This window comes from Chitinophaga sp. S165 (assembly GCF_003182155.1).
In the GTDB taxonomy this organism is placed as follows: domain Bacteria; phylum Bacteroidota; class Bacteroidia; order Chitinophagales; family Chitinophagaceae; genus Chitinophaga.
The window spans coordinates 57,672-108,437 of sequence record NZ_QGTG01000014.1 but is presented as its reverse complement, the minus strand read 5'-3'; the positions used below and the strand labels follow the sequence as shown (position 1 = coordinate 108,437).

Below are 50,766 nucleotides of genomic sequence, written 5' to 3'. Positions count from 1 at the left end.
TTATATACCGCTTAGATACCGCTAATCCTACGTTAATCCTACGTTCATGAACGTAGGATTAACGTAGGATTAGCGGTATCTAAGCGGTATATAAGCGGGTACAGTAAGCATACAAAAAATACGATGGTGCAGAAAAGCTTTACAGTTTATTGTAACGCTGCAGGATTAACTTTACAATCAATTGCAAATTCACCATACGCTTTAAGGGCTTTCATAACTATCATTATTTTGATAGCAGAATATAAATTGTTTTATTTTTCTAATACTGAGAGGCCTCCTAATTTTGTACCCATAAAAAATATAGACATGAAAATTTATCTGACGGCTATTATAAAAGCAAAGGAAGAATATAGGGAAGAGGTCGCTACTGTATTGCAGAACATGGTATTGCAGACCCGAAAAGAAGAGGCAAGCGAGTTGTACAGTTTGCACCAGGGCATTGAGGATGAGAATGTCTTTACTTTTTATGAGATATGGAAAAGCAAAGAAGGGCTGGACGCGCATAATCAGCGACCGTACATCAAAGCTTTCGGGGAGGTGGGAGAGAAGTTGCAGGAGGCCCCTGTTGTGTTATTAACAACATTGATATAGGAAGCGTCCGGTTCGGGATATAATGGCCTTGTTATTGAAGGCAATATGCAATGCTAAACGTTTAAAAATTAAACAATGAACACCAAACTTGTTATAGCAGGATTAACTAGTCTATTACTCATAAATGAATTATCCATGCAAGCGCAAAGTTTAAGTAACCCGAAAACAGATACCGCGTGGTATCCATCCGCATACGGAGCCAATGATGAAATTGGCGCCGCCAATCTGTTAACTCCGGAAATAGTGATGCAAGCCGTTAAGCTGGTAAAAACCGGCAAGACCTATCCGTTGGCAGTGCCGATCGATAAACATTTACCGGCATTCCGTCATCGCAGTTTCAATCTGTATAATATTCAACCCGGTGAGCAGGGCGGACAAACTACTGGTCCGAATAAGTTCAGCTTCAATGATGAACTGGTGAATGGCTGGACAGGCGTGGGGACGCAGTTAAATGGCATTGGTCACATCGGGATAGACAATGTTTATTACAATGGTCATCATGCGAAAGATTTTGTTACTGTTGAAGGGGTGAAGAAACTTGGTATAGAAAAAGTACCGCCTATTGTAACCCGTGGTATAGTACTGGACATGGTTGCACACTATGGGAAAGCTATTGTTCCCGGAGGCACTGAATTTAGTGTAGCAGATATTCAGGCCGTACTTAAAAAGCAAGGCATAACGATCCGTAAAGGAGATGTGGTATTGTTTAACACCGGCTGGCTGGAGCTGATCGGAAAGGATAATAAACAATTCCTGGAAGTAGAACCCGGCATCGGGATGGAAGCTGCGCAATGGTTGGCCGACCAGGGCATTGTTGCTTTCGGAGGAGATACCTGGGCCTCAGAAGTGTACCCGAATCCAAAGAATAATGAGGAATTTCCTGTTAATCAGTTCATGCTTGCGAAAAAGGGGATATATAATCTGGAGTTGATAGACAGCAGGGCATTGGTACAGGATAAAGCCTGGGAGTTCCTGTTTGTGTTAGGACAACCGTTGTATAAAGGGTCTACGCAGGTGAATATTAATCCGGTGGCGATACGGTAAAAGAAATGTTGATCAGGCAGCGACGTACAGGTCGCTGCTTTTTTGTTTGTGGTTATGCCCCAAAAGCCAGCCTTACCTTCATCTCTTCCAGCACATTATAAATGATCGGGCAACGGCCATAATGCATAAGCATGGCAAAAAGGCGGCGGGTGAATTGTGGCTGATGCAAACCCGGAAATTCACGGCATTCTGCAAAGCGTTGTTCGTAGATGGTACAGCAGCTGTTTTTAAGGAAATGACAAGGGATGGCATTGATGACCATCATACTGTTGTTAGAGCCGGTTTCAATGTATTCTTCCAGTACATCGGCTTCCGGTCGGTTTAAATGACCGGCGAGCCGGGTTACTTCGTCCGGTGTTACATTGATCATGAGAGAACGGCAGCAGTTGCCACAGGTTGTGCAGTCTATCTGAGGAGTAATAGTGGCATCAAGCTCCTGAACGAGCGCGTCAATGTCTGCAGACTCCTGTGAAGAGAGAAATGCTCTGAACGCCTGGTTTTCGGCTTCCTTTTCCTGTGCCGCCAGCGCAATGGTATCGAGTTGTGTAATGAGTTTCAAGGCCGCAAGGTACGCAAACTATATGGAATGATCAGCATAATCCCAGGAGCGGCCTGAATGTGGTATTATTTGTAGCTTATCAGGCATAAAAAATATTCAGATTACTTATCTAATGATTCCAAAGCTAATGCTGCAATATCTCTTGTTACCTGGGTAGGGGAATGACAGTCGCAGTTACTGAGACCAATAATATAAATGCGCTCGCGTGGTATATAAATGCCCATTGTTTTAAATCCAAATATGCTGCCGCCGTGTTCGCGGACAGGAGTTCCCTTTATTTCTTTCAGGTGCCAGCCATATCCGTAGGTAAAGGCTTCTCCGTTATTCAGTTTATATGTCTGGAAAGCCTTCGTAGTACTTTTATTGCTTAGTAACAGATGTTGGTCCAAAGCATTCTGCCATCTCAGCATATCGCCTGCAGTTGACATTAAAGAACCTGATGAAAAGGGGATAGTGAAACTGATGATCGTTTTATTTACATACCCATGTTCTTTTTTATGGTATCCGTAAGCTCTTTCAGGGATCACTTTTCTATCACTGGCGTAGTACGAGTTATTCATGCCAGCTTTCCTGAAGATGTTTTTATTGATAAAGTCTTCATAGGTTTCTCCGGAAACCAGCTCTATGATATAACCGAGGAGAACATAACCTGAGTTATTGTATTCAAATTTCTCTCCCGGCTGGAAATCAACAGGTTCATTTTTAAAGAAGTCGACCATCATTTTGGGCGTCATTTCTTTTTGAGAAATGTCTGAAAGCGCTTTCATTTTGGTGAAATCCTTTATGCCTGAAGTATGTGTCAGCAGATGATGCAAGGTTATTTTGTCGCCCGATGGATAATCGGGGATATATTTTGAAACAGGGCTCTGTACATTCAGCTTGCCCTGTTCTTCAAGCATTAATACAGCAACAGCTGTGAACTGTTTGGTCATAGAGCCTAGTTGAAATACACTTTCAGGAGCAAGATCAACACCCAGTTCGAGATTGGCCTTCCCGAAAGCTTTGTGATAGACCGGCTTGCCATTCCGGGTAACCATAAATACGCCGCCAGGGCCATCTTTTTCATTGAATTCTTTTAGGATCAGACTGTCTATCCGGGCTTCAAAGCTTTGTGCGAGAACTGTATGTAAAGGTTCGCAGATTAGACTAAGGGCGAACAGTAAGGTATAGATGTATCCTGATCTATTCATCTTTTTCAGGGTATTTTGGTTTATGTGTTAGCGGGCGTAGCGTACTAAGTCCTTTTATAAATTTACTTCATATAGATTAATAGCGGCAAGATATGAAACTGAGTGGCAGACGTTTCATATATGGGATAAAAGTCCTGAAAAATGTTACGAAAGCCAATACCTGTCAGTTTGTCCACCGTTGGGGAGTAAACCAGTCTGATATTTCCCGGTGCTGTGTGTTTATATCTCCCTTAAAGAAATATTCATTCAATGTTTTGTCGTAGTAATAGTCTTTTTCCCATTCATCGATATTAGCGATCGTTATTTCAATGGCATCCAGGATGAAGTTGATTTCGGCATCGGTCATAGTAGGATGTATAGATAGCCTGACCCATCCCGGTTTTCGGGATAGGTCACCTGCACGGATGGCGTCGCGTATAGCATACGACCGGCGTTTGCCAACATGCAGCAGTATGTGACCGTAGGTACCGGCACAGGAGCATCCCCCTCTCATCTGAATGCCGAACCTGTCGTTGAGCAGTCTGACGATCAGGTTATAATGTACACCGGCCACTATAAAAGAGATCACGCCCAGGCGTTTTATAGCCGTAGGTTCCAGCAGCTGTATAGCTTTCATTTCAGAGAGTCGTGGGAATATAATGGCCAGCAGCTCTTCCTCCCGTTTCAACATGTTATGTACGCCCATTTCCTCTTTCAGTCTGATACACATTGCAGCCTTAATGCCCTGCAGGAATGGAGGGGTGCCTCCGTCTTCGCGTTGTTCGATGTCTTCGGTGTACTCGCGGGACTTCCAGGGATTCGTATACTTTACAGTACCTCCGCCGGGTTGGTCGGGGATCTTGTTGTTGTAAAGGTGTTTATTGAAGATCAATATTCCGGGGGTGCCGGGACCACCTAAAAACTTATGTCCTGAGAAATAGATGGCGTCCAGATGGGCGCCATCTTCGACAGGATGGATATCGATGTTAGAATAGGCGGCGGAGCAGGCAAAATCTACAAAACATAATCCCCCGTAAGCGTGCATAAGTTTAGCAATGTCGTGATAAGGAGTCCGGATACCGGTAACATTGGAACATGCTGTTACGGCAGCAATTTTATGCACACGGTCTTTGAAATGGTCCAATAAAACCCCGAGGTGTATGAGGTCTACATTCCCTTCATCATCATGCCCGATGATCTCTACTGTTGCGATGGTTTCCAGCCAGCTGATATGATTACTGTGATGCTCCATGTGTGTTACAAAGACCACGGGCTTTAAGGGGTGATCATCCGGCAGGGGTGTTACTGAGGTAGTTTTGTTTGTGATGTGCTCCGGCATTCTCAGTCCCAGTATCCGTTGTAATTTGTTGACAGCAGCTGTCATTCCGCTGCCGCACAAAAGCAATACATCATCAGTACTGGCATTAACATGTGTTTTAATTATGCTCTTTGCTTCTTCGTAGGCCTGAGACATTGAACTGCCTGTAATGGTGGTTGATGTGTGTGTATTGCCAACGAAGGGAAGTACTTCCTGTTGCAGATAATTTTCAATTGGTCTGTAAGCCCTGCCGCTGGCTGTCCAGTCGGCATAAATGATCCGCCTGATGCCGAAAGGTGATTCGAAATGCTGCTGATCGCCAATGATATTCTTCTTGTAAAAGGAGAAGTAATTTTCTAATCCGCTTTCGCGGCTCACAGGTAACGGATACATAACTATTTTGATTTAGCGGTTGGAGAAGGTCTGAAAAGATCATGCGGCGCCTGGCTGTATCGTTCATACAATAAACCGGAGGCGAAGAATACCAGTGCGATAAATAACGCCAGTACTGTCAGCTGCGCTATGGACACTTTCTGAATGTCCTGTTTTGACGGGGCTTTACATACTTCTCCCGGGCAATGTTCGATCTTCTTCCTGTTGAATATCGGATAGAACAGGCAACCGAGGCAGATGCCGAAGGCTGCTTCGAAAAACAGGAAGAGGAGGCAAACCATGCAAACCGAGCCGGTAATGACACTGTAAGAGTTGTCAATGATAAACAGGTAGAACATCGTTGCTGATAAGACAATACCGATGATCCATGCGAATTTCTTTTGCGGCGCGCCTACATATTCGGGCGACTGTCTACGCACTATCAAACGTCCTGCTATCATCGTGGGGGAAAATCGCGGATTAATAAGAACACGGATCAGCAGGTCGAGCAGGAAAAACGTGATGACATATTTTACGGGTATAAAATTGCCATCAAAAAGTATGAACAGCAATGAAGTATAGGTAGCCAGGAACAGCATTCCGGCGGAGGCCCTGATCTCTCTTTCATTGAGTACAGGCGTATCGTATCCTGTTACTATTTCTCCGAATTGTATTAGTTTGTTCATGTTTTGGTTATTATTGGGTGTGAACATGTAGCTTTTGGCTGTTTACGATACAAGGATAGATATTCGGGTTCATTGCAGGAATGCCTGGTCAACGAACAACGAGTTGTGGTAAACAAACGGCAGGATTGCGTCAATTACGATTAAGTGCTGGTGAATGAGAAATATTTTATCGACATTTATCTCACGAAATACCGACATGAAGAAAGTACCCCGCTTAAAAAAATATGAGCTTTACCTTTGGCTGGCACCTGCTTTTTTAGCATTGAACCTGCTGCGGGATATTGTTGAAGGCTCCAGTGATCTTCCCTACAGGACCGTTAATGAAATATGGTTAGCATGTTATGTAACGGTGATCAACTACAGGTTCTTTGAGCATAGTTTGCCGGGTATGAGCCTGAAAAGATTTCTTCGCTCATTTCTGCTGGCGGTACTTTACTTTTTTGCTTATTCTCTTGGTTTCTTTTTATGGCGGCAACTGGGTGTAACACTGCATATTTTTACAGTATTGAATAAGACGATGTCTATTGATGACAGGATCGGTGCACTGGTCGGATATAGCATTAGTGCAATTCTTTTTTTCGGGATCATCAGGCATGTCGTCAATCATATCAAACTGAAGCAGTCAGCGCAGGAGCTCCGTATAGCCAGTCAACAGGCAGAACTGAATTATCTTAAGTCGCAGACGAATCCTCATTTTCTATTCAATACACTGAATAATATTTATTCGCTGGCAAGAGATAAGTCTGACCTGGCGCCGGAATCTATTCTCCGCTTATCGAAGATACTGCGGTATATGTTGTATGAAACCAGCGCGCCGTATACTGCCATTGAACAGGACCTCAAAATCATCGACGATTACATTGCACTTGAGAAACTAAGGTATGACGAGTCGCTACATATTAATTTCAGTCATGACCTGGAAGACAGGAAGCAGGGGATCACGCCATTGTTGCTTATCCCGCTTGTTGAAAATGCTTTTAAACATGGGGTGTCGGAAACCAGGGACCGTCCGTTTGTAAATGTTTTTCTTACGGTAAAGAACAGGCTCCTTGTCTTTACTGTGGAAAATTCAACAGGAGAGCCGGTGGAGAGTAATATCGTGAAAGAAAGTATCGGCCTGTCGAATCTGCGTCGTCAGCTTGAGTTGCTTTACACCGATTATAGTCTTGAGATACAACCGGGGAATTATACGTTCAAAGCTATCCTGAAAATTAATCTTGCCAGTCATGTATAAGGTAAAATGTATCATAATAGAGGATGAACCACTGGCTGCAAAGGTGCTTATTGACTACATTGCAGCGGTCCCATTCCTGGAGTTGCAGAGAACTTTTAAGGACGCGATCCTGGCTTCTGAGTTCCTGTTATCCAATAAGACTGATCTGATCTTTCTGGATATCCATCTGCCTAAGTTAAAGGGGATGGCATTTCTGAAGACACTTGCCAATCCGCCGGCAGTGATCGTTACTACTGCTTATCATCAATATGCGGTGGAGGGTTTTAGTTTAAATGTAACAGATTACCTGTTGAAACCATTTGAGTTTGAACGGTTCCTTACAGCTGTTAATAAGGTGCGTGCAGAAGAGCGCCGGACAGCAACTGAAGCCAGGGACTTTATTTTCGTTAATGTACAGAAGCGAAAGGTTAAGATCTTGTTTTCGGAGATATTATATATTGAAAGCCAGCGTGAGTATATTAAGATCGTTACTACGAGGGGGGAATACCTGTCGAAAATGAGCACGAATGAAATTGAAGAACTATTACCGGAACAAGTGTTTAAACGCATACATCGATCTTTCATTGTTTCTGTGAATCAGATCGATTCCTATACCGCAGAAATGGTGGAGATCAAAGGAATACCTATCCCTATTGGAAGAGGATATAAAGATATTATTGATCAGTTATAGCGTGCATTACTTTTGTAAGATCTTCATTGCAGCAGCCGTCTAAGCCTTAACCGAACGTACTGCTGCAGGAGCACGGGATATACATTATACAGAAAATTACATAACAGCAGCACTACAACCCATAGCCAATGTGCATTCCAAAGTGCATGGCCGGTCAGCGGCAGGAAAGCCAGCAGTAAACCCAGGTGAAAACGTTCAAACACGTATGTTTCCTTTATCTTCCGGCGGATAGTTGTTTTATCATAAACGATCCTGTAAGCGGGATAACGGTTCCGGACCATCCGGTTGATGAGGCGTCCCTGCTGTACATACTCCAATATCAGATGTACCCCGAGTTGCTGATACCAATGCCTGGAATTGCCGGCGGAGAGCCGGTCCAGTAAAATAGCAGGAAAGAATGACGGGAATAGATAGGCAGGTATAACGATCCATAACCAGGTAAGCGGCAGGTGCAGATAAAAATAATAAACTGCCGGGGCCAGGTTTACGAGGCTCCAGAAGAGATTAGGCACCATGTTATATAGTGCGGCCAATCGTTCCGCTTTTTGTGTGACTGTTCTCTCTTTAACAGGCATGCTACAATTTTGCAGGGGCTCAAATTATTGTTAAGTTAAGCAATCACTTTAAAATGCTGTTGGAGAAATTAAGAATGAAGGCAAAAGGATGAGGTGACTGCAGTTTCTTTTCAGTCTAAATAACAAATTTTGCTTTTTCACAGAAGTATTAAATGGTATTATAAGATGACTGATTGAAATTCAATGAGGTGCAGCTGGATGGACAATTCAAATGTTCATTCGGATGTAGGGGTTAGTAAAAGGTTTGCTGCGAACAGAAGGCATGGGCGGGAATCCATATTTGCTATGTGATCTGTTGTAATTCAATACTTTACTATAACTCTAAATTTTCTTACCGAATTCTAACCTTACTTTCCGGGTTATTTGTATATCTTTAGAACAAGTAAAGAATTGAGCCAAAATCTGAATCCAAAATTCGAATCGTAATCTAAATCGTAGTCTAAACCGTGATCTAAATCGTAATCTAAATCGTAATATAAATCCTATATACTGAACTGAGTGATGTGCTGTATTGTGATGCCATAAAGAGCAATAGCAACTTATTTTAATTTCCCATAGTACAAGTAAAGTAAAATCGTCACGAAATGACGTAAGGGGTTCCTATTGGGAAAATTCAAAGGATACAAACAACACACTAAACCAAAATTTAAATCAGCGTATGAAAAAAAGTCTACTCTTATGGCTGTTTATGGCCATGAGCATGCTACATGCAATGGCACAGTCCCGAACGGTTTCGGGAAATGTGACCGATGCTAAAGACGGGTCGCCATTGCCTGGCGCGACAGTCCGTATTAAAAACACATCCACAGGAACTGTAACCGATATTTCCGGCCGGTTTACCATCAAGTTGCCGCCTGAGGCGAAAGTATTACACGTTTCTTCCACCGGATTTTTATCAAAGGAAGTTGCAGTAGGTACCGAAACTGAACTGAAAGTTTCACTTGACAGCGATGAAAAGTCACTCAGTGAAGTGGTCGTAGTTGGATATGGTACACAGGAACGTAGAAATGTAACAGGTTCCGTTGGTACAGTAAAAGGTGAACTCCTTAAAAACCTTGCTACACCAAGTTTTGACAGGCAACTGGCCGGTCAGGTAACGGGTGTGCAGGTAGGTGTGGCTTCCGGTATATTAGGTCAGCCTGCACGTATCCGTATCAGGGGCGTAAACTCTATTACAAACAGTTCTGATCCGCTGTACGTGGTAGATGGTGTTCCTTATATTTCCGGCGACCAGGGTGGTTCTGCATCTGTATCTTACAATCCGCTGGGCGATATTAACCCTGCAGATATTGAGAGCGTTGAAGTATTAAAAGATGGTTCTGCTACTGCAATATATGGTTCACGTGCATCCAATGGCGTTATACTGATCACTACCAAAAGAGGTAAACTCGGTAAGGTAAGCCTTTCTTATAGTGGATGGTTAGCCTCTTCTCAGGCTTCTAAGAAGTTTGACCTGCTGGACGCTAATGAGTTCATCACTGTAACCAACGATAAACTGAAGAATGCCGGTTTGGCAGAAGCTGCCAAGCCAACGCTGGACCCTAGCGGTAAACCGTACAACACTGACTGGCAGGATATCATATTACGTAATGCTTTCCAACAGAACCATGCATTATCTTTCAGTGGTGCAACTGATCAGACCAATTACTATTTCTCTCTTGGTTATTCCAATATGGATGGTATTTCTTTAGGTAATGATCAGGTACGTTACAGCGTGCGTGCAAAACTGGAGCAAAAGGTATTGGAGAGAGTTACATTTGGTATTAACGTAGGTGTTACCCATACTACCGATAACGGTTTGAATGCCGGTACGAATGCGCTTTCCGGGAATGTTGGTGGTGCAATACGTCTGTTCCCTAACGTACCTGATATGTTTGCAGATGGTACTTATAACCTGAGTGCTGATAAACAACGTCTGGGCAGAGGTGAGAACACCCGTGAAATAGACGATAACTATACTAACCTGAAATATGTACTGGACCATAACGTATTCAGGAACCAGAGTATGAATACAACCGGTAATGCGTTTGTAAGTGTATCTATCCTGAAAGGACTGGATATCCGCAGTCAGATCGGCATTAATAATCTCAACGTTGAATATTACAGGTATTATGATCCTGTACATGGCGACGGTAGAGGTGATGTTGGTAGTACTTCACAGTATTCAATGCCTCAGTTCAGGTATAACTGGCAGAACACGATCAGTTATAACAGGACACTGGGCCTGCACAATATCGGATTTGTAGGCGGTCTGGAATATCAGAAAACGAGGACGCGCTTTTTCTTTGCCAGCGCCACGAATCTGTCTGACGTATTCTTCGGAGGGGAGAACATCATCTCTGATGCATGGGGTACGAAGAACCTGGGTGGTAGCGTAACAGAACGTGCATTCGAATCTTACTTTGCGCGTGCGAACTATGCTTATAATGACCGTTATCTGTTAACTGCAACTATCCGCCGTGATAAGATCTCTTCCCTGCCATGGGGCAACCAGGGTGCAACATTGCCTGGTGCATCGATCGGCTGGCGTATTTCCCGTGAAGCATTTTTTCAGAACCTTAACCTGGACTTCATCAACGAGCTGAAATTCCGTGGAGGTTATGCAAAGGTGGGTAACGTGGAAATTGGTAACTATCCTTATGCAGGTGTATTCAATGCCGTTACTTATGGCGAGTTGAATGCGATACAATATGGACAGATCGGTAACCCTAATCTGTCATTCGAAACCAGTAACAAGATCAACGGAGGGTTAGACCTCGCTTTATTTGACAGCAGGGTTCAGTTCTCGGCCGATTATTTCCAGAACAACGTGAATAACCTGATCCTTGCTGCTCCTACTGCTCCATCACTGGGTGTACCTAAAAACAGCATCAACGTGAACGTGGGAGAAATGAACAACAAAGGATGGGAGTTCAGTCTGAGCGGATTGATCATCGCTAAAGAAAAATTCCGCTGGAATGCGAACCTGAACCTCACGCTGGTTAAGAATAAAGTGACCAGGCTGGCAAATAACAACGCCGACATCATCGACACGTATAACATTACCCGTGTTGGAAATTCTATCGGTGCATTCTTTGGTTATGAGTCCAGGGGTGTAAATGCAGCGAATGGAAATCCGCTGTGGGTGAAAGCGGATGGTACTGTTGTACAGGGCAACCTGGATGCAAGCGGTAATTTCAGGTTCTATACTTATGATGCAAGCAAACCTGGCGATCTTACTACGCCTGCAGCTGCGCTGGCTTTCGCTGATAAACGTATTCTTGGTGAAGCTAACCCTACCTGGTATGGCGGTTTCAATAACACCATTAACTACGGCAACTTTGATCTGAACATTAACATGACCTTCTCCGGAGGTAATAAAGTATACAACGTAACACGTCAGGAAAGTCTGGTTAACATGAAGTTCCAGAATGCCGGTGCAGAGTTGTTACGCGCCTGGAAAACGGAAGGACAGGCTACTGATGTACCACGTCTGTTCTATGGAAGTGGTGCAGGTAACTCCCTCAACCAGGCAGGTAGTACCAACAGCCGTTTCCTGGAAAATGGCTCATTCCTCCGTGCACAGAATATCGGGTTGGGATATACATTGCCTACCGCTTTGCTGCAACGTATGAAGGTAAGCAGTTTCAGGATATATGCACAGGTACAGAATGCATTTATAATAACCGGTTACAGTGGTCTTGACCCTGAACTGAATGCAAATGCGCAGGCTATAGGCGCTACTACCTATGCAACTACGAACAGGCAACCGGGACTGGATTACAATACCAATCCTGTACCACGTACCTATACTTTTGGCATTAACCTGGGATTATAAAAATTACTGCAATGAAAAGAATCAGATATACATTTAACAGATCGGCCATAATGGCTTTACTGGCTGCAGCTATGCTGGCGACGCCATCCTGCAGTAAATATACAGAACTGGAACCTATCAACTCTCCATCTGAAAACTCTGCATTCCAGAGCCCTTCCAGTATTGAACTGGCAATGCAGGGCGTGTATGAAGCAGCAGCTATCGGCAGTTACAATGGTGATAAGGCGGCAGCCCGAGGATATCCTTTTGGAGCTGCGGCTATCGAACAGGATGAAATGAGGGGAGAGGATATGTTGAACGTGGCGCAGTTCTATGCGATCACTTATGAAGGTGGTTACACTACAAGTTCTGCCAATAACGTAAACATGTGGACAGGACTATATGCGCTGGTCAACCAGGCCAATGTGATGATCAGAGGTGTACAGGGCGCTGCTACAGCCGGTATCATTACTGCGGAAGCGGCGGCAGCCTACGAGGGAGAAGCCCGTTTTCTGCGTGCGCTGGCACATCATGAGCTATTGATCCATTTCAGTTTTCCTTATGCTGACAATAGCGGCAGTAAACCTGGTATCCCTTATCGTGAGAAGGCTATCATCAGCCAGGACGATGTTACAGAAGGACTGGCGATCGGAAGGGGTACGGTAGCTGAAGCATATGCCAAGCTGCTGGCTGACCTGGATTATGCCGAAACAAACCTGCCGGCTACACAGGCTAAAGGATTGTCGAGAGCAACAAAAGGTGCTGCTATTGCTATCAAGACCCGTATAAAACAACATATGGGAGATTGGGACGGTGTAATAGCAGAAGGTACTAAACTGGGTACTAATCTGACGCCGGCGGCACATTTTACAAGTCCTATCGGTGGTTATACGCTGACTGCGAGTCCGGAGACACCCTTCACAAGCTACAAGAACAATACTGAGTCCGTATTTTCAATTGCCAATGGTCCTGCGGCGAACGGTGGCGTGAACGGTGCGCTGGCAGCCATGCTAGGACCGGCAGATAAAGGTGGCCGTGGTCTTGTGGCAACAAGTCCTATTCTTTACAATGCAGCCTTCTGGGTAGAGGGTGACCTGCGTAGGACCTTATTGCAGGTGAACCAGGTAGTTGGAGAGAAATATGCCTTCAGCAACAAATACAGGGACTATGTAAACAAGTCTGACTATGCACCTATTATCAGATATGCGGAAGTGCTGCTGAACGTAGCGGAAGCATATGTGAAAAAGGGTAATGCAGCACAGGCATTATTGCTGTTAAATGATGTACGTAACCGTTCTGTTCCTGCTGACAAACAGTTCACTACAGCACCGGCAGATCTGATGCTGGCTATCCTGCAGGAGCGCCGTATTGAATTTACGGGAGAGGGACGCCGCTGGCCGGATATCCACCGTCTTGCACTGGACCCTACTTATGGAACCAATGGTATTCCTGCCAAGATGAAGATAGGGCAAATGAAACTGGACGGATCGGACTATAATAATGTCAATCCTCCGACATTCCCTGCAGCTGGCGGTGTAGTTGCTTATCCGTATACAGATTTCCGTTTCCTCTGGCCTATACCGGCAGATGAGGTAGCGGCCAATCCGCTGCTGCGCGAGCAACAGAATGAAGGATATAAATAATTAACAAAAAGGGCCGTAGTGATGCGGCCCTTTTTGTTAATACATAGTCTGGGACTGCTGCAAGTTCTTCTGGTACAGGAAAGGTTTGTTGCTCGTGGTATTTAAAGGTGACTGTTATCACTACGCCGTTCCTGTTCCGGATGTTCAATGTTCCGTCCAGTTGTTCAGCGAGGGTATTCATGAGCATCATACCCATAGATATTTTGCGTGGCTGGTGATCGTCTTCGGGTGGCAGTCCGACACCATTATCGGCTATTGTGAGGGTTAGCTGGCCGGGTGAAGTCTCCTGCAGGGAGATTGTGATGATAGCGTTGCCATCGGGCTTAAAAGCGTATTTAATGGCATTGGTGATGGCTTCATTGAGGATCAGGCCAATGGGCACAGATTGGGAGACATCGAGTTTTACATGACTGATCTGAAGCTCGAACCTGGTCTTACTGACGTCTGAAAAGCCGTCTTTGAGGTATTCGACGAGGTCAAGGATATAGGTGTGCATGTCTATCAGGGCCATATTTTCAGACTGGTACAACTTCTGGTGGATCAGGGAAATGGCTTGCATACGGTACCTGCTTTCGCGGATAGCGTTAAGGGCGTCTTTATCGTCCAGGAAAGCCGCCTGTGTATTGAGAAGGCTCATAACTATCTGAAGGTTGTTCTTGACCCGATGATGGATCTCTTTTACGAGCCATTCTTTTTCAACCAGCAGTTTATTCTGTGTGGTGATGAGATGTTCGAGGGAATGGTTCTTCTGATTGATCTCTTCCTGTTTATGTTCCAGTTTGCGGTTACTGCGCAGTTTGAGTTTATAACGGTTATATACAAGCGTCAGCATGATAGCCAGCATGGCGGCGCCTGCGATGATCACATTTCTGGTTAGGTGGGCTTTGTCCAATGCTGCTTCCTGCAGTTGGGATGTACGTGTAAGCAACTCAATGCTTTGTTGCTTCTGCTGTGTTTCAAACTGTACCTGTAAAGTACTTATTTGTCTTAGCCTGGATATCTGAAATATAGAGTCGTTAACAATTTTATAATTGCGGAATTGTTCGACCGCTTCTTTGTAGTTGCCCATAGCAGAATCGGCTCTGAAGAGAGCGAGATAGGCGTTTGACTGCAGGTTCAGGTTCTTCATTTTAATACCGGCGGCAATTACATTTAAGGCCAGCTGATAGCTCTTCATATATTCGCCGTTTTGAAGATAGTATCTGGCCTCAACATCATCCAACGTTACCTGTAATATTTCAGGCAGCTGATCTCTGCCCTTCTGTGCGCGTCGTATATAAGGGAGGGCAGCCAAGTGCTGTTTAAGATCCAGGTGGCAGCCGGCAATGAAGATATACACCCATATTTTTTCTGTAGAATCTGTAGTGGGGTAGCTGTGTTCCACATCTCTCATCACTGCCAGGGCCTTTTCAGGCATCTTCATCTTCGCATAACTATTTCCTATATTGAAGGCCAGCGTGCGCAGCGTAGGTGTATCGTTAAGCTTAAGCGATACTTGCCAGGCTTTATGATAGTACTTCAGTGCATCCTGGTGTTCACCCATATAGTAGTAAAGGATGCCGAGCCTGTTGTAAACCGTAGCATGTGTGCTTGTAATATCTTTCACCAACTCGATCGACTTTACAGCAAGCAGGCTGTACTTCAGTGCGTTGCCAAAATCTCCCAGGAGGTTATAGCCTGTACCCAGCAGGGAGTATACATCAGCGCCAGGATCTATTTTAATCTCATCATAAAGGGCAACCGATTGTTCCAGCGCTTCCGTCAATGATTTGTAATCATCAATGACATTGTAGTGATCGCCCAGTACATACAACGTATGCGCCTGTTGCTCTTTCAGGCCTGCTTCTTTATAAAGTTTAATGGCATCCTTATAATAGCTGATCCTGATATCAATATCTTCCGGGGCTCGCTGTCCATAGTAATTAGCCAATTCGATATAGGTATCTGCCAGATAGTCTTTCTTTCTATATTTCTCAAAGATATCTCTTGCTCTAATGGCATACGCTTTCCCTTTCATAAGAATATTCTGCTCACGAAAGATCTGGGAGTAGAGCAAACAGCTCTGCCCCTCCCATATTTTGTCTTTTGATCTTAATGAAGACGTAAGTACTTTTTCTGCGAGCAGGGTTGCACTGTCCATATCGGAACGAGCTGTGCCCGGTCTCAGGACGTATGTGTATCCTGCGTCCAGCAAGATGTGCATTTCAGCAGTATCGGGACGTTCTTTATTAATCAACTGTTTCAGGACTCCATATGAAGGCAACTGTTTTTGTGCCAGGCATGGCAGCAAATATCCGATTATACAACAGCAAAGCAATAATGGCCTGTTCATAGCTAGTCATTTTATAAACATTTACAGTGCTTCCGCTCCCGTGCTATCTGCTTATAACCGGTTCATGGTCCCGTAATATCATGCGTACCTTACAATTTCTTCCACCAGTTCATCTGATTCAGCAAAAGCTTGTTCCTGGTATTTAAAGTTTACTGTAATAATTACACCGTTCCTGCTCTGTATGTTCAATGTTCCGTCCAATTGTTCGGCGAGTGTATCCATGAGCATCATTCCCATTGATGTTTTACGGGGCTTGTTATTGTCTTCCTGAGGCAGTCCTGCGCCATTATCTGCTATTATGAGGGCTAATCTGCCGGGTGAAGTCTCTTGCAGGGAGATTGTAATAATACCGTAACCATCAGCCTTAAAAGCGTATTTAATGGCATTGGTGATGGCTTCATTAAGAATAAGCCCAATAGGAACGGATTGTGATACATCCAGGTTTACATGTGTTACCTGAAGCTCAAACCTGATCTTACTGACATCTGAGAAGCCGTCTTTGAGGTATTCAACGAGGTCGCGGATGTAGGTATGCATATCTATCAGGGCCATATTTTCGGACTGGTATAACTTCTGGTGAATGAGCGAGATGGCCTGCATACGGTACCTGCTTTCGCGGATAGCATTGAGCGCGTCTTTATCGTCCAGGAAGGCTGCCTGCGTATTCAGGAGGCTCATGACTATCTGAAGGTTATTTTTTACGCGATGATGGATCTCTTTGACCAGCCATTCTTTTTCACCGACGAGTTTCTGAAGGAACTGGTTCTTCTGGTTGATCTCATCCTGTTTTTGTTCTAACTGCCGGTTGCTACGCAATTTAAGCTGATACCGGTTATACACGAGTCCCAGCATAATGGCCAGCATGGCGGCGCCGACGATGATGACATTCCTGGTGAAGGTGGCTTTGTCAAGCGCGGCTTGTTGCAATTCTCCTTTACGTGTAAGCAGTTCGATGTTCTGTTTATTCAGTTTAAGCGCCTGATCTTTCTGCTTCGTTTCGAACTGCACCTGTAAGATACTTATCTGTCTTGTTTTAGCTGTATTGGTTAAAGTATCACTGATAACTTTATACATGATATAGTGTGCAAGGGCTTCCTCAAAGTTTTTACTCGCAGAATCGGCTTTGTATAGTGCGGAGTAAGCATTTAACTGAACACCATGGTTGTTAAGCTTTAATCCAGTGGCAAGCTCCCGGTCTGCCAGCTCATGGCTTTTCTCATATTGTCCTATATAGAAATTATAACGGGCCTCCAGGTCATCGACAGCGGCCTGTAATACTTCCGGCAGCTGTTGCCTGTTTTCTTTCAACTGCTGCATGTAACGGAGGGTCTCGTTCGGACGGTCAGTATCGAGGTAACATCCTGCGAGGAAGATATATGTCCACATTTTATAAAGGAGGTCTTTAGGAGGATAGTCACGTTCTATCCGTTTTAGTACTGTGAGGGCTTCCTTGTACATTTTCATTCTCACATAAGAGGAAGCAATATTGGTCGAAATAACATGCAAACTTGTCGTGTCTTTGAGTTTAACGGCTATGGGCCAGGCTTTTTCATAGTATTTCAAGGCTTCCTGCTGCTCCCCCAGGAAGTAGTAGAGAAGTCCAAGCCGGTTGTAGATAGTGATATGTGCATTAAAAGTGTCTTTCAGAGATTCAACTACTTTTACGGCAAGCAGATTGTACTTAAGGGAGTTGCCGAAGTCGCCGAGACGGTTATACCCGAGGCCCAATAGTGAATAGATATCTGCACCTGGTTCCACTTTAATGGAATCATAGATAGCGACTGATCGTGCAAGCGCTTCCGTCAATAATTTGTAGTCGCGCGCGATATGATAGTGATCGCCGAGGACATAGAGTGCGTGGGCGTGTTTTTCTGCCTGACCCGCTTCTGCATAGGATCTGGCTGCCTCTTTATGGTATTTTATCCTGGTATTGAGCCCGTCAGGAGTTTCGATATTATAACAACTGGCCAATTCAGAATAGGTGTCTGCGAGGTAATCTTTTCTATTGAGCTTTTCAAAGATATCCTTTGCTCTCAGGCCGTATTCAATCCCTTTCGCAGGAATATTCTGCTCGCGAAAGATCTGGGTGTAGAGCAGACAGCTGCGCCCTTCCCATAATTTTTCGCCGGCCCTGATGGATGAAGTCAGTACTTTTTCTGCGCACAGGATGGCGCTGTCCATATCGGCACGGACGGAACCCGGCCGCATAACGTATGTGACCCCTGCATCCAGCAATATGTGCATTTCTGCCGTATCGGGACGTTCCTCTTTGAGCAATTGTTGTAAGACTTTCGGTGACGCCAGATGGTTTTGTGCCAGGCATGGGAATAAACACCCGATCATGCAGCAGGAGAGTAATAATAACCTGTTCATAGCTAGTTCTTTTATATACAATTTTCTGTTTACGATGGTTCCGCGCATTCTACTCTAAAGGTCCCCTTGACAATATTAAAGACGGTTGGTATATAGATGAGTTACGGAGATGTCAAACATGGCCGGCCATTTCTTCTTCAAGTTCTTCCGGCTCAGTAAAGGTTTGTTTTTCCTGATATTTAAAGCTGACGGTAATAATTACACCATTCCTGCTCTGTATGTTCAATGTACCGTCCAATTGTTCTGCGAGTGTATCCATGAGCATCATGCCCATTGACTGTTTACGGGGTTTGTTGTCTTCGGGTGGAATTCCAGCTCCGTTATCGGCTATCCGGAGGCTCAGCTGGCCTGGGATAGTCTCTTGAAGGGAGATAGTGATAATTCCGTTATTATTGCCCGTAAAGGCATATTTAATGGCATTGGTGATGGCTTCATTAAGGATCAGTCCAATAGGAACGGATTGTGATACATCCAGTTTTACATGGCTTATCTGAAGATCGAACCGGATCCTGCTGATATCTGAAAAGCCGTCTTTGAGGTATTCAACGAGGTCCCGGATGTAGGTATGCATATCTATCAGGGCCATATTTTCCGACTGGTATAACTTCTGGTGGATGAGCGATATGGCCTGCATACGGTACCTGCTTTCGCGGATGGCGTTGAGAGCGTCTTTATCGTCCAGGAAAGCCGCCTGTGTGTTCAGGAGGCTCATGACTATCTGGAGGTTGTTTTTTACACGATGGTGGATCTCTTTGACCAGCCATTCTTTTTCACCGACCAGTTTCTGAAGAAATTTGTTTTTCTGGTTGATCTCATCCTGTTTATGTTCCAGCTGGCGGTTACTGCGCAGCTTAAGCTGATAGCGGTTGTATACAAGTCCCAACATGATGGCCAGCATAGCAGCGCCGGCGATGATGACGTTCCTGGTAAAGGTGGCTGTATTCAGTGCAGCATTTTGCAGTTCTGCTTTGCGGGTAAGCAGCTCAATATTCTGCTGATTGAGCTGAAGTGCCTGATCTTTCTGTTTTGTTTCAAACTGGACCTGTAATACGCTTATCTGTCTTGATTTGGCTGTATTGAATAAAGTGTCATTAATACTTTTATACATGCGATAGTGTGTGAGGGCTTCCTCAAAGTTCCCCATAGCGGAATCGGCTTTGTAAAGATTAAAGTAGGCCTGTTGCTGTGCATTGCTGCTGTTCATCTTTGAGGCATTGGCCAGCATCTGACTGGCCAGTTCATGGCTTTTTGCGTATCGCTTCAGATAAAAATTGTACCGGGCGCCCAGGTCGTCTACAGCCGCCTGCAGCTCTTCCGGCACATACTTCCTATTGTTGTCCAATTGATGCAGATAGGTGAGGAACTCGTTCGGGCGGTTTGTATCCAGGTAACATCTGGCAAGTATCAGGTACATCTGTATTTTGTCCCGCGGATCAACGGGAGGGTAGTAACGTTCTTCCCGTTTCAGCACAGAAATGGCTTCGTTGTACATGCTTATTTTGGCATAACAGGCGGCTCTGCTGACGGACAGTGTCCACAGACTTGTTGTATCTTTCAATTTTATAGCAATAGGCCAGGCCTTTTCATAATATTTTAAGGCATCCTTATGCTCGCCCATATAGTAGTACAAAAGGCCAAGACGGTTGTATACCGCAATATGTGCAGGAATAGTATCTTTCAGCGATTCAATTACTTTCACGGCGAGCACACTGTACTTTAGGGCGTTACCGAAGTCGCCCTGACGATTGTAGCCCAGTCCCAAGAGAGAATAGATGTCTGCACCTGGTTCCACTTTAATTTCGTCATAGATGGCCACCGATTGTATAAGTGCTTCTGTCAACGATTTGTAGTCATCGAGCACATTATAATGATCACCCAGCACATAAAGGGTATGGGCCTGCCTCTCTTTCAGGCCGGCTTCTCCATATAATCTGGCCGCCTCTTTGTAATATTTGATCCTGGTATTGATCCCGTCACCAGTGTTGATGTCATAACAGCCGGCCAGTTCAGTATAGGTATCTGCGAGGTAATCTTTCCTATCGAGTTTTTCAAAGAGATCCTTTGCTCTCAATCCGTATTCAATCCCTTTCGCAGGGAGATTCTGTTCACGAAAGATCTGGGCATAGAGTAAACAGCTACGGCCTTCCCACATTTCCTCATCAGCTTTTACAGCTGATCTCAACGCTTTTTCCGCGTACAGGGCGGCGCTGTCCATATCGGTGCGGGTTGTACCTGGTCTCATAACGTAGACGTATCCTGCGTTGAGCAAAATGTGTATTTCTGCTGTATCAGGACGTTCTTTCTTTACCAACTGTTGTAGGACGCTGTGTGATGGCAACTGACTCTGCGCCAGGCATGGAAATAAATACCCGATCATACAACAGGAGAACAACAATAACCTGTTCATAGCTAGTTCTTTTATATACAATTTTCTGTTTACGCTCTTTAGGTGCTACTCTAAGGGGGCCTTCGACAATTAAAGACGGTTGGTGTATAGTACTTTTAAGATTGGTTAATCCCCTGAATGACAGGGGAAAAGTACAATATTTTTCATGATCGGTGCAATCTTTGTTATCTTGTCCGTGGTAGTATTTATCGAAAATGTTGTTTAAATGACACCTTTGATGAAAAGGCAGGTAGCAAACTACTTAACTAAAATCATAGATTTATTATATTTTGGATCAAGACAATTTTGTTGAAGGGACTAATCTAATAATGGAAGATAGGATCAGGCACAGAGATATTGACGCATTTGCGTCAGGTGCCCTTCACATATACGCAGCTTAGCAGTATCAACTAAAAGCGAACTACAAAGGCTTAAGAAAAAAATATGAAAGCACTGATCATAGGGGCCACGGGGGCTACCGGAAAAGACCTTGTGAAGATCCTGTTGCAGGATCCCGCATATACGGAAGTTGTAATATTTGTGCGTCGAGCAAGCGGTATGACCCATCCCAAATTATCCGAAGTATTAACTGACTTTGATAAGCTGGAAGAGGTTTCGGCGTACATCAAAGGAGATGTATGGTTCTCTTGTCTTGGAACCACGCTTAAAACAGCTGGTTCAAAAGATGAACAGATGCATATAGACTATGAAATCCCTTTGAAATTTGCGGAGAAGGCGAGGAAAAATGGTGTACCGAGGACCATTCTACTGTCTGCATATGGAGCTTCTTCAAGAAGCAAGACATTTTACTCCTGGATGAAAGGTAAACTGGAAGAGGGCATTGATAGCCTTGCATTTGATCAGTACATCATTTTCAGGCCCGGGCTGTTGTTACGAAAAGATACAGACAGGGCAGGAGAGCGTATATTTTCCGGGGTGTTAAACTTTCTGAATAGCTTGGGGCTACTGAAGAAGTTCAAACCATTACCGACATTCATACTTGCAGAGAAACTGGCAAAGGCTCCAATGGTCCTTACAGCCGGAAAGCATGTTATAGTACTCGATGAGATCTTCGGATTTTGAATCGTTTTCTTTACCTATCACGAGGGTCATCCGGCAAAAGCATCTTTTAACCCGGTTTTATACCGGCTTGCTACCGCTCTGTGCATCTTTGATATACGTTCTTTGGAACATGAAACAGCCTGCAGGACTATCACATTGTTTGGCATAGCTTCCTTCTTTATATAGTTGTAACCTTTGACAGATCGGCGCCTATGCCTTTGAGGGCTGCGTAGGTCAGCTTGTCCATCATGGCACCGTCAAAGCGGATCGTGCTAATGGCCCGGTAATATTTATTAGTCAAGGCATAGGTAGAGCGGAAGGAGACATTCTTAAGTGTTGCACCATTAAATGTAACATCGTTCAGCGCTGTGTTGTGAAACTTGACACCGGTAAAGGTCTGACCGTCAAAGCATAGTCCCCGGAGATCGGAATACTCAAAATCAACACCGCTAAAGGCACAGTTTTCAAAGATCGTTTTTCTAAGGTCGCTTTTGGTGAGCTTTACATCAATCAGTTTTGCATCGGTAAATTTTGCCTGGGTCAGTTCCAACTTGCTGAACGCTGTGCGTACAAGGATTGTCTTGTTAAAGCTTGCGTTGGCCAGGTTGGTAGCGGACAGTGTGCAATCTGTCAAATTCGCTGCGTCGAAATTAGCGTCACTTACATCGCTACCCATAAAAGAGCTGCCAGTCAGGTCTGCATTTGCAAAGTCGGCGCCGCGCAAGGAACTACCGTTAAATTTCCTTTTATGTGCTGTAACGCCTGCGAAGTCACTTTTTGTCAGGTCGCTTCCGCTGAAGTTCATTAGTAATTGTTCTTCCGGCAAGTCAGAGAAAGGGGCGGTTTCCTCTTCTGTTTTGTCGATGTCGTCAATAATGTCAGGCATTTCACCGGCCATTGATTGGAAGCTTTCAGAAAAGTAGTTAAGGTCAACGCCTAAGATCTCTGCGAGCCGGTTAAAAGTAATAAGGTCGGGTATTGATTCTCCGCGTTCCCATTTTCCAACTGCCTGTGGGCTGATAAAGAGTAATTGGGCTATTTGCGCCTGAGACATATTTACCTTTTTTCTTGCCAGGGTAATTTTGCTGCCGATAATTTTAGTGTCCATAGTGTCTTCGTTTTATTTTTTTTGACACCACGAAGATATTCCGGTCAATTGCTATTATCAGCAAAAAGGGCAAACCTGTTAGTTGTAACTACACTACTTATGGTTGCTTTTTAACAATTCACAGTTGTATGTATTGAAAATCAATACTCCTGATTGTAGTCTGAAACCTGCTTTTGCGAGGGAAGGCCGTGTAGTTGGAGGGGTAGGGACCTTAAAAAAGACAGGTTTAGGGTATGAACAATGGAAAAAACGGGGGCGTTTCGACCCTTGCCGGAGAGGAAATGTGACGTTATAATGTGTGTTACATATATAATTTAAAGAATCTATATTTGTAACCCCATTAATTCGGATCATGAAACAGATTATTACGGGTCTTCTATTGACCCTTTGCATTGTTACGAGCAGCTTCGCCCAGGATGAAGAATTGCAGAAAAAGAACCTTCCTGATACTATTCTGTCGCCTATACGTGTTTTGGAGATGCCCGAGCCGTTTGACGGGCAGAAGGCGTTACAGCAATTATTCCCGGGTAAATATTATAACCTGTCGTCCGGAGACTATAATAATGAGTTGATCAGCTGGGAGTGTAAGTCATGTGAGACGCAGTACCTGCTGGATGTGAATGAAGCAGATCGCTATGAATTCCCTTATAAGGAAGGTGTTGCTACCCGTTTATTGAAAGTGATCAGTTATACGGATTCGTCCGGCACTAAGTATAAGATGCTGACGTTTAATCATTCCTGGTATGACCCTGACGGTGCGCAGACCTCCCGTTTTACAGGAGGCACGCTGGGATTGGCAAAATTTGTACTAACAGGCGGCAAATGGGTGATGAAATTCTATCAGCCTGCCATTGGCGCTTATGGTGCATTCTCACGCTGTCCTGAACCCGAACCGATGCTGATAGGTCATGATCAATACGCTTTTATGCTGAAGATGCAGAATGGCGGCGGCGGCGGACCATTCTCGACTCATCTTTTTCTGATTGCAGGAACAGGCGGTGAATACAAGGAAGTATTTGCAGCATATAACGTCGGACGTACGGAAGGTCCCTGGGAAGAACCCAATGCCACCTGGGACGTGAAATACAGCATACCTGAAAGCGGCAAGCGTTTCTTCCGCGATATTATTGTGACGATGAAAGGCGAATACCTGGCGAACGATATTGAAGGTTTGCCTGAAGAAGTGCAGGCACCGGCCAAAGCCACGGGCAAAAAGAAGGGGCATTTTACGCTGACGAAGCGTTATGTTTTCAAATGGGGAAAAGGTTATCAGGCTGCTCCAGGTTCCAAAGCGATCCTTGACTAACGAATGAACAGCTATAGGGGTGCTCCCCAAATAATAATATATGGATACAGTAATAACTTTTGATAATACAGAAGGGCAGGGTATTCTGTCTGTGCGGGCAAATGATTATGGATGTTACTTTCATTTTAGGCGGCCGCGTACAGCTACCTGGTTTGGTGGGCATGGTACTATAGAGCGATACCTGATGCACATGCAGTATTCAAAAGAGGAGAGAGAAGAGATCAGGAGACACTTCAACAGTGGCCTAAATAAGGACTATTTGAATGATCTGCCTGCACTGAAAGAGCTTTTACGTCCTCTATTTCCGCTTTTGCCTAAAGGAAGGTTTGCAGTGCATTTTCATAACGAAACCAACGATTGGGTTTACAAGAAATCAACTGAACCAGGCGCCAAGACCGGCTGGGAGTATCTGCAGGATGACAAGGTGGTTGACAGGTCGAGGATGGAAGCGCTTCAGCAGGAGCATGCAGCCTGGCAGGCAGAAGATCCGGAACAAAGGCGCAGAACGGACATTTTTGATTATAAACTTTACGCATGTTATGGATATGGGGATCTCCGGTTTGTTGCTACGCAGCCGTCTTCGGAAACTAACATGGAACGGGTCTATTATTACATGGACAGAATAAAGGAGGGTGAGCGGCCTGTAGTCATTACTTTAAGCAGTTTTTATTCCGGTACATATCATGATACTGATCCTACGTTTGATTCATATCGCTATATCATAGACGGGCATCACAAACTGAAAGCATATCAGTGTCTGAATATTCTACCTACGTTTGCAGATATGATACATCTGATGGATTCTCCGGGGGATGCATATTTTGATCTGGAAGAGCTGGCGGATGTTTTATATCCTTGGCAAACAAAGGATATACTTGAGAACTGGACAGATGTAGAAAAGTATTTCGGTGATGCAATGAGCAACCCTGAAAGTAAGATATATCCCTATGTCAGAAATGGGCTGATCACTTCAATTCTTCAATATGGTGAACGTCATGAAGCTTTTTATGTTAATGGGAGGATAGAAGGAGAGGAAAAGACCTGGAACAGAAACGGACAACTGACAGCGCTTAACTGCTGGAAGAATGGTGTGATGTATGGAGAACGTAAAAGCTGGCATCACAACGGGCAGCTTAGTTGTATCGTACCACTTGATGATAAAGGAGAAGTGCATGGTGCTGTGATCCACTACTATGAGAACGGTAAGATCAGGTCAGAACAATGGTGGGATCATAGAAAATATAAGGACGGATATTCCAAAACAGAATGGGATGAAGACGGGAGGATCAAGGCTGAATGGTGCTATAAAAATGACCAGTTATATGAAAGGAAGGAGTATGATATAACAGGCAAGCAGACTGCTTTTTATAGATTGGACGAGAAGGAACACAAGATGAAAGAAATTAAGTCAGGCATGTAATATCTACGGGATCTGTTTCAACATATCCTTTGTCGAAAATTTTTTTACGGTGATTCAGGCCCCAGTCCTTCAATGCTTCTATGATCGGAATTAAAGTATGTGCGTAAGTTTCTAACGTGTAAACGATCTTAGCGGGATAGTCATCTATTATTGTTCTCTTTATGAGCTGGTGTTGTTCCAGCTCTTTCAGCTCTTTCGCCAGAACCTTTGGTGTAATTCCCGGTATACCTTCCTGGATGTCGTTAAACCTTTCATTGCCGGCTGCGACAGAAATAAAAATTGACAATTTCCATTTGCCGTTGATCACGTCAAGAGCATCTCTTACGGGTTTAACTGTTTCAAGGCATTTCAGATGTGTTTTTTTTGCGGCCATAATACTCGTTTGATATATTCAACTATCCTCGGGGAAAGTACTGTACAAAGGAAAGTAAAAGGCTCTAGATTTGCAAAGAAATAATCATCTGACAGATGCCATACAGAAAGCAGCATAAGCGATCCCCAGAGGATTTCAGCCTGCTTTAAGCGCAATAAAACAATATACAACTAACATGAAAAAAGTAATTCTGATTACCGGCGCAAGCACGGGATTTGGCGCCTTAATGGCCAGAACTTTTGATAAGGAAGGGCATACGGTAATTGCCACAATGCGTAATGTAAACGGTAAGAATGCAGCATTTGCCGAAACCTTAGGTACATTGCCTAATACGGAAGTTGTTGATCTGGACGTGACGGACGAGGCTTCTGTCAAAAATGCTGTCAAAGCTGTATATGACAGACATGGGAAGATCGATGTGTTGATCAATAATGCAGGGATCTATGGGGGAGGAGTACTGGAAGCATATACCATACCTCAGATACAAAAACTTTTTGATGTCAATGTATGGGGTGTGCATCGGATGAACAATGCGGTATTGCCTAGTATGCGTGCTGCGAAGGACGGTTTGATCATTACCATCTCGAGCCAGGTCGGAAGGATCTCTTTGCCACTGCAGTCTGCCTATAATGCCAGCAAATTTGCTTTAGAAGGCCTGATAGAAGGATCTCATGCGGAGTTGATCGGGCAAGGCGTAGAATCTGTTCTGCTTGAACCAGGTGGTTTCATTACGGAAATCATCAGTAAAGCACATGTGAATGGTGACCGGGAGGGTATACAGGAGTCATATGGATCTCCGGTAACCGATATACAGGAGCGTATACAGCAAGCTTTCACAAAGATCTTTACCGAGGCGGCGCCTGATCCGCAACTTGTCGCAAATGCGGCTTTGGGCCTGGTAAACATGGAAAAAGGCAAACGACCTTTGCGTACGCCTCTCGACCCAAGTTCAAAGGGGATCGATGTTGAGTATGATCAGAAGACTGAAGAAATTAAGAAAAGGTGGATAGGGGCGTACGGCTTATGATAGCGGGCCTGTAACGCAATATAAGTACTGAGTAAAAAAGGGATAGATTATACTTGTGATAATTTGTCCCTTTTTTGCGTGCCTGTCTTTGCGGAGATGTTTAATTATATCATATTTTTGTATTGATGTCCAGTCACTTATATGATGAGAAGGAATTATTGCTGCAGGTAGCTGCAGGCGATGAACTGGCTTTTGGCCGGCTTATGGAACAATATCACCCTGCTGCATACGGTACTGTGATGCGGTTACTGCAGGATCCCTGGCTGGCGGAAGACGTTGTGCAGGAGGTTTTCCTGAAAGTATGGTTATCTCGCAGCAGTCTTGCCGGTATTGACAGCTTCCGTTCCTGGCTGGTCTCTATTACGACCAATAAGGTGTATGATCTGATCCGCAAGCACAATAGAGAAAGCGCACAACGTCAGCAATGGCAAAAGGAGCTGCACCTGCCTGACAATGCCGGTGCGAGAGAAGCAACCGACTATGAGGAGTTGTTGGAACAAGCTTTTGTACGACTTAGTCCACGGCAGCAGACGGTTTTCACTCATCTTAAAAAGGAGGGCTATAGCAGGGAGGAAACGGCGAAGCTGATGAATATATCACCGGAAACGGTTAAAAGCCACCTTGAACAGGCAATGCGGCATATCCGGGCTTACTGCATGAGCCGTCTTGACACCTTCTCTTTTTTAGTTATTTCTTCGTTGCTGAAAAATTTTTTTTAGCACCCTCCCCCAAACAGGATTTATATATCGTCTTATATACAAAGAAAGTCATTTCACAACAACGTAAGGCATGCGATCGATAAAAGAACTTTATGAAGCATGGAAAGAAGGATCCATCAGCGCTGCTGATCATAAAGCGCTCCTGGAACTGCTATCGCTTCCTGAAAATGAAGCTGAGAGCAGGCGCATACTCCGGGAGATGATAGAAGAAGCACAGTTTGCCGGGGGAACGGCGCGTCTTTCCCCGGACAGGCTGGAGGTGTTACGGAGCAGTATTGTTAGTGTGGACAGGGAAATGGAGACGCGGGACATTGAGACGCCGTCTAGACCAATACGTCCGCTGTATAGGTGGCGCCGGATGGCAGTGGCAGCAGCAGTTGTGCTGTTCGTCGCAGCGGGAGCTTATTACCTGCTACATCGTAAACCGGTACAACATATGGCTGCGGCAACATTGAAAGATATCTCACCAGCCAGCAATAAAGCTACATTGAAACTGGCAGACGGGTCTACCGTGACGCTGGATAGTGCAGGCAGGCAGGTGTTGCAACAGGGTGGAGCAACGGTACAACAAAGCGGCGGACAAATTGTATATGTTGTAAAGAACAATAACGAGCCGCTCAGGTACAATACGCTGACGACGCCGCGAGGAGGGCAGTTTAAAGTAAAACTACCTGATGGAACGGACGTCTGGCTGAATGCAGCATCCTCTTTGCGGTATCCGACAGTTTTTTCCGGAGGAGAGCGAAGGGTAGAAGTAACAGGGGAAGCTTACTTTGAAGTGGCATCATTAGCGGAAAAACCATTCCGTGTGAGTGTGAACGGACAAACAGAAATAGAGGTATTAGGCACGCATTTTAATGTGAATGCGTATCTCAATGAAAGAAGCCTGCAAACAACCTTACTGGAAGGTTCAGTAAGGGTAAAACAGGGCAATGAAAAGATCATTCTGCAACCCGGGCAACAGGCCAGGGTAGGACAACAGGATAATACAACACAACAACTGACACTAGTTAAAGATCCTGATATAGAGAAGGTAATGGCATGGCGGCATGGCGTGTTCAATTTTGACGGTGCTACGCTGGAGGAAGTTATGAAACAGCTGGAACGATGGTACGACATCGATATAGTATATGAAAAAGGCATTCCGGATATCCGTTTCGGAGGCGAACTAAATAAGAATATCAACCTGCAGGACCTGTTGGTCATCCTGGAAAAAACAGAAGTACACTTTAGATTGGAGGGCGGACGAAAACTGATCGTTACGAAATAGAACAGTAAACATACACCAGTCCTATTTAATGCAATAAAGACTAATGGTCAGTACCATGTATATGGGCCATGGGGATATGTATTGCCCATAAGGAGGCTGGAAACTAGCTACGTATAAGCAATGTCAACCATTAAAAAAACCGGGGGTGTTCGCAGCACCTCCGGTCCTAAAGCCTGGTTGAGTTTTTCCTGAACACTATTGGAGTAATGTTAATTCTTAATCAACCAAACAACGCAATTTATGCAAAAAAATGCTATTGGTCGCGGGATCCCTATGCCAGGCCATTCCATGATTGTGTCATGCAACAGAACGCCGGATCCATGGCCGCTGTTCCCGCTGCCTTTAACCAAAATCGTATTAGTTATGAAACTGACGATTATTCTGTTAATATTCTTTCTGCTACAGGTTCGTGCAAGCAGCAGAGCGCAGTCTATTACGCTGACGATGAAAGATGCGCCGCTTAAAAAGGTGTTTGCTGCCATAAAAAAACAATCCGATTATGTTGTGTTCTATAACCAGGATGTTCTCACCGATACAAAACCGGTATCTGTCACTGCTTATAATACTCCGCTGAAGGAGTTGCTGGAAATGATCTTAAAAGATCAGCCGATCACTTTCCTGATCAGGGAGAAGACGATCATCCTTTCGAGGAAAGTGGTTCAGCCTCCGGTACAGCTCTCTCCTTCATTGGAAGTAACGCCGGTAGAGGCGACCCGTTTGCTTGTAAAGGGGATAGTAACGGATACTACCGGGGAACCGCTCGTAGGGGCATCTGTCAAAATAAAAGGCACTTTGAACGGTACCACTACCAATGGTGTAGGTCGTTTCCAGATCGATGCCAAACCAGATGATGTGCTCATTATTTCTTATATGGGGTATGAAAGCAGGGAAGTAAAACCCGGTACTTATGTGATCATGGCACTGAAGCCGTCGCATTCCCGCCTGGACGAAGTGCAGGTATTGGCTTATGGGATCACCACCCGTCGTCTCAGCACAGGTACTATCTCTACTATTAAAGCGGAGGAGATTGCCAGGAATCCTGTTGTAAATGTACTGGAAGCGTTAAAAGGACGCGTTCCCGGCATGTTCATAGAGCAGCGTACGGGCCAGCCGGGAACACCGATAGACGTTACCATTCGTGGTAAAAGCACGGTGCTGACAAGTACGCAACCGCTTTACATTGTAGACGGGGTGCCTTATCCATCAGGCGGACTGCCATTTATTTATGCCTCTAATACCAATCTGCTGCTAAAAGGAGGAAACGCACTGGATTACCTGAATCCGGCTATGATTGAAAGTATAGATGTCTTGACAGATGCAGACGCCACTGCGATCTATGGGTCCAGGGGAGGATACGGTGTAGTGCTTATTACAACAAAAAAAGGGAAAGGTGGTAAGCCGGTGCTGAACATCAATGCACAAACAGGAGTTTCTGTAAGGGGACAGTCTCCACGTTTGCTTAATCTTGATCAGTATTTAATGTTGCGCCGTGAGGCCTTTAAAAATGATAATGCCACTCCTGGTCCAGGTGATCTGGATCTGAACGGTACCTGGCCGCTCGACAGGAATACCAACTGGATGGATATTGTAGCGGGAGCTTCCGGTAAGACCAGCATGTTTAATGTTTCTTACAGCGGAGGTGTTGGAAACGTCAACTATCTGTTAGCCGGTAATTACAATGAGCAACAAAGTATTCAAAGAAATACAGGTGCTTATAAGTCTGGTGGAGTTAATTTAAATCTGAACACAACCTCTCCCAGCGGGAAAGTATATTTGTCCTTATCAGGTGCTTATACTTCTACATTGAATGATATGCTGCCGGTTGACTTTACAAATGCGGTCCTACTGGCACCTAATGCACCTCCTATTTTCCTGCCGGACGGTAATCTCAACTGGGAACCTGGCGCCAGTGGAAACGACTTCAAGGATTTCAAATCCATCACCAGAAATCAAACCAACAACCTGATCTCTACAACAGAATTTAAGTATATGCCTGTTAAGGGACTTACGTTTAGGGCTGTTGTCGGGTTTAATATGCTGACAGGCCGGCAAAACCTCGGTTATCCTTCTACCTACTTTGACCCTTCTACTAATTATATCACAAGGGGTAGTCTTAACCTGTATACAGTACGTACCTGGAACCTGGACCCTAATATCAATTATCAGTTCAGATTGGGACGTAGTGGAAAGCTGACGGCAACTGTAGGTAGTACGCTGGTGAATAAATTATCTTATAATCAAAGCACTAACGGGTTTGATTTCCTGAGTGATGATCTGCTGGTCAATCCCACTTTCTCAGCGGTCAATAATCTGACTACTTCCTATACACAAACGCCAGGCCGGAGCCTGTCTTATTTCAGTATAGTGAACTATAACTGGGCGGACAAATACATCCTGAACCTGAACGGGCGTTACGACGGTTCCAGCAAATTCGGGCCGCGTCACAGGTATGGTAAATTCGGTTCTATAGGTGCAGCGTGGATCATCAGTAGTGAAAATTGGTTTAAAGGTGTACTGCCAGTGGTGAACTTTGCAAAGGTCAGAGGCAGCATCGGCCGTACAGGCGGCGATGCCATTCCTGAATATAGTTATCTTAATACATTTAGTAATGGTACGGCCTATCAGGGTGGTGTATCCCTTTTTCCTACCAAACTGTATAATCCGGACCTGCATTGGGAAAGGATATTGAAGAAAGAACTGGCTCTGAGCGTTGAGTTCCTTAATGGGCGTATAGGGTTAGATGTTGCCCACTATAAAAACCGGAGTGAGAACCAACTGGTCGCACTACCAGTTGCCAGCACCACGGGGTCTACTGGTTTGCCTATTAACTCAGGTGCCGTGATCGTGAACCGTGGCTATGACATTACACTAAACACTACCAACATCAGATCCAGGAATTTTACCTGGAAAAGCACTATTACTTTCTCAGTGAATAAGAACACCCTGGTAGCTTATCCAACCGGCCAGGTGCTTACGAATATTAACCTGGTTGTCGGTAAATCTGTTCAGACAATAAAGGTATTTGACTATGCGGGGGTAGACCCGGAAAACGGTTATTACGCTTTTTATAAAGATGGCGTGAAAGGGCAGTGGAACTTTGCTTCGGGAGGCGCCTTAAGAGATCCCAAAGACCGGACAGCATTGATGGATCTGGCGCCTAAATATTTTGGCAGTATGCTTAATACCGTTTCTTACAAAGGGCTTTCTGTGAACTTTGTGATAACATTTGTGGACAGGATAGGACGCAATATGCAGGGGTCGCAATCATTGTCGGCAGGTGTATTCAATGTCAATCCTTCAGAGTATGCATTGAACCGCTGGCAAAAACCAGGTGATCAGACCAATGTGCAACGGGCAAGCCAAAGTCTGATAGCGGCGCTACAGCAGTATAATTTTTTTAACAGCAGCGGAGCTTACAGCAGCACACGATTTGCCAGATTAAGCAGTCTGAATATCAATTACAATTTACCGTCATCGCTGTTTAAAAAGCGTATTGGCAATCTGAGTATTTTTGCATCCGGAACCAACCTGCTAACTATCTCCAAGTATAAAGACCTCGATCCCGATAACCTGGGCGCTGGTATGGCGCCTCTAAAAAAATTCACGGCAGGCCTTAATATCACCCTGTAAAATTAATGATCATGAAACGTATCCATCATCATATCATTTTTCGCAAATACGCTATTTATATGGTCTGTCTCGGCATATTACTGGGTGGCTGTAAAAAGTACCTTGATATGCCACTACCACTGGACGTTATTGCAGGAGAAGCTGCATTTACTACGGATAAGTCCTGTGCGGCCGTCATTAATAATGTATACTCTTCACTGGCAGGAGGTTCGGGTGGTATCAATAATATATTTGACGGGAAAGGCATAGGTTATTACACAGGCATCTATTCAGATGAGTTACAAAGTATAGGATTGCCTACCGCCACCGAACGGATTTATTATCAAAATGCTGTGCAGGCAGCTAACACAGGCGGTACCTGGGCATCTATTTATAAGCTGATGTATAGTATTAACCTGGCTATCGAAGGGGTGAGCAGTGCTTCTGAGGCGACAGTTAGATATAAGAGCCAGTGGCTGGGGGAGGCTTATTTCATGCGCGCATTGCTGCATTTTTACCTGGTGAACCTGTTTGGGGATTGTGTGCTGGCTACAACTTCCGATTACCGTGTAAACAATACTGCTTCACGGTCGAAGGTACAGGACGTTTATGCGCAGATCATCAAAGACCTGTTGCAGGCACAAAGCCTCTTAAGCGACAGCTATAAAGGAGGTAATGGTCAGGAGACTGTGGACCGTGGAAGGCCTAATAAGGCCGCAGCTACTGCTTTATTGGCCCGTGTGTATCTGTATAATAAAGACTGGACGAATGCGGAAATACAGGCCAGCGCTGTGATAGGCAACAGTCTTTACCAGTTACCTGCGCTTGCTGAAGTCTTTCTGAAAGGGAGTAAAGAGACCATCTGCGCATTTGCACCGGTAGCAGGATCTTTTGCAAGGGACTATGAGGCGTACAATAACGGTATGGCTGCTACAGTGCCTGCTTTTCCCGCAAATGGCGTGCAGGTAGCGATGAGCAATGACCTGGTCAGTACTTTTGAACCCGGTGATAACCGCTTTACAAGCTGGACACGCTTAGCTACCTCTATAACAGATACAACCATTCGCTATAGGTTTCCCGACAAGTATAAAACAAGAATTAACGATGTAGAATATATTGTTGTATTAAGGCTCGCTGAACAATACCTCATACGTGCAGAGGCACGTGCACAGTTAGGGCGAGTCGTCGGGGCTGGCAGTGCACAATCCGATCTTGATGCAATAAGGACACGCGCCGGATTGCCAGGTACCACTGCTTCCAGCAGCGCAGAAATGCAAAATGCTATTGCAAAGGAACGCCGTACAGAATTATTCGCCGAAAATGGTCACCGCATGTTTGATCTGCGTAGAACAGAGAAGCTTAATGATCTCATGGTTGTACTTACTCCGATGAAGGGGGGAACCAGCTGGCAACCTTATATGCAGTGGTGGCCGATACCAGTGGACGACATTTTTGCTAATCCTAACCTTGTACAAACCGCAGGATACCAATAAACACCAACCAATAAGAACATTATGAAATTATGTAATTTTTTTATTACAATGACCTTTGCATGCCTGTACATGTTGCAGCCAGTCACTGCTCAAACAGATAAAAAGGAGTTTGTAATTGACGGAACGATCAGAAATTTTGCTGTGATGCCACCGAAAGTTTATCTCTATATGGAGAAGAAAGTCGGTGAAAATGGCCGGGAGTTATCTCTGAGCGACAGTACTACTGTAAAGAATGGTAAGTTCCGCTTTTCAGGAAATGTGACCGGACTGACAGAGATGCAACTTGCGGGTGTTGTTCCTCAAACTGATGGTCGGGGAATGGTCTTCATAGACCGCGCAGATGTGCATGTAACGGGAGGTACGATACACGTGCTATTGAACAAGAAATTCAAGCATAACATTGTTTCGGGGGACGGCGCAAAAGCGGAACTTGACTACCGTGAGGCCATAAAAAAAGCGATGCCGTTCATTGATAGCCTGCGTACGATCGCAACATCAGAAGAGGCAAAAACTAATCCCACCGTGCAAATGGTGGTCAGTCAAATGATGGGAGAGGCGATGACTTTAATGAATGAATGTTTTACCAATTTTGTGAAAACGCACCCATCTTCGCAGATCGCGCCTAAATTGATGGTAATGCTGATCAGCTCTAATTCATCAGCTTCAGCCGATGACAGCTTGCTGAACATATTGCCACCGGGCGCCCGGACATATGTATTAAGTAACGCAAGCGTGACACTTGAAAAAAAGAGGGCCGCACAACTGAAGAAAGCACAGGCGGAAGCATTGACCAGTACCGGCACAACAGCCAGCGACTTCACTGAAAAGGATGTGAATGGACGTCCTGTAAGTCTCTCTTCCTATCGTGGGAAATATGTACTGGTCGACTTTTGGGCTAGCTGGTGTGGGCCCTGCCGGGCAGAAAATCCAAATGTATTAAGCGCCTATCAGCGTTTTAAAGACAAGGGCTTTGATATATTGGGCGTATCTCTCGATGCAGCCAGTCAGGAAGATGCCTGGAAACGGGCGATTGAAAAGGATGGTTTGCCCTGGGTGCAGGTGTCAGAGCTGAATGGCTTTGAAAGTGAATCTGCCAGGCTATACGGTGTTACATCTATTCCACAGAATTTTCTGATAGATCCTAACGGGGTGATCATAGCGAAGAATCTGCGTGGTGAAGCCCTACATCAAAAATTAGCAGAAGTATTAAAGTAAATCATCAGCAACAATGAAGAAATTGTTTTGGCTATTGCTATACGCAACGCCCGGGATATTACATGCCCAGCAGAAGGATAGTTTTGAGATCAGGGGGCGGCTGTTGCATGTAGATGCCGATATTATCTCGTTATCTTTCGTTAAAGACGGACGAATGATAAACGATACCGCGCATGTAAAAGAAGATCACACTTACTTGTTGAAGGGGGCTTCACAAGGAGGGGAAGCCAGTTTGTTCATGTATGATCGCACGTCCCTGCGGTTGGCAGGCATGGCTCCCCTCTTCTTAAGCGCAGAATGTTTCGAAGTGACACATACCGGATCCTTTTCCAATATCACTGTTACCGGTTCGGTTGCGATGCAGCAATATAGGCAAATGAATGAAACGGCGAAGCGCTACAATGCAAGAATCGCACTACTGGAAGAAAAGCTGAATGCAGCAAAAGGGTTTGGTAAAGAAAAGGAAGTCATCAAATTACAGCAGCAGCTGAAGGCGTTGCAACAGGAAAAACCGGAGGTAACATATAGCGCCTTTATCAGATCAAATCCGGCATCTCCGGTATCATTCTATGCATTGAAACGATATGCAAAAGAGATAGACGCCAAAGAAACCGCAAGAATAAATGAGCTTTATGAATTACTGTCGCCGGAGCTCAAAGCAACGGCTGATGCGCAAGCCTTTGCTCAAGAACTTGCCACAAAAGAAGCCTTTGACATCAAAACGGTGGTTGGAAAAGAAGCGCCGGATTTTTCGCTTCCAGATACTTCGGGCAATCCGGTAAAGCTATCTTCCTTCCGGGGCAAATATGTGCTGCTGGATTTCTGGGCCAGTTGGTGCGGGCCTTGCAGGGCAGACAATCCCAATATTGTAAAAGCCTACAAGCAGTATCATGAAAAAGGGTTTGAGATACTCAGTGTATCGCTGGATAATGAGAACGGCCGGAAACAATGGCTGAAGGCCATATATAAAGACGGGCTTACATGGACACATGTATCCGATCTCAAATATTGGAATAGTATAGTCGTTCCGCTTTATGGCATCCGGGGCATACCACAGAACTTCCTGATAGATCCCAATGGAAAGATCATTGCAAGAAGTTTGCGTGGCGAAGACCTGGATAAGCAATTAAAACAGATTTATAATCATTAGTGATGCTGTTAACTGATATGTACATTAAATATTTTACAATGATGGCTGTGATCCTGCTGTGCATACAGCAGGTCGCCACGGCCCAGTTAATTCCGCTGGACCCTGCTGTTCGTACCGGCCGGCTGGCAAACGGTTTTACCTATTACATAAGGCATAACGAAACGCCTCCCGGCCGTGCACAGTTCTACCTTGTGAATAAGGTTGGTTCTGTATTGGAGGATGATGATCAACGTGGGTTGGCACATTTCCTGGAACATATGAACTTCAACGGTACCAAACATTTTCCGAAAAACAAGCTTGTAAACCAGTTACAGAAAGCGGGAATACAGTTTGGCGCCGAATTGAATGCCTACACTACGTTCAATGAAACGGTCTACCAGTTGCCTATTTCTTCAGAAGATCACGGCATGGTGGAAATGGCGATGCAGATCATGCGCGACTGGGCACAGGAAGCCACGCTGGACCCAGTGGAAATTGAAAAGGAACGTGGCATTGTACTGGAAGAAGAGCGGTTGGGTAAAAGTGCAAATGAGCGGATGGCACGCCAGTTTTATCCTATGCTGCTGAACAATTCGCGTTATGCAACGCGTATGCCTATAGGTCTGGACAGCATTCTGCTGCACTTTAAACGGCCTGTAATTAAACGGTTCCTGGACGACTGGTATCGCCCCGATCTGCAGGCACTGATCGTTGTAGGAGATGTGAATGTGACCGCGATCGAAAAGATGATCAAAACCAGTTTCAGCACACTTAGACAACCGGTTCATGCGCGGCCGCGGCCACAGTATGACATCCCGCTTACCGGTAAGAACCAGTTCCTGATCGTGACTGATAAAGAAGCTACTTCTACGCAGCTGCAGATATTCATCAAACATAAATCAACACCACTACGAACAGAAGCTGATTATGTTTCATTCCTGCAACGGACACTTTTTAACCAGTTGCTGAATACACGGCGTTTTACGGAAAGCAGCCGCGAACGGAATCCCGCGTATGTGAGTGCGGGTATGGGTATACAACCTGTAATGGGCGACCTTGATGCTTTTCAGTTTAATGTAACAGCCAAAGACGGCCAGCTGACATCCGCCTTCCATCAAACCTGGTCTATCGTGGAAAGAGTGAGGCGATTTGGTTTTACCGCCACAGAGCTGGCCACAGCCAAACAGCAATACATCCGCAATATGGAAGCTGCTCTTAACGAAACGGATAAAACGCCTTCTTTGAATTTTGTTAAGGAGTATCAGCGTCATTTCCTGACGGGAGAAGCTATACCTGGCGTGCGCTGGGAACATGATTTTGCTAAAACGAAAATAGCCGCTATTACATTGGCCGATATCCAGGCAGTTGCCAATACTTATCTGAAAGAGACTGACCGCGATATACTCATCCTTGCACCAGACAAAGATCATATCAGTTTGCCGGGCATAGATACTGTTTCAGTGTGGCTGACAACGATAGGAGGTATTAAGCTGGATATTTATAAAGAAGATACGGCCCGACATTCATTGATGACTGCCATACCCCAAAAAGGCGCCATCAGTGAGACAAAAGATTATCCGGCGATAGCAGTTCAGGAATTGACCCTGAGTAATGGATTAAAAGTAGTGCTTAAACCTACAAGCTTTAAAAATGATGAGATCAGGTTCAGGGCTTTTGCACCAGGCGGCACCTCGGTGTATGACGATAGCCTGTATGATGCTGCTGCAAGCGCCGACCAGCTCATTGGCAGCATGGGGATCGGGGATCTGAACCCCATACAACTGAGCACCGCCTTGAACGGGAAGATAGCGGAAGTGGCGCCCTATATTGCTATGCGCTCACAGGGCATACAGGGCGTTTGTTCAGTACGCGATCTGGAAACTGCTTTACAGCTGATATATCTGCGGTTTACACAACCACGGAAAGACACCATGTTATACAACAATATTGTCAGCCGGTCCCGTTCAACGTTACCGGGCCGTTATGCAGATCCCAATAATATATTTAATGATACGATGGCATACGCCATGGGTAATTATAACTACCGGAACGCACCGCCAAGTATTGCAAAGCTGGAAAGGATCTCCCTGCAGCGTTCGTATGACATCTATAAAGACCGGTTTGCAGATGCCTCCGCCTTTACATTTGTTTTTACCGGCAGTTTTAGTAATGACAGTATTAAGCCTTTACTGGAGCAATACCTGGGCGCATTACCGGCTTTAAGCAGGAAAGAGACCGCTGTAGACCGGGGTATTCATATACCTGCGGGAAAGCTGGAGAAAACGGTAAAAGCGGGTACGGCGGAGAAGGCTTTGGTTCGGATGATCATAAGTGGTGATTATACATATAGTATGGTGAACAACCAGGTACTGAATGCTCTGGGACAGATCCTTCAGATCCGGCTTTTACAAAGCCTCCGGGAGACAGCAGGTGAGGTATATAGTCCTTCTGTGCAATTTTCTTTTAATAAGTACCCTAAGAACCGTTACGCCTTCATCATTGCATTTGGCTGTGCACCGGCTAATGTGTCACATCTGACGGGGCTGGTACTAAAAGAAATGGCATCGTTGCGGAAAGACGGGGCACTGACAGGGGAAATTGAAAAAGTGAAAGCATCTACCCGCCGGAATACTGAACTGGCACTTAAAGACAACAGTTTCTGGCTTAGTTACCTGAGTGGCCAATTAGAGAATGGCGAAGACCTGTTGGAAGTACAGCATGTATCACAAAATCTGGATGCTGTTACGGTACCTGCATTGCAACAGGCTGCTCAACTTTATCTGACAGAGAAGAACATACTGCAGTTTACGCTTCTGCCCGCCGGCCTGCCATAACGCCGGATTTATACAACCGACCATATCCCTGAGAAAACCTGCCAGCCCAATGTCTATTGAGCTGGCTTTTTTATATATTATTATTAACCAGTTGGTTATAAATTTTCTACTCATTTCTCCACTACATTTTTCTCATTTTTTGCTACAAAAATTATAGCCCTAAAGGTGTAATGAACGGTACTTTATACTGCCAATATAAATTCCGTCATGAAGAGAACGTCACGTTTTTTAAAAACGCTGCCAGGGCTTTATGCCCCTGGTGCATCATTTCTCACCTGGCCCACACCACCTACGGCCACAATATCACAGAACTCCGGGAAGACTGAGGGGAATTCCACCACCGATCCTCAGGCACTCATTTCTGCATCCTGGTTTGCCATTACCCGCTTAAAACCAATAATCTAATGAACAGAATTCCAAAAATCGCACGTTTGCTGCTGATCAAATTGCTTTTATTTTCTACGTTACTGGCCAATGCCCAGCAACGCACTATCAGGGGGACAGTCACTTCAGCCGACAAGAGGACCGCGCTGGCCAATGTAACAGTATTGTTGAAAGGGGGCAATACCAGAACCACCACTGATGCAAATGGTAACTTTTCTATCCAGGTACCTGGTAACAAAGCTGTATTGTTATTCTACCTGGTAGATTATACTACAAAAGAAATCCCTGTATTAGAAAAAAGTATCCTGGATGTCGCCCTGGAATTAAAGAACGAGAACCTGGGCGAGGTTGTAGTAGTCGGATATGGAACAGTAAAAAAGTCGGACGTTACCGGCGCTGTCGTATCATTAAAATCAAAGGACCTTACACCGGGTGCAAATATCAACGTCGAGCAGACATTGCAGGGACGTGCCTCAGGTGTGCAGGTATACCAGAAAAGCGGAGAGCCGGGTAGCGCCATGAGCGTAAAGATCCGCGGAGCAAGCTCCATTACGGCCGGGAATGACCCCTTGTATGTCATTGACGGGATGCCTGTCAATAATCTTTCTCCGGTAACGGGCAGCGGCGCCGGCTTCGTGGCAACACCCAATCCCCGTAACCCACTGAATAGCCTGAACCCGGCAGACATTGAGTCTATAGAAATATTAAAGGACGCTTCCGCCACCGCTATTTACGGGTCACGTGGCTCCAACGGTGTGGTAATGATCACTACCAAAAAGGGAAAGAGCGGGAAGTTAAGCGTTAACTACAGCACTTATTTTGGTGTACAGAAAGCTTCGAATTCACTTGAGATGCTGACCGGCCAGCAATATAAAGATGTATTGAATGCTATTATCGATGATGGTGGAGGCGTCGCTTCTGAAAGGGTAACTAATGACCCGGTCAATGTAGACTGGCAACGGGAGCTGTACCGTTCCGCTAATGTACAAAGCCATGACCTTTCCGTTTCCGGTGGAAAGGACAATACACGATTCTACGCTTCCCTGGGTTATTTCAACCAGGAAGGCGTGTTACAGAATTCATCAGTAAAAAGATATACGGCGAGATTTAACCTCGAGAACAGCGTAGCGCAGAAGTATGCATTTGGCGTCAACTTCAACACCTCTTATATAAGGGACAACTTCAATTCTGTCGGGATAGGAGTGAATGAAAATGCCAGTGCATTATATGCTGCTATCAATTATGATCCCAGCTATCCGGTATATAATACGGATGGCACTTACAATCGCTCGCCGTTCATGACCACCATAGATCACCCACTGATCCTGGCGAATGGTCAGTATGCCAACAGTGATGGCTTCAGGACTTTCGGGTCTATATATGGCGAGTATTTCTTCGTGCCGGGCCTTTCGCTCAAAGTGAGAGGATCGGGTGATGTGAACATTACCCAGCGGAATACCTGGCTGGACCCGACTACTATACTGGGTTCTCCCACCGGCGGGATCGCTTCCATTAACACCGGTAATGTGAACTATTATATGGGAGAGGCTACGCTGAATTATAAGAAGGACTTTGGCAAGGACCATGTCATCAATGCGGTGGCGGGTGCTACTTCTGAGCATTTTGGTTCGAATTCTTTTGGCGGTAACGGCAGAGGATATGCATTACCTGATCTTACCTATAATGCGATAGGTACAGGTAACAGCGCCTTGAACCAGATAGGTAGCGGAAGGGCCTCTACGAAGATCATTTCCTTTCTCGGACGTGTCAACTATATTTTCAAAGACCGTTATTTGCTCACTGCCAGCTTCAGAGCTGACGGATCTTCCAGATTCGGTTCAAATAACCGCTTTGGTTACTTCCCCTCCGCTGCATTTGCCTGGAAAATGCATGAAGAGTCTTTCCTGAAAGGAGCCAGCTTTATTGATGAACTGAAATTCAGGATTAGCTATGGTGTAATAGGTAACCAGTCTATCGCCAACTATCTTTATATCACTACTTTCTCGGGTGGTGGCGATGCTATATTCGGAGGAAACCGTTATACGTCACTTGCGCCATCCCGTGTAGCCAATCCCGATCTGAAATGGGAAGCAGCGAAACAGGCGGATATAGGCGTTGACTTTGCCCTGTTCGACAGTCGCCTGACTGGCTCTGTTGAATATTATGAGAGACGTACTTCGGACCTGTTGCTGGATCTGCCACAACCGTTAAGTACCGGCTTCGGTGTAAAAACACAGAATATCGGAAGGATGAAAAATACAGGGATAGACCTGCATATTGCGGGCGATATCTTACGCAGCAAAAGGGGACTTGGCTGGAACGTGGGCATGGTGCTCTCTACGGTGAAGAATAAGGTATTGAGCCTGGGACCTTTGTCGCAGATCCTTACTGGTGGCGCTGGCTTTATTGCGAATGCGAGTATCATCAAACCTGGCGTATCTCTTGGATCGTATTACGGATATGAAGTGCTGGGCGTATGGCAGACACATGATGATTTCTCCAATGCACCGGAAGGCGTTAAACCTGGAGATCTCAAGTTCAGGGACCTGGATAATAATAAACAGATCAATGCGGATGACCGTGTTATTCTGGGTAAATCTTTACCTGATTTTACCTACGGCGTCACCAATACTTTCACGTTCAGAAACCTTTCGCTGTCCGTATTCCTGGAAGGAGCAAAGGGCGGCAGTGTACTGAACAATGCTGCTATTGACAGTTATTTCCCTATCAGCTTCAGAAGGAATAAACTGGCCAAGCCTTATCTGAACCGGTGGACACCGGAGAATCCGACTAACGAATATCCTTCATTTGTAAATCCTACATCTCAGGGACAACAGACCGTGAATTCAAAAACCGTGGAAGATGCCTCTTACCTGCGCCTGCAGTCGGTAAGGCTCAGCTACGATTTCAACTTGCATAATAAAGTGGTAAAGGGGTTACAGGCTTACGTGACCGGGCAAAATCTGTTTACCATCACCAAATACTCAGGAATTGATCCTGCAGTGAATTCTATTGGTGATGATATTCTGAAAATAGATTACAGCTCCTATCCGATGACACGTAGCTTTTTACTCGGGGTAAATGTTCAATTCTAAAAATGGTTTTATGCAAAAATTTATCATACTGTCTTTACTGATCGTTTCTATACTGACCCATACTGCGTGTGAGAAAGCGCTGGATGTCACTCCTCCGGGAGAGTTCGCGCCAGGCAATGTACTCACAACGGAAAAGGGGATCAGATCTGTATTATTTTCTTCCTATGCGGGTATACAAAATCCAACGCCCAGCCGCTATCTGATCAATAATGCGGAAGTAACAACAGATGTCGGTTATAATACCGGTGGTGCAGAAAATCTCACACTGGTGCAGCTGATCAATTTTACATGGGACGCGTCGCTGGGAACTTTACAGGCGGATGTATGGGCGCCTACCTACCGTGCCATCCGGGACGCGAACATCGTGTTGGAAAATATCGGCAATGTAAATACGTCGGATGCAAACCGTAAAACGTATGCTGCCGAAGCCAGATTCCTGAGAGCATATGGATATGACCTGCTCTACAGATGGTTTGGTACTGTACCGCTGCGTACTTCCAGCACATCTGAAGCATTGCTGGCAAGGGCTACGGATGAAGAGATGAAGTCTTTTTTAGAAACAGAGCTGACAGCCGCTATTGCAGACTTGCCTGAACCCGGCAAAGAAGAGGCGTTTGCAAGGGCCAACAAAGGTGCTGCCTGGAGTGTGCTGGCAAAATTCTATCTCAATACCCGCCAGTGGCAAAAAGCGGCTGATGCTTGTCAGCAGGTGATAGGTTTGGGTTACTATCAGCTGTTCCCTGCTTATCAGGATCTGTTCCGCGTAGAAAACGAAGGCAATAAGGAAATGATCATGGTACATCCCTGCCGTAATCAGGACGGCTTTGGCAACTGGTATTCAGCCGGTGCTTTACCGCCGGGATTCAAAACGTCTGCGCAGATCCCTGCCTATGTATGGACAGCTTCTATGGCTAATTTTGCCACACAATACAGAATGCGTTCCGCATTCACCAACACTTTTGATACCATCAACGACCAGCGGTCCATCCTGTTGCTGCGGCACTATATAAATAATGCTAATAACTGGGTCAATCTGTTATCAACACCTGATAATGTGAGGAGCCTGAAATACTGGGACAATGCTACCGTTGGTAACCATAGTGGCAACGATGTGCCCATCATCCGGTATGCTGATATATTGCTTAGCCGTGCAGAAGCACTGAATGAGGTGAATGGCCCTACACAGGAAGCGCTGGACCTGATCAATCAGGTAAGAAAAAGAGCTGGTATCGTTAACCTGACACTGGCGGAAGCTACAAGTAAGGAGATCACCAGAGACCTGATCCTCCGGGAAAGAGCGTGGGAGTTTTATAGCGAAGGACTGAGAAGGGAAGATCTGCTTCGCCATGACAAATTCATTTCATTGGCGAAGGCAAGGGGTATTACCGCTGCTGCCGATAAGCATAAATTATTCCCGATACCTCAGACGGAAATTGATGCGAACCCTGCATGTAAGCAGAACCCGGATTATTGATCAATAGTAAGCTAAAGGAAGTATTCATAATGATTAAACGAAGTAATGTGATCACATGGCTTGTATGCCTGCTTGCGCATGTATCCTATGGACAGTCACCTAAGTATAGCAACCCATCAGCACCGGTAGGTGATCCTTCGCTGACAGTACCGGAATCTGTTGTTCCTGTTATGGACCAATGGATGCGGGATACTTACGTGATGACCGGCCCGGACGGGTATTATTATATGACCGGTACAACGGCTACACCCGGACGCACGTTTCCTGCAGGTCGTGTGCATTGCTGGGATTATAACGACGGCCTGTATTTGTGGCGATCAAAAAATATGCAGCATTGGGAGCCGATGGGAAGGATCTGGAGTTTTGACAAGGATGCTGCAGCCTGGCAGCAAAAGGGGAAAGCCCTGGAACCCGGAGCAATGTCGCCGAACAAAGATCGTCTCGACTCATTTTACCGCGCTGTCTGGGCGCCGGAGTTGCATTACATCAAAAGTAAAAAGAAATGGCTGCTGATAGCCTGCCTCAATGGTGGTATGGGATCGTTCGTGCTGGAAAGTATTTCAGGGAAACCGGAAGGACCTTACAGGAATATTAAAGGGAACAGGCACAAAGCTATTTTCCCGAATATTGATCTCAGCCTTTTTGAGGATGATAACGGTGAGGTATATCTGATAGGCCATAATCATTTTATAACGAAAATGAAGGGCGACCTCAGTGATATAGCAGCGCCGTTCCGCAGACTGGAAGAAATGCCTTATCAACCGGAACCATACATAGAAGGTGTTTTCATTACTAAACATGATGGCCGGTATCAACTGCTGCAAACTATCTGGTCCGTTAAGAAAAAAGATGACACTTTTTCATACCTGCGGGATGACAAGAACAAGCAGGATTCCCTGTATAGTTATGACGTTGTGGTAGCAGAAGCTGGTAACATTTACGGTCCCTACGGACCGCGTTATGCAGCTATCTTACAGGGTGGTCATAACAATATATTTAAAGACCTTGACGGGCATTGGTGGTCAACAACTTTTTTTAATCCGAGAGGGATCATGGGTACAAAGTTCGCGGTAACATGCAGGCCTGGACTTGTGCCGGTAAAATGGGTAGATGGCAAATTAAGGCCGGATGCAGATCGCGCGGCGACGTTTTATGACGCTCTTAAATCAGACTGATTATGTTCGGAAAAATATTTACAGCATTTATTCTGTTATTGCCTGCCGGCACATATGCGCAGGAAATAGGCGCTAATTTCAATCATGACCCGGAGATCATTGATATGGTTTATTTGAAGAAGACACCGGTAGAATGGATACGTACTACTCCTTATATTTTTGAATATATTAGAGGGGAGAAGGACCCTGCTACCGAACCAGGCTTACAGAAGCTGATCGATGCTAAAAAAGCCGGGTATAAAGTAGCCTTTGGTTTTCGCTGGGATTTCAAAAAATATAAACTGCCAATACCGGCGCCTGGTTCTGCAGAAGAGAAAAAGTATTTCGCGACAGCCACTGCTATACTGGATCGTGTGGGAGCTTACGTAGATATGTTCAAGTTAGGTAATGAGCCTAACCTGGAAACCATGGAACAGGACCTGCAGCTGAATGCGGAAGGAGTGGTGCCGTTGGTCAGATTCATGGAAAGATTATTGATTGAAGTGGTAGAGCCTTATTATCAGAAACATCAGAAATTGACACGTCCGGATGTGTATGTAGGTTCACTGCCCGCGCTGTTTGAGAAAGAACAACAGCAAAAACCAGGTGTAGTGGGATTGATCAGGCTGGCGCAGGAAAACAGCCGTATCAAAGGGCTGGCTATCCATCTGCACATCAGTGATTCACTTGATATGGATAATGCTTTTCTGTTTGTCCGCTCCATTATGCCAGATAAACCTATTATAGTACCGGAGTATTCACTGTTCCGTCTGTATAATCGTCATGTGTCCGATGAACTGGGCAGTAGTGAAGCTGGTATTGCCTTTGCCCGTAAATATAACTACCCGCCCGGCATGAAGTTATACGAGTGGTATAGCAAGGCGAATACAGAGAAGGTTAGCGCTGAAGAATGGTCGGAACTGTTAGCTTCACGTGCCTGGTTCCCGCCGCATTTTATGCAGACCTATTACAGGTATTTCCGGAAGTATGGTGTAGTACTTGCCACTTACGGATATCTCAGTCAGTCTGCACCGGCAAAAGTGGCACCAGGTACAGGCATATGGTTCGTTAATCCGATATTTCCGATGAAAAGCCTGCAACGTCAGTCAGACGGTTCTTATACGCCGAATCCATTATGGTTTAATGATTTTGTAGATATTGTTAATCATGGAACAAAAAAATAGAAGCCTGATCTTATTACTGCTGGCTGTACTCTTCACGATGTCAGGACTGGATGTTATTGCCCAGTCGAAACCTAACATCATCATTTTATATGCTGATGACCTGGGCTACGGTGACGTTGGATGTTACGGTGCTTCAGCAGTGAAAACACCGAATATTGATCGTCTTGCCAGTAATGGCGTACGATTCACGGATGCCCATTGTACAGCCGCTACCTGTACACCGTCAAGGGTTTCACTGCTCACAGGGACATATGCCTTTAGAAAGAAAGCGGCTATTCTGCCTGGTGATGCGCCACTGCTGATACAACCTGGTACACCTACCTTACCGTCTATGCTGCAACAGGCAGGTTATGCAACCGCCGTTATTGGCAAATGGCATCTGGGTTTAGGTAACGGTATCATTAACTGGAATGGGTTTATTGCACCAGGTCCTAATGAGATCGGTTTTGATTATTCTTTTATTATTCCGGCTACCACTGATAGAGTGCCCACCGTGTTTGTAGAGAATGGAAAGGTCCCTAACCTGGACGCCGATGACCCTATCGCGGTGAGTTATGCTGCTAAGATCGGAGATGAACCTACCGGACTGTCAGACCCGCAGTTACTAAAGCAGCGGGCAGATACGCAACATAGCAATACCATTACCAATGGCATCAGCCGGATTGGCTTTATGACGGGAGGAAAGCGTGCCAGGTGGATAGATGAAGACATTCCGCTGGTGTTGAATGCAAAAGCAAAAGACTTCATCACCGGACATAAAAACCAGCCATTCTTTCTTTATTATCCTTTTCCCAATATACATGTGCCACGGACACCTAACCGGAAGTTTGCAGGGACAACCGCGCTTGGCGCACGGGGAGATGTTATTGCGGAGATGGATTGGCTTGTGGGTGAAATAACACAGCTATTGGATTCCCTGGGAATATTAAAGAACACACTGATCATTTTTAGTAGTGACAACGGCCCGGTATTGGACGATGGGTACGAAGACTTTGCGGTAAAGCTTAACAATGGTCATCGGCCGGCAGGTATATTCAGGGGCGGAAAATACAGCGCATTTGAGGCAGGTACCCGGATGCCGACCATTACATACTGGCCCGGCACTATACGTCCCGGTGTGTCGGCTGGTTTGTGTTCACAGGTGGACCTGATGGCGTCTCTTGCGGCATTAACAGGGCAAAAGTTATCTGCCGGTGCTGCTCCCGACAGTCAGAATGCACTGGATGTATGGCTCGGCAGATCAAAGCAGGGTAGAAAATACCTGTTCGAAGAGTCTTATACATTTTCCATCCGGGATGCCAGATGGAAATATATTGCTCCACAGCAAACATCCACACCTGACTGGATGAAAAACAAAAAGATCGAAAGCGGGCTGGCGCCGGTGGACCAACTGTACGATTTACAGCATGATCCCGGGGAAAAGTATAACGTGGCCAGCCAGCACCCGGAAATTATAAATACACTGAAAGCAGAACTGAAAAAATTGACATTATGAACGTGCGGACTGTATTATTATCATCATTGATCGTGCTGTCTTCCTGCACAGGAAGCCGCAAGAACAACAAGACAACGGTAAGTAAGGATGAAAGACCTAATATCGTAGTGATACTTGCGGATGATCTGGGCTACTCAGATCTCGGCTGTTACGGAGGAGAGATACAAACTCCTAATCTCGATTATCTGGCAGCAAACGGTGTGCGGTTCAGCCGCTTCTACAATACCTCCCGTTGCTGCCCTTCAAGGGCTTCATTGCTGACTGGTTTGTATAACCAACAGGCAGGCATAGGTGAAATGACGACAGCAAGAACAGAGCCCGGATATCGCGGTTATATTACTGAAAATACTGTGACACTGGCAGAAGTACTGAAAGATGCCGGCTATCATACGGGCATGTCAGGCAAATGGCATGTATCTAATACTGTTGAACAGCCGTCGCCTGCTGCACAGTTGAAATGGCTGAATCACCAGGCATCACATCCTTATTTCTCACCACTGGAACAATACCCGGTGAACAGGGGATTCGAGAAGTATTACGGTAACATTTTCGGAGTAGTGGATTACTTTGATCCTTTCAGCCTGGTAAATGGTACTACACCGGTCGATAATGTACCTAAAGATTACTATCATACGGACGCTATAAATGATACGGCTGTCAGCTACATCAGGACATTCAGCAAGGACGATAAACCCTTCTTTCTGTATGTTGCTCATACCGCGCCACACTGGCCGCTGCAGGCATTGCCGGAAGATATCAAGAAATACGAGGAGACCTATAAAGTAGGCTGGGATGTTATCCGTGAATCCCGTTACAAAAAAATGGTACAGCTAGGATTGATTAATCCTGCTACTACACCACTGTCTCCACGCATTCATAACCAGCTGACCTGGGATAAAAACCCGGATAAAGAATGGGATGCCAGGGCAATGGCTGTACATGCTGCAATGGTAGATCGTATGGACCAGGGCATTGGCCGGCTTATTCAAGCATTAAGGGAAACTGGTAAACTTGACAACACGATCATTGTATTTCTAAGCGATAACGGCGCCAGCCCTGAAAACTGTATGCGTTATGGTCCCGGATTCGACCGTCCCGGACAAACCAGGGATGGAAAAGAGATAAGTTACCCTGTTAAAAAAGACGTGCTTCCTGGTGCTCAGACCACTTTTGCTTCCATCGGTGAGCGTTGGGCAAACGTGGTGAACACACCTTATCAGTACGCAAAAGCACAATCCTATGAAGGCGGAGTACGTACACCAATGATCGCCTATTGGCCAAAAGGTATTAAGGCGAAAGGAGGATTTACAGCGCAACTCGGACATGTGATGGATTTTATGCCCACCTTCCTGGACGTAGCAAAAGCCAGTTATCCTCAAACTTATAAGGGACATAACATCACTCCTTATGCAGGTATAAGTCTGTTGCCTGCCTTAGAAGGCAAAAAGCAACAGGAGCATGATGCCTTGTATAACGAGCATTTCAACGCCCGCTATGTACGTGAGGGAAATTGGAAGCTGGTATCGTTGTCTGGTGATTCTACGTGGCATCTGTATAAGATCAATCAGGATGAAACGGAGCTGAATGATCTGGCTGCCCAGCATCCTGAAGTGGTTTCCCGGATGGCTGCTCAATGGAGGCAATGGGCTAATACACACAACGTTTTTCCTAAACCAGGCAAAAAGTAATTAGTGAAACTAATCATGATGAGAGAATCAGACTGATAAACGATTAAAAGCAAAAGTATGTTCATAAGAAAAGTAATCTCGTTGATGGCTTGCGGGCTGTTAACAATCACTATATCATCAGCACAGAATAAATGGTCTGCGGCAAAAGCAAACGAATGGTATGCTCAACAGGGATGGCTGAAAGGAAGTAACTTCCAGCCGTCCACGGCCATTAACCAGCTGGAAATGTTCCAGCCGGAAACATTTGATACAGCGACCATCAACCGCGAACTGGGTTGGGCGGAAAATCTGGGATTTAATGTAATGCGTGTATATCTGCATCATCTGTTATGGACTGCAGATAAGGCAGGATTCAAAAAAAGACTGGATACTTATCTGGCCATATCTTCCAGGCATCACATCAAAACCCTGTTCGTCTTTTTTGATGATTGCTGGAATGATACCGCCTGGCTTGGAAAACAGCCCGAGCCTAAAACCGGTGTACATAATTCAGGTTGGGTGAGAGATCCCGGTACTATGATATACACTCACCCAGATACAATGAAAGTACTGGAGGCATATGTGAAAGATGTACTGACCACTTTTAAAAACGACGATCGCATACTGTTATGGGACCTTTACAATGAGCCAGGTAACAACAAACAGCATGGAAAAAGCATGCCGCTATTGCAAAAGGTGTTTCAATGGGCTGGAGAGGTAAGGCCTTCGCAACCTGTAAGTGCAGGTGTGTGGAATAACGGACCTGAATTTAAAGAGCTGAACAAATTTCAGTTGGAAAACTCTGATGTGATCACTTACCATAATTATGCGTACATTGATAATCACCGGCATACCATTGATACATTGAGAAAGTATGGCAGACCACTGATCTGCACGGAGTATATGGCCAGAAGGAATGGTAGTTTGTTTCAGCTGATCCTGCCACTGCTGAAAGCTGAAAATGTAGGTGCTATCAACTGGGGATTCGTAAGCGGAAAAA

General features: G+C 45.2%; 34 protein-coding genes (1 of these 34 cut by a window edge). 24 read left to right on the top strand and 10 right to left on the bottom strand.

Translation table 11 applies throughout. The annotated features are described in order from the left end of the window. Positions 1–306 precede the first annotated feature (306 nt). Together C7475_RS31125 and C7475_RS31120 are read left to right on the top strand one after the other, a co-directional pair. Entirely contained in the window at positions 307–591 is a 285-nt protein-coding gene (locus C7475_RS31125; protein WP_110057349.1) for a putative quinol monooxygenase, read from the top strand. 135 nt (positions 592–726) lie between these two features. Then, positions 727–1,635 (top strand): cyclase family protein, encoded by a 909-nt coding sequence (locus C7475_RS31120; protein ID WP_110057343.1) that lies wholly within the window; start codon positions 727–729, stop codon positions 1,633–1,635. A gap of 52 nt (positions 1,636–1,687) precedes the next feature. On the opposite strand, the gene C7475_RS31115 is transcribed toward C7475_RS31120, so the two are convergent. From C7475_RS31115 to C7475_RS31100, 4 genes are all read right to left on the bottom strand, one after another. After that, the gene (locus C7475_RS31115) at positions 1,688–2,194 is read right to left on the bottom strand and encodes a YkgJ family cysteine cluster protein (RefSeq protein WP_110057342.1); all 507 of its coding nucleotides are present in this window, start codon (positions 2,192–2,194) and stop codon (positions 1,688–1,690) included. Positions 2,195–2,295: 101 nt separating this feature from the next. Continuing rightward, positions 2,296–3,384, bottom strand: a complete 1,089-nt coding sequence (locus C7475_RS31110) for a serine hydrolase (RefSeq protein WP_110057341.1) — start codon at positions 3,382–3,384, stop codon at positions 2,296–2,298. A gap of 163 nt (positions 3,385–3,547) precedes the next feature. Beyond that, a complete protein-coding gene (locus C7475_RS31105; protein ID WP_110057340.1) occupies positions 3,548–5,074 on the bottom strand; it encodes an aminotransferase class V-fold PLP-dependent enzyme in 1,527 nt (508 codons plus the stop codon). Between the two features lie 2 nt (positions 5,075–5,076). After that, entirely contained in the window at positions 5,077–5,739 is a 663-nt protein-coding gene (locus tag C7475_RS31100) for a DUF4395 domain-containing protein (protein WP_110057348.1), read from the bottom strand. Between the two features lie 196 nt (positions 5,740–5,935). Here C7475_RS31100 and C7475_RS31095 point away from each other — a divergent pair, with 196 nt between their 5' ends. Both C7475_RS31095 and C7475_RS31090 read left to right on the top strand, forming a co-directional pair. Continuing rightward, entirely contained in the window at positions 5,936–6,973 is a 1,038-nt protein-coding gene (locus C7475_RS31095; protein ID WP_110057339.1) for a sensor histidine kinase, read from the top strand. Beyond that, positions 6,966–7,643: a LytTR family DNA-binding domain-containing protein gene (locus C7475_RS31090; protein WP_110057338.1), complete on the top strand. Its 678-nt coding sequence runs from the start codon at positions 6,966–6,968 to the stop codon at positions 7,641–7,643. Before C7475_RS31095 ends, C7475_RS31090 begins: the two co-directional genes overlap by 8 nt. Positions 7,644–7,666: 23 nt before the next feature. Here C7475_RS31090 and C7475_RS31085 read toward each other — a convergent pair whose 3' ends face one another. Next, positions 7,667–8,218: a hypothetical protein gene (locus tag C7475_RS31085; RefSeq protein WP_110057337.1), complete on the bottom strand. Its 552-nt coding sequence runs from the start codon at positions 8,216–8,218 to the stop codon at positions 7,667–7,669. 658 nt (positions 8,219–8,876) lie between these two features. Between C7475_RS31085 and C7475_RS31080 the strand changes: the two genes are divergently transcribed. Beyond that, positions 8,877–12,035, top strand: a complete 3,159-nt coding sequence (locus C7475_RS31080) for a TonB-dependent receptor (protein WP_110057336.1) — start codon at positions 8,877–8,879, stop codon at positions 12,033–12,035. Positions 12,036–12,046: 11 nt separating this feature from the next. After that, positions 12,047–13,657, top strand: a complete 1,611-nt coding sequence (locus C7475_RS31075) for a RagB/SusD family nutrient uptake outer membrane protein (RefSeq protein ID WP_199236317.1) — start codon at positions 12,047–12,049, stop codon at positions 13,655–13,657. Here the strand turns inward: C7475_RS31075 and C7475_RS31070 are convergent. The 3 genes from C7475_RS31070 to C7475_RS31060 form a co-directional block, all read right to left on the bottom strand. Further along, positions 13,590–15,989, bottom strand: a complete 2,400-nt coding sequence (locus tag C7475_RS31070) for a histidine kinase dimerization/phosphoacceptor domain -containing protein (protein WP_110057335.1) — start codon at positions 15,987–15,989, stop codon at positions 13,590–13,592. The two genes, C7475_RS31075 and C7475_RS31070, sit on opposite strands and share 68 nt — an antisense overlap. Before the next feature lie 78 nt (positions 15,990–16,067). Beyond that, positions 16,068–18,362, bottom strand: a complete 2,295-nt coding sequence (locus C7475_RS31065; RefSeq protein WP_158286665.1) for a histidine kinase dimerization/phosphoacceptor domain -containing protein — start codon at positions 18,360–18,362, stop codon at positions 16,068–16,070. Between the two features lie 112 nt (positions 18,363–18,474). Next, positions 18,475–20,769 carry a histidine kinase dimerization/phosphoacceptor domain -containing protein gene (locus C7475_RS31060; RefSeq protein WP_110057333.1) on the bottom strand — a complete coding sequence of 765 codons (2,295 nt, stop codon included), beginning with the start codon at positions 20,767–20,769 and terminating at the stop codon, positions 18,475–18,477. A gap of 423 nt (positions 20,770–21,192) precedes the next feature. Between C7475_RS31060 and C7475_RS31055 the strand changes: the two genes are divergently transcribed. After that, complete coding sequence (locus C7475_RS31055) at positions 21,193–21,831, top strand: NAD(P)H-binding protein (protein ID WP_110057332.1); 639 nt, start codon at positions 21,193–21,195, stop codon at positions 21,829–21,831. 157 nt (positions 21,832–21,988) lie between these two features. Here the strand turns inward: C7475_RS31055 and C7475_RS31050 are convergent, their stop codons facing one another. Then, on the bottom strand, positions 21,989–22,918 hold the full coding sequence (locus tag C7475_RS31050) for a pentapeptide repeat-containing protein (protein ID WP_110057331.1): 930 nt from the start codon (positions 22,916–22,918) through the stop codon (positions 21,989–21,991). A gap of 352 nt (positions 22,919–23,270) precedes the next feature. Here C7475_RS31050 and C7475_RS31045 point away from each other — a divergent pair, with 352 nt between their 5' ends. After that, positions 23,271–24,224 (top strand): hypothetical protein, encoded by a 954-nt coding sequence (locus C7475_RS31045; RefSeq protein ID WP_110057330.1) that lies wholly within the window; start codon positions 23,271–23,273, stop codon positions 24,222–24,224. Between the two features lie 40 nt (positions 24,225–24,264). Further along, positions 24,265–25,644 (top strand): toxin-antitoxin system YwqK family antitoxin, encoded by a 1,380-nt coding sequence (locus tag C7475_RS31040; protein WP_110057329.1) that lies wholly within the window; start codon positions 24,265–24,267, stop codon positions 25,642–25,644. On the opposite strand, the gene C7475_RS31035 is transcribed toward C7475_RS31040, so the two are convergent. Continuing rightward, positions 25,628–26,017, bottom strand: coding sequence for a helix-turn-helix domain-containing protein (locus C7475_RS31035; RefSeq protein ID WP_110057328.1), 390 nt, complete (start codon positions 26,015–26,017; stop codon positions 25,628–25,630). The two genes, C7475_RS31040 and C7475_RS31035, sit on opposite strands and share 17 nt — an antisense overlap. A 175-nt stretch (positions 26,018–26,192) precedes the next feature. Between C7475_RS31035 and C7475_RS31030 the strand changes: the two genes are divergently transcribed. The 15 genes from C7475_RS31030 to C7475_RS30960 all read left to right on the top strand — a co-directional run. Next, entirely contained in the window at positions 26,193–27,044 is an 852-nt protein-coding gene (locus tag C7475_RS31030) for an SDR family oxidoreductase (protein WP_110057327.1), read from the top strand. A gap of 125 nt (positions 27,045–27,169) precedes the next feature. Further along, positions 27,170–27,763, top strand: coding sequence for an RNA polymerase sigma factor (locus C7475_RS31025; RefSeq protein ID WP_110057326.1), 594 nt, complete (start codon positions 27,170–27,172; stop codon positions 27,761–27,763). Positions 27,764–27,833: 70 nt separating this feature from the next. Beyond that, on the top strand, positions 27,834–29,033 hold the full coding sequence (locus C7475_RS31020) for a FecR family protein (protein WP_110057325.1): 1,200 nt from the start codon (positions 27,834–27,836) through the stop codon (positions 29,031–29,033). Between the two features lie 363 nt (positions 29,034–29,396). Beyond that, entirely contained in the window at positions 29,397–32,663 is a 3,267-nt protein-coding gene (locus C7475_RS31015) for a SusC/RagA family TonB-linked outer membrane protein (protein ID WP_158286664.1), read from the top strand. Positions 32,664–32,674: 11 nt separating this feature from the next. Beyond that, entirely contained in the window at positions 32,675–34,135 is a 1,461-nt protein-coding gene (locus tag C7475_RS31010; protein ID WP_158286663.1) for a RagB/SusD family nutrient uptake outer membrane protein, read from the top strand. Between the two features lie 21 nt (positions 34,136–34,156). Next, positions 34,157–35,350: a TlpA disulfide reductase family protein gene (locus C7475_RS31005; protein ID WP_110057322.1), complete on the top strand. Its 1,194-nt coding sequence runs from the start codon at positions 34,157–34,159 to the stop codon at positions 35,348–35,350. 13 nt (positions 35,351–35,363) lie between these two features. Next, the gene (locus C7475_RS31000) at positions 35,364–36,500 is read left to right on the top strand and encodes a peroxiredoxin (RefSeq protein WP_199236316.1); all 1,137 of its coding nucleotides are present in this window, start codon (positions 35,364–35,366) and stop codon (positions 36,498–36,500) included. Positions 36,501–36,538: 38 nt separating this feature from the next. Then, complete coding sequence (locus tag C7475_RS30995) at positions 36,539–39,313, top strand: pitrilysin family protein (RefSeq protein ID WP_158286662.1); 2,775 nt, start codon at positions 36,539–36,541, stop codon at positions 39,311–39,313. Between the two features lie 404 nt (positions 39,314–39,717). Continuing rightward, positions 39,718–42,792, top strand: coding sequence for a TonB-dependent receptor (locus C7475_RS30990; RefSeq protein ID WP_110057320.1), 3,075 nt, complete (start codon positions 39,718–39,720; stop codon positions 42,790–42,792). Positions 42,793–42,802: 10 nt separating this feature from the next. After that, positions 42,803–44,266, top strand: a complete 1,464-nt coding sequence (locus tag C7475_RS30985) for a RagB/SusD family nutrient uptake outer membrane protein (protein WP_110057345.1) — start codon at positions 42,803–42,805, stop codon at positions 44,264–44,266. A gap of 29 nt (positions 44,267–44,295) precedes the next feature. Then, the gene (locus C7475_RS30980; RefSeq protein WP_110057319.1) at positions 44,296–45,441 is read left to right on the top strand and encodes a family 43 glycosylhydrolase; all 1,146 of its coding nucleotides are present in this window, start codon (positions 44,296–44,298) and stop codon (positions 45,439–45,441) included. Between the two features lie 2 nt (positions 45,442–45,443). Further along, positions 45,444–46,604, top strand: coding sequence for a hypothetical protein (locus tag C7475_RS30975; protein WP_110057318.1), 1,161 nt, complete (start codon positions 45,444–45,446; stop codon positions 46,602–46,604). Continuing rightward, positions 46,588–48,099 (top strand): sulfatase-like hydrolase/transferase, encoded by a 1,512-nt coding sequence (locus tag C7475_RS30970; protein ID WP_110057317.1) that lies wholly within the window; start codon positions 46,588–46,590, stop codon positions 48,097–48,099. Before C7475_RS30975 ends, C7475_RS30970 begins: the two co-directional genes overlap by 17 nt. Further along, positions 48,096–49,787, top strand: coding sequence for an arylsulfatase (locus C7475_RS30965; protein WP_110057316.1), 1,692 nt, complete (start codon positions 48,096–48,098; stop codon positions 49,785–49,787). Before C7475_RS30970 ends, C7475_RS30965 begins: the two co-directional genes overlap by 4 nt. A 57-nt stretch (positions 49,788–49,844) precedes the next feature. Continuing rightward, positions 49,845–50,766: the 5' portion of a cellulase family glycosylhydrolase gene (locus tag C7475_RS30960; protein WP_110057315.1), read on the top strand. 137 nt of this gene lie beyond the right edge of the window; only the first 922 of its 1,059 coding nucleotides appear in the window; it begins with the start codon at positions 49,845–49,847; the stop codon falls past the right edge of the window.

Bases quoted from the DNA above. Each gene is read 5' to 3' on its own strand.
- C7475_RS31125 (WP_110057349.1), top strand. From the start codon at position 307: ATGAAAATTTATCTGACGGCTATTATAAAAGCAAAGGAAGAATATAGG.
- C7475_RS31120 (WP_110057343.1), top strand. From the start codon at position 727: ATGCAAGCGCAAAGTTTAAGTAACCCGAAAACAGATACCGCGTGGTAT.
- C7475_RS31110 (WP_110057341.1), bottom strand. From the start codon at position 3,384: ATGAATAGATCAGGATACATCTATACCTTACTGTTCGCCCTTAGTCTA.
- C7475_RS31105 (WP_110057340.1), bottom strand. From the start codon at position 5,074: ATGTATCCGTTACCTGTGAGCCGCGAAAGCGGATTAGAAAATTACTTC.
- C7475_RS31100 (WP_110057348.1), bottom strand. From the start codon at position 5,739: ATGAACAAACTAATACAATTCGGAGAAATAGTAACAGGATACGATACG.
- C7475_RS31095 (WP_110057339.1), top strand. From the start codon at position 5,936: ATGAAGAAAGTACCCCGCTTAAAAAAATATGAGCTTTACCTTTGGCTG.
- C7475_RS31090 (WP_110057338.1), top strand. From the start codon at position 6,966: ATGTATAAGGTAAAATGTATCATAATAGAGGATGAACCACTGGCTGCA.
- C7475_RS31085 (WP_110057337.1), bottom strand. From the start codon at position 8,218: ATGCCTGTTAAAGAGAGAACAGTCACACAAAAAGCGGAACGATTGGCC.
- C7475_RS31080 (WP_110057336.1), top strand. From the start codon at position 8,877: ATGAAAAAAAGTCTACTCTTATGGCTGTTTATGGCCATGAGCATGCTA.
- C7475_RS31075 (WP_199236317.1), top strand. From the start codon at position 12,047: ATGAAAAGAATCAGATATACATTTAACAGATCGGCCATAATGGCTTTA.
- C7475_RS31070 (WP_110057335.1), bottom strand. From the start codon at position 15,989: ATGAACAGGCCATTATTGCTTTGCTGTTGTATAATCGGATATTTGCTG.
- C7475_RS31065 (WP_158286665.1), bottom strand. From the start codon at position 18,362: ATGAACAGGTTATTATTACTCTCCTGCTGCATGATCGGGTGTTTATTC.
- C7475_RS31060 (WP_110057333.1), bottom strand. From the start codon at position 20,769: ATGAACAGGTTATTGTTGTTCTCCTGTTGTATGATCGGGTATTTATTT.
- C7475_RS31055 (WP_110057332.1), top strand. From the start codon at position 21,193: ATGAAAGCACTGATCATAGGGGCCACGGGGGCTACCGGAAAAGACCTT.
- C7475_RS31050 (WP_110057331.1), bottom strand. From the start codon at position 22,918: ATGGACACTAAAATTATCGGCAGCAAAATTACCCTGGCAAGAAAAAAG.
- C7475_RS31045 (WP_110057330.1), top strand. From the start codon at position 23,271: ATGAAACAGATTATTACGGGTCTTCTATTGACCCTTTGCATTGTTACG.
- C7475_RS31040 (WP_110057329.1), top strand. From the start codon at position 24,265: ATGGATACAGTAATAACTTTTGATAATACAGAAGGGCAGGGTATTCTG.
- C7475_RS31035 (WP_110057328.1), bottom strand. From the start codon at position 26,017: ATGGCCGCAAAAAAAACACATCTGAAATGCCTTGAAACAGTTAAACCC.
- C7475_RS31030 (WP_110057327.1), top strand. From the start codon at position 26,193: ATGAAAAAAGTAATTCTGATTACCGGCGCAAGCACGGGATTTGGCGCC.
- C7475_RS31025 (WP_110057326.1), top strand. From the start codon at position 27,170: ATGTCCAGTCACTTATATGATGAGAAGGAATTATTGCTGCAGGTAGCT.
- C7475_RS31020 (WP_110057325.1), top strand. From the start codon at position 27,834: ATGCGATCGATAAAAGAACTTTATGAAGCATGGAAAGAAGGATCCATC.
- C7475_RS31015 (WP_158286664.1), top strand. From the start codon at position 29,397: ATGAAACTGACGATTATTCTGTTAATATTCTTTCTGCTACAGGTTCGT.
- C7475_RS31010 (WP_158286663.1), top strand. From the start codon at position 32,675: ATGAAACGTATCCATCATCATATCATTTTTCGCAAATACGCTATTTAT.
- C7475_RS31005 (WP_110057322.1), top strand. From the start codon at position 34,157: ATGAAATTATGTAATTTTTTTATTACAATGACCTTTGCATGCCTGTAC.
- C7475_RS31000 (WP_199236316.1), top strand. From the start codon at position 35,364: ATGAAGAAATTGTTTTGGCTATTGCTATACGCAACGCCCGGGATATTA.
- C7475_RS30995 (WP_158286662.1), top strand. From the start codon at position 36,539: ATGATGGCTGTGATCCTGCTGTGCATACAGCAGGTCGCCACGGCCCAG.
- C7475_RS30990 (WP_110057320.1), top strand. From the start codon at position 39,718: ATGAACAGAATTCCAAAAATCGCACGTTTGCTGCTGATCAAATTGCTT.
- C7475_RS30985 (WP_110057345.1), top strand. From the start codon at position 42,803: ATGCAAAAATTTATCATACTGTCTTTACTGATCGTTTCTATACTGACC.
- C7475_RS30980 (WP_110057319.1), top strand. From the start codon at position 44,296: ATGATTAAACGAAGTAATGTGATCACATGGCTTGTATGCCTGCTTGCG.
- C7475_RS30975 (WP_110057318.1), top strand. From the start codon at position 45,444: ATGTTCGGAAAAATATTTACAGCATTTATTCTGTTATTGCCTGCCGGC.
- C7475_RS30970 (WP_110057317.1), top strand. From the start codon at position 46,588: ATGGAACAAAAAAATAGAAGCCTGATCTTATTACTGCTGGCTGTACTC.
- C7475_RS30965 (WP_110057316.1), top strand. From the start codon at position 48,096: ATGAACGTGCGGACTGTATTATTATCATCATTGATCGTGCTGTCTTCC.